57 protein-coding genes and 1 riboswitch (2 of these 58 cut by a window edge) are annotated in these 55382 nt (G+C 60.6%); of the genes, 29 read left to right on the forward strand and 28 right to left on the reverse strand.

What is annotated here, in order from left to right; genetic code table 11:
- The 3 genes in view from Cth01_RS17410 to Cth01_RS17420 are tightly spaced (at most 3 nt apart) and all read right to left on the reverse strand, a layout consistent with a single transcriptional unit that may run on beyond the window.
- Positions 1–200: the 5' portion of a hypothetical protein gene (locus tag Cth01_RS17410; protein ID WP_045839920.1), read on the reverse strand. It extends 67 nt beyond the left edge of the window; only the first 200 of its 267 coding nucleotides appear in the window; the start codon lies at positions 198–200; its stop codon lies off the left edge, out of view.
- Positions 197–475, reverse strand: a complete 279-nt coding sequence (locus Cth01_RS17415; RefSeq protein WP_055477394.1) for a hypothetical protein — start codon at positions 473–475, stop codon at positions 197–199. The genes Cth01_RS17410 and Cth01_RS17415 overlap by 4 nt, the downstream gene beginning before the upstream one ends.
- A 3-nt stretch (positions 476–478) precedes the next feature.
- On the reverse strand, positions 479–715 hold the full coding sequence (locus Cth01_RS17420) for a hypothetical protein (protein ID WP_045839922.1): 237 nt from the start codon (positions 713–715) through the stop codon (positions 479–481).
- 374 nt (positions 716–1089) lie between these two features.
- Here Cth01_RS17420 and Cth01_RS17425 point away from each other — a divergent pair, with 374 nt between their 5' ends.
- A complete protein-coding gene (locus tag Cth01_RS17425; protein WP_139032081.1) occupies positions 1090–2772 on the forward strand; it encodes a P-loop ATPase, Sll1717 family in 1683 nt (560 codons plus the stop codon).
- Between the two features lie 164 nt (positions 2773–2936).
- Here Cth01_RS17425 and Cth01_RS17430 read toward each other — a convergent pair whose 3' ends face one another.
- Both Cth01_RS17430 and Cth01_RS17435 read right to left on the reverse strand, forming a co-directional pair.
- Positions 2937–3305 carry a tyrosine-type recombinase/integrase gene (locus Cth01_RS17430; RefSeq protein ID WP_233425216.1) on the reverse strand — a complete coding sequence of 123 codons (369 nt, stop codon included), beginning with the start codon at positions 3303–3305 and terminating at the stop codon, positions 2937–2939.
- Between the two features lie 608 nt (positions 3306–3913).
- Entirely contained in the window at positions 3914–5119 is a 1206-nt protein-coding gene (locus tag Cth01_RS17435; RefSeq protein WP_052703381.1) for a tyrosine-type recombinase/integrase, read from the reverse strand.
- 657 nt (positions 5120–5776) lie between these two features.
- On the opposite strand from Cth01_RS17435, the gene Cth01_RS17440 reads away from it, so the two are divergent.
- Positions 5777–6628 carry an AlpA family phage regulatory protein gene (locus Cth01_RS17440; protein ID WP_045839924.1) on the forward strand — a complete coding sequence of 284 codons (852 nt, stop codon included), beginning with the start codon at positions 5777–5779 and terminating at the stop codon, positions 6626–6628.
- A gap of 434 nt (positions 6629–7062) precedes the next feature.
- On the opposite strand, the gene Cth01_RS17445 is transcribed toward Cth01_RS17440, so the two are convergent.
- Positions 7063–7830 (reverse strand): LuxR C-terminal-related transcriptional regulator, encoded by a 768-nt coding sequence (locus Cth01_RS17445; protein ID WP_045839985.1) that lies wholly within the window; start codon positions 7828–7830, stop codon positions 7063–7065.
- A gap of 580 nt (positions 7831–8410) precedes the next feature.
- Here Cth01_RS17445 and Cth01_RS24145 point away from each other — a divergent pair.
- The 3 genes from Cth01_RS24145 (at position 8411) to Cth01_RS17465 (ending at position 10214) form a co-directional block, all read left to right on the forward strand.
- Complete coding sequence (locus tag Cth01_RS24145; RefSeq protein ID WP_231905900.1) at positions 8411–9034, forward strand: hypothetical protein; 624 nt, start codon at positions 8411–8413, stop codon at positions 9032–9034.
- A gap of 76 nt (positions 9035–9110) precedes the next feature.
- Positions 9111–9851, forward strand: a complete 741-nt coding sequence (locus Cth01_RS24150) for a hypothetical protein (protein WP_174447108.1) — start codon at positions 9111–9113, stop codon at positions 9849–9851.
- A 30-nt stretch (positions 9852–9881) separates the two neighbouring features.
- The gene (locus Cth01_RS17465; RefSeq protein ID WP_045839927.1) at positions 9882–10214 is read left to right on the forward strand and encodes a hypothetical protein; all 333 of its coding nucleotides are present in this window, start codon (positions 9882–9884) and stop codon (positions 10212–10214) included.
- Between the two features lie 889 nt (positions 10215–11103).
- Here Cth01_RS17465 and Cth01_RS17470 read toward each other — a convergent pair.
- Positions 11104–11322, reverse strand: coding sequence for a hypothetical protein (locus tag Cth01_RS17470; protein WP_003069105.1), 219 nt, complete (start codon positions 11320–11322; stop codon positions 11104–11106).
- A 199-nt stretch (positions 11323–11521) separates the two neighbouring features.
- Between Cth01_RS17470 and Cth01_RS17475 the strand changes: the two genes are divergently transcribed.
- Positions 11522–11911, forward strand: coding sequence for a CidA/LrgA family protein (locus tag Cth01_RS17475; RefSeq protein WP_045839928.1), 390 nt, complete (start codon positions 11522–11524; stop codon positions 11909–11911).
- A complete protein-coding gene (locus Cth01_RS17480; protein ID WP_003069102.1) occupies positions 11908–12648 on the forward strand; it encodes an LrgB family protein in 741 nt (246 codons plus the stop codon). The genes Cth01_RS17475 and Cth01_RS17480 overlap by 4 nt, the downstream gene beginning before the upstream one ends.
- 39 nt (positions 12649–12687) lie before the next feature.
- On the opposite strand, the gene Cth01_RS17485 is transcribed toward Cth01_RS17480, so the two are convergent.
- Entirely contained in the window at positions 12688–13638 is a 951-nt protein-coding gene (locus Cth01_RS17485) for a DMT family transporter (RefSeq protein WP_139032080.1), read from the reverse strand.
- 87 nt (positions 13639–13725) lie between these two features.
- Here Cth01_RS17485 and Cth01_RS17490 point away from each other — a divergent pair, with 87 nt between their 5' ends.
- The gene (locus tag Cth01_RS17490; protein WP_034353489.1) at positions 13726–14670 is read left to right on the forward strand and encodes a LysR family transcriptional regulator; all 945 of its coding nucleotides are present in this window, start codon (positions 13726–13728) and stop codon (positions 14668–14670) included.
- 9 nt (positions 14671–14679) lie between these two features.
- Here the strand turns inward: Cth01_RS17490 and Cth01_RS17495 are convergent, their stop codons facing one another.
- From Cth01_RS17495 to Cth01_RS17505, 3 genes are all read right to left on the reverse strand, one after another.
- The gene (locus tag Cth01_RS17495) at positions 14680–15150 is read right to left on the reverse strand and encodes a hypothetical protein (protein ID WP_045839929.1); all 471 of its coding nucleotides are present in this window, start codon (positions 15148–15150) and stop codon (positions 14680–14682) included.
- Positions 15151–15527: 377 nt separating this feature from the next.
- A complete protein-coding gene (gene tenA, locus Cth01_RS17500; RefSeq protein ID WP_045839930.1) occupies positions 15528–16199 on the reverse strand; it encodes a thiaminase II in 672 nt (223 codons plus the stop codon).
- A 126-nt stretch (positions 16200–16325) separates the two neighbouring features.
- Positions 16326–17291, reverse strand: a complete 966-nt coding sequence (locus tag Cth01_RS17505; protein WP_034391379.1) for a LysR family transcriptional regulator — start codon at positions 17289–17291, stop codon at positions 16326–16328.
- Between the two features lie 197 nt (positions 17292–17488).
- Here Cth01_RS17505 and Cth01_RS17510 point away from each other — a divergent pair, with 197 nt between their 5' ends.
- The 3 genes from Cth01_RS17510 (at position 17489) to Cth01_RS17520 (ending at position 21268) form a co-directional block, all read left to right on the forward strand.
- A complete protein-coding gene (locus Cth01_RS17510; RefSeq protein WP_012839439.1) occupies positions 17489–18682 on the forward strand; it encodes an acyl-CoA dehydrogenase in 1194 nt (397 codons plus the stop codon).
- Between the two features lie 242 nt (positions 18683–18924).
- Positions 18925–20187, forward strand: a complete 1263-nt coding sequence (locus Cth01_RS17515) for a CaiB/BaiF CoA transferase family protein (protein ID WP_045839931.1) — start codon at positions 18925–18927, stop codon at positions 20185–20187.
- Between the two features lie 112 nt (positions 20188–20299).
- Positions 20300–21268: a tripartite tricarboxylate transporter substrate binding protein BugE gene (locus Cth01_RS17520; RefSeq protein WP_034353504.1), complete on the forward strand. Its 969-nt coding sequence runs from the start codon at positions 20300–20302 to the stop codon at positions 21266–21268.
- A gap of 121 nt (positions 21269–21389) precedes the next feature.
- Here the strand turns inward: Cth01_RS17520 and Cth01_RS17525 are convergent, their stop codons facing one another.
- From Cth01_RS17525 to Cth01_RS17535, 3 genes are all read right to left on the reverse strand, one after another.
- Positions 21390–22439, reverse strand: coding sequence for a porin (locus Cth01_RS17525; protein ID WP_045839932.1), 1050 nt, complete (start codon positions 22437–22439; stop codon positions 21390–21392).
- A 71-nt stretch (positions 22440–22510) separates the two neighbouring features.
- A complete protein-coding gene (locus tag Cth01_RS17530; RefSeq protein WP_045839933.1) occupies positions 22511–23719 on the reverse strand; it encodes a sugar transporter in 1209 nt (402 codons plus the stop codon).
- Positions 23720–23848: 129 nt separating this feature from the next.
- Positions 23849–24508: an NAD(P)-dependent oxidoreductase gene (locus tag Cth01_RS17535; RefSeq protein WP_045839934.1), complete on the reverse strand. Its 660-nt coding sequence runs from the start codon at positions 24506–24508 to the stop codon at positions 23849–23851.
- A 108-nt stretch (positions 24509–24616) separates the two neighbouring features.
- Here Cth01_RS17535 and Cth01_RS17540 point away from each other — a divergent pair, with 108 nt between their 5' ends.
- Entirely contained in the window at positions 24617–25528 is a 912-nt protein-coding gene (locus Cth01_RS17540) for a LysR family transcriptional regulator (protein WP_045839935.1), read from the forward strand.
- Between the two features lie 135 nt (positions 25529–25663).
- Here the strand turns inward: Cth01_RS17540 and Cth01_RS17545 are convergent, their stop codons facing one another.
- Together Cth01_RS17545 and Cth01_RS17550 are read right to left on the reverse strand one after the other, a co-directional pair.
- The gene (locus tag Cth01_RS17545; RefSeq protein ID WP_034353520.1) at positions 25664–26800 is read right to left on the reverse strand and encodes a branched-chain amino acid ABC transporter substrate-binding protein; all 1137 of its coding nucleotides are present in this window, start codon (positions 26798–26800) and stop codon (positions 25664–25666) included.
- A 239-nt stretch (positions 26801–27039) separates the two neighbouring features.
- On the reverse strand, positions 27040–27582 hold the full coding sequence (locus Cth01_RS17550; RefSeq protein ID WP_034380434.1) for a 6,7-dimethyl-8-ribityllumazine synthase: 543 nt from the start codon (positions 27580–27582) through the stop codon (positions 27040–27042).
- A gap of 90 nt (positions 27583–27672) precedes the next feature.
- A riboswitch (FMN riboswitch) is annotated at positions 27673–27841 on the reverse strand.
- A gap of 247 nt (positions 27842–28088) precedes the next feature.
- On the opposite strand from Cth01_RS17550, the gene Cth01_RS17555 reads away from it, so the two are divergent.
- Positions 28089–28709, forward strand: a complete 621-nt coding sequence (locus Cth01_RS17555) for a hypothetical protein (RefSeq protein ID WP_034353526.1) — start codon at positions 28089–28091, stop codon at positions 28707–28709.
- Between the two features lie 87 nt (positions 28710–28796).
- Positions 28797–29480, forward strand: coding sequence for a DUF4124 domain-containing protein (locus Cth01_RS17560; RefSeq protein WP_045839936.1), 684 nt, complete (start codon positions 28797–28799; stop codon positions 29478–29480).
- Between the two features lie 118 nt (positions 29481–29598).
- Here the strand turns inward: Cth01_RS17560 and Cth01_RS17565 are convergent, their stop codons facing one another.
- A complete protein-coding gene (locus Cth01_RS17565) occupies positions 29599–30486 on the reverse strand; it encodes an SDR family oxidoreductase (RefSeq protein ID WP_082085684.1) in 888 nt (295 codons plus the stop codon).
- Positions 30487–30655: 169 nt separating this feature from the next.
- On the opposite strand from Cth01_RS17565, the gene Cth01_RS17570 reads away from it, so the two are divergent.
- On the forward strand, positions 30656–31702 hold the full coding sequence (locus Cth01_RS17570; protein ID WP_012839448.1) for a CDP-6-deoxy-delta-3,4-glucoseen reductase: 1047 nt from the start codon (positions 30656–30658) through the stop codon (positions 31700–31702).
- Between the two features lie 120 nt (positions 31703–31822).
- Positions 31823–32791, forward strand: coding sequence for a Bug family tripartite tricarboxylate transporter substrate binding protein (locus Cth01_RS17575; RefSeq protein WP_034353539.1), 969 nt, complete (start codon positions 31823–31825; stop codon positions 32789–32791).
- Positions 32792–32904: 113 nt separating this feature from the next.
- Here the strand turns inward: Cth01_RS17575 and folK are convergent, their stop codons facing one another.
- From folK to hda, 4 genes are read right to left on the reverse strand one after another with little or no spacing between them, the layout of a single operon-like run.
- Entirely contained in the window at positions 32905–33417 is a 513-nt protein-coding gene (gene folK / locus Cth01_RS17580; RefSeq protein ID WP_045839938.1) for a 2-amino-4-hydroxy-6-hydroxymethyldihydropteridine diphosphokinase, read from the reverse strand.
- The gene (gene pcnB / locus Cth01_RS17585) at positions 33410–34975 is read right to left on the reverse strand and encodes a polynucleotide adenylyltransferase PcnB (protein WP_045839939.1); all 1566 of its coding nucleotides are present in this window, start codon (positions 34973–34975) and stop codon (positions 33410–33412) included. Before pcnB ends, folK begins: the two co-directional genes overlap by 8 nt.
- Positions 34972–35673 (reverse strand): HAD family hydrolase, encoded by a 702-nt coding sequence (locus Cth01_RS17590; RefSeq protein ID WP_045839940.1) that lies wholly within the window; start codon positions 35671–35673, stop codon positions 34972–34974. The genes pcnB and Cth01_RS17590 overlap by 4 nt, the downstream gene beginning before the upstream one ends.
- Before the next feature lie 57 nt (positions 35674–35730).
- Positions 35731–36429 (reverse strand): DnaA regulatory inactivator Hda, encoded by a 699-nt coding sequence (hda, locus tag Cth01_RS17595; protein ID WP_003070849.1) that lies wholly within the window; start codon positions 36427–36429, stop codon positions 35731–35733.
- A gap of 357 nt (positions 36430–36786) precedes the next feature.
- On the opposite strand from hda, the gene purM reads away from it, so the two are divergent.
- Together purM and Cth01_RS17605 are read left to right on the forward strand one after the other, a co-directional pair.
- Positions 36787–37839 carry a phosphoribosylformylglycinamidine cyclo-ligase gene (gene purM, locus Cth01_RS17600; protein ID WP_034380447.1) on the forward strand — a complete coding sequence of 351 codons (1053 nt, stop codon included), beginning with the start codon at positions 36787–36789 and terminating at the stop codon, positions 37837–37839.
- Positions 37840–37876: 37 nt separating this feature from the next.
- Positions 37877–38935, forward strand: a complete 1059-nt coding sequence (locus Cth01_RS17605; protein WP_034353554.1) for an AI-2E family transporter — start codon at positions 37877–37879, stop codon at positions 38933–38935.
- 24 nt (positions 38936–38959) lie between these two features.
- Here the strand turns inward: Cth01_RS17605 and Cth01_RS17610 are convergent, their stop codons facing one another.
- Together Cth01_RS17610 and murJ are read right to left on the reverse strand one after the other, a co-directional pair.
- Complete coding sequence (locus tag Cth01_RS17610; RefSeq protein ID WP_045839941.1) at positions 38960–39808, reverse strand: SirB1 family protein; 849 nt, start codon at positions 39806–39808, stop codon at positions 38960–38962.
- A gap of 104 nt (positions 39809–39912) precedes the next feature.
- The gene (gene murJ / locus Cth01_RS17615; RefSeq protein WP_034353558.1) at positions 39913–41478 is read right to left on the reverse strand and encodes a murein biosynthesis integral membrane protein MurJ; all 1566 of its coding nucleotides are present in this window, start codon (positions 41476–41478) and stop codon (positions 39913–39915) included.
- 249 nt (positions 41479–41727) lie between these two features.
- Between murJ and rpsT the strand changes: the two genes are divergently transcribed.
- From rpsT to Cth01_RS17630, 3 genes are all read left to right on the forward strand, one after another.
- Positions 41728–42021 (forward strand): 30S ribosomal protein S20, encoded by a 294-nt coding sequence (gene rpsT, locus Cth01_RS17620; protein WP_003052598.1) that lies wholly within the window; start codon positions 41728–41730, stop codon positions 42019–42021.
- A gap of 323 nt (positions 42022–42344) precedes the next feature.
- The gene (gene mqo / locus Cth01_RS17625) at positions 42345–44039 is read left to right on the forward strand and encodes a malate dehydrogenase (quinone) (protein WP_045839942.1); all 1695 of its coding nucleotides are present in this window, start codon (positions 42345–42347) and stop codon (positions 44037–44039) included.
- A 112-nt stretch (positions 44040–44151) separates the two neighbouring features.
- On the forward strand, positions 44152–45528 hold the full coding sequence (locus Cth01_RS17630) for an MATE family efflux transporter (RefSeq protein ID WP_045839943.1): 1377 nt from the start codon (positions 44152–44154) through the stop codon (positions 45526–45528).
- A 78-nt stretch (positions 45529–45606) separates the two neighbouring features.
- Here the strand turns inward: Cth01_RS17630 and Cth01_RS17635 are convergent, their stop codons facing one another.
- On the reverse strand, positions 45607–45933 hold the full coding sequence (locus Cth01_RS17635) for a DUF3579 domain-containing protein (protein ID WP_003052588.1): 327 nt from the start codon (positions 45931–45933) through the stop codon (positions 45607–45609).
- Positions 45934–46169: 236 nt separating this feature from the next.
- Between Cth01_RS17635 and Cth01_RS17640 the strand changes: the two genes are divergently transcribed.
- The 4 genes from Cth01_RS17640 (at position 46170) to Cth01_RS17655 (ending at position 49271) form a co-directional block, all read left to right on the forward strand.
- Positions 46170–47366 carry an aspartate aminotransferase family protein gene (locus tag Cth01_RS17640; RefSeq protein ID WP_034380459.1) on the forward strand — a complete coding sequence of 399 codons (1197 nt, stop codon included), beginning with the start codon at positions 46170–46172 and terminating at the stop codon, positions 47364–47366.
- 18 nt (positions 47367–47384) lie between these two features.
- Positions 47385–48305 carry an ornithine carbamoyltransferase gene (gene argF / locus Cth01_RS17645; protein ID WP_012839458.1) on the forward strand — a complete coding sequence of 307 codons (921 nt, stop codon included), beginning with the start codon at positions 47385–47387 and terminating at the stop codon, positions 48303–48305.
- A 214-nt stretch (positions 48306–48519) separates the two neighbouring features.
- On the forward strand, positions 48520–48783 hold the full coding sequence (locus Cth01_RS17650; RefSeq protein ID WP_034353567.1) for a hypothetical protein: 264 nt from the start codon (positions 48520–48522) through the stop codon (positions 48781–48783).
- A gap of 122 nt (positions 48784–48905) precedes the next feature.
- Positions 48906–49271 carry a YkgJ family cysteine cluster protein gene (locus Cth01_RS17655; RefSeq protein WP_045839944.1) on the forward strand — a complete coding sequence of 122 codons (366 nt, stop codon included), beginning with the start codon at positions 48906–48908 and terminating at the stop codon, positions 49269–49271.
- Between the two features lie 146 nt (positions 49272–49417).
- Here the strand turns inward: Cth01_RS17655 and Cth01_RS17660 are convergent, their stop codons facing one another.
- From Cth01_RS17660 to Cth01_RS17670, 3 genes are read right to left on the reverse strand one after another with little or no spacing between them, the layout of a single operon-like run.
- Positions 49418–49612, reverse strand: coding sequence for a hypothetical protein (locus tag Cth01_RS17660; RefSeq protein ID WP_003067100.1), 195 nt, complete (start codon positions 49610–49612; stop codon positions 49418–49420).
- Between the two features lie 13 nt (positions 49613–49625).
- On the reverse strand, positions 49626–51560 hold the full coding sequence (gene feoB / locus Cth01_RS17665; RefSeq protein WP_082085685.1) for a ferrous iron transporter B: 1935 nt from the start codon (positions 51558–51560) through the stop codon (positions 49626–49628).
- Positions 51557–51889 (reverse strand): FeoA family protein, encoded by a 333-nt coding sequence (locus Cth01_RS17670; RefSeq protein ID WP_045839945.1) that lies wholly within the window; start codon positions 51887–51889, stop codon positions 51557–51559. Before Cth01_RS17670 ends, feoB begins: the two co-directional genes overlap by 4 nt.
- Positions 51890–52147: 258 nt before the next feature.
- On the opposite strand from Cth01_RS17670, the gene Cth01_RS17675 reads away from it, so the two are divergent.
- Positions 52148–52468, forward strand: coding sequence for a YkgJ family cysteine cluster protein (locus Cth01_RS17675; RefSeq protein ID WP_045839946.1), 321 nt, complete (start codon positions 52148–52150; stop codon positions 52466–52468).
- A 21-nt stretch (positions 52469–52489) separates the two neighbouring features.
- On the opposite strand, the gene Cth01_RS17680 is transcribed toward Cth01_RS17675, so the two are convergent.
- The gene (locus tag Cth01_RS17680) at positions 52490–53221 is read right to left on the reverse strand and encodes a Stp1/IreP family PP2C-type Ser/Thr phosphatase (RefSeq protein ID WP_034380474.1); all 732 of its coding nucleotides are present in this window, start codon (positions 53219–53221) and stop codon (positions 52490–52492) included.
- Between the two features lie 226 nt (positions 53222–53447).
- Between Cth01_RS17680 and Cth01_RS17685 the strand changes: the two genes are divergently transcribed.
- The 3 genes from Cth01_RS17685 to Cth01_RS17695 all read left to right on the forward strand — a co-directional run.
- The gene (locus Cth01_RS17685; protein ID WP_045839947.1) at positions 53448–54074 is read left to right on the forward strand and encodes a LysE family translocator; all 627 of its coding nucleotides are present in this window, start codon (positions 53448–53450) and stop codon (positions 54072–54074) included.
- A gap of 10 nt (positions 54075–54084) precedes the next feature.
- Positions 54085–54885: an AraC family transcriptional regulator gene (locus Cth01_RS17690; RefSeq protein WP_045839948.1), complete on the forward strand. Its 801-nt coding sequence runs from the start codon at positions 54085–54087 to the stop codon at positions 54883–54885.
- A gap of 94 nt (positions 54886–54979) precedes the next feature.
- Positions 54980–55382 carry the beginning of an amino acid permease gene (locus tag Cth01_RS17695; protein WP_034391411.1) on the forward strand. It continues 977 nt past the right edge of the window, so 403 of the gene's 1380 nt are visible here — the first part of the coding sequence; its start codon is at positions 54980–54982; the stop codon falls past the right edge of the window.

Below are 55382 nucleotides of genomic sequence, written 5' to 3' on the forward strand. Positions count from 1 at the left end.
GCACGCGCCTGCTCAGGAGTGAACGTCATCAAGGATTGATAGGAAGCAAGAGCGGCAGAGTAGAACAAGCCCAGTTCCACTAGACCAGTACTGCGCGCTGCGTTGACGGTCAGATAACGCCCGCCTGACAAGGCAGCCTCAGAGCTGACCACGTAGCGCGAATGCGCGCCCATGCGCCGGGTGAAGGCGATGCTGCTCATGCTGCACCTCCTGCGTCCGCAAAGTCCTTGCCGCAGTGCCAGCGCCACGCACTGCCCAGGATCGGACAATCTGCAGCTTCATCAGCCAAGCCACCAACGCTCTGCGCAAGCGACTGTGCAGCGTTGACCAACTGCGAGCGCACCCATTCATCTTCCAGCGTTTGCGCAACCATCAGCAGGCCGTTCAATGCAGACATGTGACCTGCAATGCTTCGCAGAACCATGAGTAACTGTGCTTGGCTGTAGCCATCACGGCCATTGTTTTGCATTGCCATGGCTCAGCCCTCCATGCTCAAGGACAAGCCACGCAGCGCGGCCAGGGCCTGCACAGCCTTGCGGCGCGCGCCGGGCACATTGGCTGCTGGCTGGCGCAGGTAGAACACTGCCATGCTCAGCGCGTTATGCGCATCAGCATGCAGCTGGATTGGGTCGGGGGTAATACCCATAGCGGGCAGAGACTGGCGTGCTGCACCAGAAGGCAGAGGGCTGGCCAGGGGACGAGATACGGTGTTCATGGTTCCGTGCTCCTTGCTGAGACTTGAACCACCTGCACCGCGTTTTGAAGCACGAGACAGGTGGACGGGATGTTCAAAACACGTAGCAAGACGTGCGGGCGTCCTTACGGATAGCCCCATCCCGCCCGTAACCATGAGGATGGGAGCGAACGCCCACAGCCTAAGTATTCAGACGTGACAAAGCCTCGCTATCGGGGAGGCTGCACCGCTCACTACAGGTGTTTTGAAGCACCAGCCCCGGGACAGGGGGCTACGTAATTGTGCCATGAAATCACATTTCAAAGCGTAGTTTCTTACTACTAGTTTTTTTGTAATGATTTTTCTTTTGTGTGTTGCTATTATATATATTCTATTTAACTAAAAATTTATAATTCATGGAACCGAATCAAACAAGTAAAACCCAATTTAATTGGAAATCAATTGGTGATATTAAGACTCCATATAATGATGCCATAAATTATCGAGGTAGGAGTGAGAAGGAATTCTTTCAGAAAATTTTTTTAAGAACAGATGAACTCAATAGCTTAAAAAATCCTTCTGTTTACTACATTATCGGAGAAAAAGGCTCTGGTAAGACTGCATACGCTGTTTACTACGAAAACAATCCACCCAACGGATATAAGTCTCAGCTCACAACCATGACTGAAACTCAATATTTGAGATTTATCAATCTAAAAAAGCAGGGAAAATTAGTTATTAGCGATTATGCTAATATATGGCGATCAATGCTCTTATTTATGATGGGCAGCATGATTGTGGAAAAATCAAAAGGCCCTATGCATTATCTCACCGGGAAATTTTCCAAGGTGGAAGCCGCAGTAAAAAAATGGTCCTCAAAAGCCATGAATCCAGAGATTGAGAGCGCATTTGAAGCGATTACATCTGAAGCAATCAAAACGACCATAAAAGCACCGACTGTGGGGGAAGCTAGTGCGGACCTGGAAAATAAGCAAACGGCTAAAGATGTTATCTTGCGGCATCACCTGCTAGAGACAGAGTCGACATTCAAAGAGGCTATTTCCTCACTGAAGCTTTCTGAAAATCATATTTTGTTCATTGACGGAATAGATTTTAGACCTGAGAATGTAAATTATAATGAGTATATCAATTGCATTAAAGGTCTAGGTGAAGCTGCTTGGCAGCTAAATACCGAGTATTTTAATAATATTCGCGACTCCAAAGGTCGATTGAAAATCGTATTACTCATTCGCCCAGATGTTTTTCACGTACTGAATCTTTATAATTCAAATTCAAGATTGCAAGACAATTGCATTTTTCTGGATTGGTCCACAACAGAGAAAGAGTATCAAAATTCACCTCTTTATACTTTGAGCAATAAATTTTTCGCAGTACAGCAAGCAAAGGGAAATTCAGAAGATGCATGGCATCATTATTATGAAGAAGATACCAGCCCAGGATACAGCTTCAAAAAATTACTTAAAACATCATTTCAAAAACCAAGAGACATACTAACTTTCATTAGAATATCAAAAACACATGCAGGGAAAAAAGGTAAATTAAAAAATATTAAATTTGATCCGTATTTCGTAGACGACATCGCATTAGGTCGAGATTATTCAGATTATCTTTTGGGTGAAGTGAGAAATTATGCAGCCTTCTACATGACTCAAGATGATTTTTCCAAGTACCTAAAAATATTCCAGTATCTAAATGGTAGCTCAAAGTTTGACATGAGCGAATTTAGAATAGCTTTTGATAAATTCAAGAGATGGGCTGAAGGAGAGAAATTCAGTGCAACAATATATTTAAGGGATGCAGAGTCATTACTTCAGCTACTCTATGATGTAAATTTAATTGGTTACTCCGAAGAGTTGGATGGTGCAAATGAGACTTTCTTTCATTGGTCGTACAGAGAGCGATCAGCAAACAATATTGCACCAAAAGTTAAAATATCCGGAAGATTAATGCTAAATCCAGGAGTATCTAAAGCTATTGATATTGGAAAGAAATTTACTAAGCAAAACGAATCTTCTGACCAAACAAGAGCAAGACACTTTCAGCACCGAGTGAATAGGGGCAAGAAAAAACAAAGGTAGTCATCGATACCTCTGTTCCCACCATATTCCCATTTGTTCCCACGGTTTTTGCAGGAACGGTCCCGAAGCAAATTGCGTTGTAACAAAGTGACACTTCTTGGTTAGCAGACGCAAAAATCCGCCTTGGCGAGCGACTGCTCGTCGGTCTCTCGTGTCGGGTGCGGTTAGCCCCTGGCCTGCTGGGGCATGGCCAGCGTCTGCCCCGCTCTACGGGCATCCAGGTAGCCGGCCCACCATTGCATGAGCTGGGTGCGCTCTGCCATATAGGTGCTGCGGTGGTAGGCGGCCCGCACCTGGTTGCGCTCTTTGTGGGCCAGTTGCCGCTCGATAACGTCGGGGCGCCAGCCTGCCTCGTTGGCCACAGTCGAGAACAAGGTCCGAAAGCCGTGGGCCGTGGCCAGGTACTTGTAGCCCATGCGAGCCATGGCCGAGTTGAAGGTGTTCTCGCTCAGCGGCTTGGTGCTGTAGAACGGGCTGGGAACGACCAGCTCCAGCCGTTCGGAGATGAGCCGCATCTGCTGCAACACAACCACGGCCTACCGCGAAAGGACCATCCAGTTCGGCTCGCTTTAAGCCCCAATCAACCCGCCACAAAAATGGGGCACCAGGGAAATGCCTTTCGCGTGCATTTCCCGCACTGTCCACCCACATACATCACCGTGCCGCCCAGTGCCAGCACGGGCCAGCCAGGCCCAGGCGCGCGGCCTGGCCTCAGCCCCCACCGCCCCGGCTTTGCCACGCCCTTTTCTGGAGCCGCGCTGCACTTCCCAAAACAGCGCGGCAAAGACTTTGGGGACAGCTCTACACAGGTAAAAGAGAGAGAGAGAAAAGAACATCAATATTTCATATTAAGAAATATTTCTCTTTTGTCCCCAAAACGTCCCCACTTTGACCCCAAAACGTCCCCAAACTATTTGATAGCGCTAAATCATTTATTCATCAGTGTTTCAAGCCTATAGCCTTTTCAGAAAACGCCGTGTCCCCATGTCCCCACGGAAAATCATCTCCTACGCGAGTTAGTTTGCCTTTCGGACCGCGCCGCCGCCTGGCATGCGGGCACAATCAGCCGCCTCGGTGGGCGGCTGGTGGAGTGAGTGCAGCCGTATGGCTGACGCTGCGGCCCGGGTCTGACCTGGCCGGACTATCCGGCGCGCTGACGCTGGTGCAGCACCTTGCCGGTTTTGCAGCCCTCCAGATAGTCGGCCCACCACTGCAGCAGCTTGGTGCGCTCGGCCATGTAAGTGCTGCGATGGTAGGCGGCCCGCACTTCGTTGCGTTCCTTGTGGGCCAACTGGCGCTCAATCACATCAGGCCGCCAGCCGGTTTCATTGGCCACGGTAGAGAACAGCGCCCGAAAGCCGTGGGCCGTGGCCAGGTTCTTGTAGCCCATGCGAGCCATGGCTGAATTGAAGGTGTTCTCGCTCAGGGGCTTGCTGGGATAGTACGGGCTGGGAAAGATCAGCTCACGCCCGCCGCTCAGGGTCTGCATGGACTGCAGCAGCTCCAGGGACTGGCGGGACAGCGGCACGCGGTGCTCGCTGCGCATCTTCATGCGCTCGGCGGGGATCGTCCACATGGCTGCATCCATGTCCACTTCACTCCAGCGCGCGCCGCGCACCTCGCCGGGGCGCGTGGCGGTCAGCATCAGCAGGCGCAGGGCATGCACGGTGTGGGGGTCGCCGTCGTAGGCATCCAGTTGCGCCAGGAAGGCGGGCAGCTCTTTCGCATCAAGTGCCGCACGGTGCTGCACTTCGCGGGGCTTGAGGATTTCGGACTGCACCAGGTCAAGCATGGGGTTGCTGTCCAACCGTCTATGGATAACCGCCCAACGAAAGATGGCCTTGACCCGCTGCAGCACGCGGCCCGCTTGGTCACCCGCGCCCCGGGCCTCGATAGCCTTGATAGCGGTCATCACCTCCAGCGGCTTGACGCTGGCCAGTGGCCGCGCGCCCATGGTCTTGAGAATGTCAGCCTCCAGTGAAGCCCGGATTCGCTCACGAGTTTCAGGCGTCCATCGTGCTGCCTGGTGCTCCATCCATTCCCCAGCCACGGCCCGGAAGGTGTTCACGGCCTCATGCACGGCCTTGGCTTTGGCCGTTTTACGCAGCTCGCTTGGATCATCCCCCGACTGGATAGCCTGGCGCGCCTGGCTGGCCTGCTCTCGCGCATCCTTCAAGCCCACTGTTGGATAGACACCCAGCGCCAGCCGCTTTTCTTTTCCGGCAATGCGGTACTTCAAGCGCCAGTAGCGGCCACCGGCTGCAGTCAGTTCCAGATACAGGCCACCGCCATCAAAGTGTTTGCCGGGTTCGGACAGGGTTCGCAGCTTGGCATCAGTCAACTTCATGGGGGGTATCCTCGACAGTCTGGGGGCACATTTGGGGGCACATTTTGACTTTTTCAGACTACACCCCAGTATTCATGCGGGTTTCAAGGCAGAGTGTGAGTGCGGCCCCGGCACCATATACAAAAAGCCGTTAAGTCTCAAAGACTTAACGGCTTTTTTCTTTGCCGCAATGGTCCCCTCGCAATTTGCGATTTGGCGCATCTCAAAAAAACGATTAGCGCAAAAACCATGCGACGACATCCGAAAGCATGCCTGTGTCCTCCCGCTTGCATGGCGAGATGGCAGCTCTCGCTTTGGGCAGAGGCGCGGACCTCAAGCCCCAGCCAACAAGGCGTCAGTCGACCTGGCATCCCGCACGCCTCGTAATTTCCCGCATACAAAAAAATCACCCAAATACCGTGTATCCCGTGCATTAGCGCAGGTTCGCGATATGCCGACCAGCTCGTAATTTGCACCCACGAAGCAGGCAGGCGCGGCGGGAACGTCATGTCCCTCCGAATGGTAAAAGTAGATCAAAATACGTATGGAATACAAATCGTTCGTATTTGACAGCAATGTCAGAGCCACTCCTACATTGGACATAGCTATCAGAACTTAATACTTATTGCATTAATTAACGCTAGCTCATCCACCCAGCACACGAGCTCAAGAAACCATATGTCTACGGATAGCACGTCACGCTTCACGAAGAATGTCATCCCTGTGGATGAGGTTCTGACACGGACTGGGTTATCAAGATCGATGCTCTACAAGCTGTTGCGCAAGGACAAGTTTCCTCATCCCACACCGATGAGCAACAGAGCCATTGGCTGGTTTGAAACGGATGTCGAAAGCTGGCTGCAGGCGAGCAAAGCAATTCGCCAAGCGAACCTGGTTCTACCTGTCGTCTACATGGCGGGAAAAATGGGGGCAGCTTTAGACAATGAGAACCCGGGCAGAGAGTTTTCCTGTTGGCGAATCTTCGACGTATCCAGATCCAAGGCACTTGGTGATCTAGGGATCGAGAATTCAGATACCGATGTGCTGATCGCGCCGCCGGAAGAAATGCTATTTCACGGAACTCGTACGAGGTTCATGTATTCAGGTCCGTGGAAAGCGAGAAATGGCAGCCATGGATACATGCATGGCGCGAACTCTTACTCTCCCTCCAACCCACAAAGCGCAGCCTATCGCGGAGCTCTTCAAGGCATCTCACGGGCCGACGTTGTTGTCGCCTATCTCGAAGACCTGGAGGCTTTTGGAACGCTGGTTGAGATCGGCTATGCAAGAGCGGGCAATAAGAGAGTGATCGTGATTACTGCACCTGCCCTCAAGAAGCAGCGACGAGACCAAGACTGGGACCATGGCATCTGGTTCGCTATTCGGGCGGCTGATAGACACATCGAACTACCAGACCATCCTGGCTCCAACCAGAGCGACCTCTGGCGATCAGCACATGCGCATGCAGCATCGGTCATTTCGGAGTGGTATCCCCATTCATTGACTCCCCCTCCTAGTGCCGCCGAATAGAGTGCAGTGGTCAGCTCAGATTTACTTCATAAGGAGGCCGCCTCACGATCTCCCGTCCCGCCCACTCGTTGAATGTCTCGAACAGCTATTGCAACAGGGCAACCTCATTCTTGTCACCGGCAATGAAGAGGCTGGCAAACGAATCCGCGCCATTCCTATGTGCGACATGCGCAACTTCGCGGCCGACCCATCCATGACATCGATGAAGCGTCAAAGCTGCTGGATCGCAGCCATGGGAAAGCAGCACGCAAGCTTTGTCCAACAAGGACCACATGCTTGAAAGTGACCAGGTAAAAGCTCCTTCCACCTCATGAAAGAAATTTCTCTATCAAGAAACCTGCAAAAAATATTTCAGACTCAAATATCATTTCAATATGAGATTTCAGACAGAGTATTTTTACATTTAAGACCTAGAACACACTTAACAACAGTATTCAAATAATTCCCATCAATATTGCACATCTGACGGCTTGCGCCCTGGTTCTTACTTGCATTTTTCCGTAAATATTTTTTATATGCGTTGACACAGTCAAAGGGCTTATTTGCAAGTAGGACGCAACCTCGAGAGAGCTTTTTCCTTGGGCTATCAATTTCAATATTTCCACTTCTCTTTCAGTCAGAGACTCAAAGCTCTTGTGTTTGAAGATACTTTCCTCATGAAAATTGGCCTTGAATATTTTTGGAATGATTTTCTTCGCCACTACTGGAGATATAGCGGCTCCACCATTCGCAACTTCCAGCACAGCTTGCGAGTAGCTTCCAAACCATGAGTTCTTCACTAGGTACCCAACAGCGCCTCTTTTAAGAGCATTCATGGCCGCGTCGTCGTTTTCACTTGCAGAAATTGCAATGCTCAGCACGTCAGGCCTCTTTAGCTGGATCGATTCCAGCAACTCGGTTCCTTGGCCTTCACCAAGAGACAGGTCAATGAGGAGCACATCGAACTCTTGCAAAAAGATGTTCTTACGAGCATCTCTGTAACTGGAGGCCTGCCCTACCAGAAGAGTGCGCGGGTCACGCATGAGCTCCTGCGAGATCACATTCCTGACATGGCTGTCTTCGTCAACCAGAAAGACTCGCACAGGCTGGTTCTGCTGACCCTTCATGTCGGACGGCCACATGCGCCCAAAGACAGTAGATGTGACTTCTGCACTGCCTGCATCATCAAACCGTGAGCTCATAAATGCGTCGGATAGATACATGTGACACTCCATTTGATGAGTCGATTTCTTGGGAATCTCGCGAAAAAATAGAATTCCTCCCATTGAAAATCCACAAAAAACAAATAAAGAAAAATAAGGTTTAAATTTTTACAAATTAATACTTGAATACAAGGTATTAACTTAATCTCATCACAAAAATAGATGTAAACCCTTTATTTTTGAAACAATGGGCATATAAAATAAAAAGAAATATAGATTACATTTTTTAGCATTGTAAGAATTTTCCAACAAGCACTATTCTTTCAATAGCACATCATCCACAATCCACAACAAATCAATCATTTTTTTCATCATTTTAAATTCTTCAGAAAATATCTTTGAATGGGGTATTACTGTTTCTCCGTCGTTTTCTGAAACTGCCCTCACCGAAAGCAGTTTTGGAACGTAACAAAGCACTCCAGAACTTGTTGACGGTTAACACTGGCCTTTGCGAACCAGCATCGGTCTCTCGCTCACACACTCTCAGTTGTCTGGGAACTCGCTATTCAAAGGAATGATCATGAAAAAGTCTCTGATTGCCATGGCGGTTATTGCGTTGGCTGGTGTTGCATCTGCTGCTGTGAGCAGCTCAAGCATTGCAGCCACAAACACGACGTCGAGCGCATCGTCTGCCACGCTGTCGGGTGCGGCCAGCTCGGGCAACGGAAGTGCGCTGAGCATGAATAGTGCAACCTCCGGTGCAACGTCGAATGCAAACGCTGCTGGCGGCGCTATCGGCGCAGGCGGTTTTGGCATCGGTGGGGCAGCTGTCGGCGGTAGCGCAACTACTTTCGGTAATGTGAAGAGCCTTTCCGCAACCACCGGCAACGGTGTTGCAGGCGGCGTAGCGGCTACCAATGCCAATGCGGGCTCGACTGCTGCTGCCGGCTATAACGCAGGACCCGTCAGTGGCACGGCCTTCGGCGGCGCCTCTTCTCAGACCGCGAATGTTGCTGCAACTGGCGCCGGCCCTGGCGGCGGCTTGGCTTACATCAACAACAATGCTGGCACCACCTCTGGCTACAACGCCACATCGGGAGCCGTTTCCTCACCTTGGGGCTCGCTGACCAATACCACATCGAACGCAGGCTCTGTGGGTACCGTCCATCAGAATGCCGGCTCCTGGGGTAACGCCGGCTACTTCTCCAACGGTGGTGGCACCTCCGGTACTGCTGGTGCAGGCTCTACTGCCAATGCCAACTAAGGCAGCTGTCCCAAGATAGTTGTGTTTGTCCCGGGTCTGGCTGCCTGGCCGGGCTCGGGCAACGTAGGAGCAAAGCATGAAATTCTCAATAGCTCTGTTAAGTCTTTGCGTTCCTTTGTGCAGTTATGCGCAAAGTGCCGACAGCAGCGCGCAAAGCTCCTCTAGCTCCTCTTCCGTGGGGGCGCAACAGAATCAGTCGGTCACCATTGTCAATCCGGTCGTTGCCCCGGCGGAAAGTCGATCTGTATCCACGATGGACAGCAGATCCACTTCAACCTCCGATCAAAACATCACAACGAACGGCACGACCACCCAGAACCTGAACAGCACTGTGTCCGGGACGTCCAAGAATATTGTGGAGTACACAGGTACTTACACCATGAAGAACGTTCCCAGCGTGAACGGCCCCAATCTCACGACCAGCAATGACACCTGCATGGGCAGCAGCAGCGGCAGTGCCAACGGCCCTGGCTTTGGCGTGAGCTTCGGCACAACCTGGACGGACGAGCATTGCAAACGCCTGAAAATGAGCCGTGAGCTCTGGAACAAGGGCATGAAGGCAGCCTCGCTGGCAATGGACTGCATGGATCCCGCCGCTCGCGTGGCACTGGAGATCACGGGTTCGAAATGCCCGCAATCCATGACTGCAGATGAGCGCCGGAACAACTACGGGCCGGATGCTTCGGCACAAGGTAGCCCCACTCCCGCTTCAGCTCCCACAGAGGTTCAGTCAAGTTTGACACCTGAAGTCACTCGCCCCTCGCTTGTAACATCTGTGATGGATGACCCACGTACAGCACAGCTGTACGACAATTAGTGGGCGTGATTCCTAATCTAGGAGGCCGCTATGGGCAAGACTCTAGCTCTTTTAGCGATTGCACTGTGTTGCGCTTCGTCTTTGGCTGCACCCGACTCCAGGGCCATCAATGAACCGTTGAGCATTCAACGCCAGATCTTCGGAAGTGGCGAGCAAGGTGCAGTAGGCTCGCAGCAAGCAGAGCCGGTGGGCGACTATGGCGTCTGGCATGTGCCGCAGTACCTGCCTGGCTATCCGACTGCAGCAACGATATGGCCCCGCGCTATCCCTGTGAAATGCAAGGACAGGCAGTGCGAAGGCTATGTGATTACCCCGCAGATGGGGCCAGGTGAGTACCTGTTCTTCGTGCCTACAAGCGAATAGACTGGTCAAAGGCATAACAGGACGGCAGCACTCCTTTGGTGCTGACAGCAACTCACCTAACAAGGGCGGGCTTCAACCCGCCCTTGTTGATTTGTGCTCTGCAAATATGCAGCCACTCAACACTGATAACGACTTCAAGCGAAGTACCTGCAGACAAATCGATCCAGCCTCGACCCCATGTCGACATCATGGGCGCAACGCGTTTTTTTGCCAAAGGAACGCCACGACAAATTTTTGCGCCTGAATTTCGAATACAATCCGCATCCCTCCAGGGTGAGTGGAGGGAGTTGAAATCCCCGCAGCAGGGTGCTCCGGTCCAATCCGGCACTACATACCCAAGCCGAGAAGGCTGCTTCACTGCCATCCAGCCTTCCGTTCTCCACGCGAAAAGCCGGCGCATCAATTACGCCACAGCCCCATGCCTTTCCCTTGCCGGAATAAGGCAGGATCTCTCTTGCCCGCTCATCTTTTCGAAGTTGCACCGCCACTGTGCATAACTTTGCGCAATCTGGTGCGGATCCATGCCTTGCAATGCCATGCCAGGCACTGACAGCATCGTCCATCTGGCAAACATCCATTCGCTTCAAGCCTATGGCACATAGCAGGTCACCAGGGGCATTTCTCTCTGAAAAATGCCTTTTGAACACCGCTGCACTTGTACTGTCAACGAGATCCATTGCTGTCAATCAGAGCAACCCAGGCTTGAGTCAAGCCACAAAAAAGCGCTGTCCATGACAGCGCTTTTTTTCCACAGATCATGTGGACATGACTGTGGATATTCAGTGAAATCCTGGTGATAACAGCACACAAGCCCTTGTACTTGCGGGCTGAAAGGTAGGTTGCCTCCAAATCAGGCAATTGCAATACAAGGGTTAACCCTTTGCCCCATTCAGAGCTGGCGCCGAATCACCATACGCCCCGACTCGGTGATATGCCAGTGCTTTTCTGCATCCTGCTCCACCAGCCCCCGCTCCAGCAGGCGCTTGGAGAGATACTCCTTGGCGGCCGACCACAGAGAGACATCCTCGCCCAGCTCCAGCTTCTTGAGCGTTTCCAATTCATCGACCGTAGGTTCATACACAGGTGCGCGATAGACTGCGGTTTGCATGGTGACTTCTCCTAAGCTCGTGCGATGACTGGCCGCTTCGGCTCCGAAGCGCCTGAGAGCCAAGATAAACCTGTCATCCGCGACACGCAATAGTTACCCGCCTGCTTTACCTTTATTCACCCAAGCCATACCCCACCCTCACAGACCTGGCAGCCTGACAACAGGCTGCCAACTCATTATTCAGGAGCTGACCACCTTTATGCTGTATGCGCTTGCTGTACTTTTCGCCTTTCAGCTATTGGGGGAGTTCCTGGCCCGCGTCACGGGCCTGCCCCTGCCCGGCGCGCTGATCGGCATCCTGCTTTTGCTGCTGGGCCTTCTGTTTTACAAACGCCTACCCAAGACACTGGAAGATACTGCTCAGGTTCTGTTGCAGAACATGATGCTGCTTTTCATCCCCGTCATTGCAGGCGTGATGCTGGAATTCGACCACCTGCGCCGGGAATGGCTGCCGTTTGTGCTGGCCTGCATTGCCGGAGCTGCCATCACATTCACCGCAACCGCCCTCACCTTCCGCTTCTGCCTGCAGCGCCAACGCACTCGCAAGCTGGATGACGAGTCCGCAGCAAAGCAGGAGCCCAGCGCATGAGCACACCCCTGCTTGAACGCCTGCACACCGCCTGGCTGAGCCTGGCCCAAGGCTCGCCCCTGCCCTGGCTGGTGCTGACCATGCTGGTCTATCTAGCGGCCATGGCCATCTACAGGAAAAGCGGCAACCGCCCCATGCTGATTCCGGTGTTTACCGGCGTGGTCGTCATCGTCGCGATTCTGTTGCTCACAGGCACGCCTTATGAAACCTATCGCAGCGGCGTATCCCTGCTGGGTCTGATGATAGGCCCGGCCACCGTGGCACTGGCCATCCCGCTCTACGCCCAGCGCGAGCGCATCCGTCAGTTGTGGTTGCCCATCAGCGTGGCGCTGCTGGTGGGCTGTCTGGTCGCTCTGTTTTCGGCGCTGGGCATTGCCTGGGCCTTTGGCGGCTCGCAAGCTACGCTGATCGCCGTGGCCCCCAAGTCGGCCACCATTCCCATCGCCCTGCCCATGGCCGAGCGTTTTGGAGGGACACCTTCGCTGGCCGCCGTGGCCGTGGCCATTACCGGCATCAGCGGCACCATGATGGCACCGCTGCTGTGCCGCGTCCTGCGTCTCAAGGATCCAGCGGTTCAAGGCTTTGCCATCGGACTTACGGCCCATGCGATTGGCACGGCACGCGCCATTCAGCTCAACCCCACGGCCGCTGCGTTCTCCGCTCTGGCCATGGGTTTGAACGGCGTGGCCACGGCTGTGCTGATGCCACTGGTGCTGGCCATTACCCCCTGGATTTAAAACAATAGCTGCTGGCGCTTGATGCATAACCGCTGGCAGCTATTTTTGATTAGGCTTGCGCTCGCTACGCCGGTAAGCTGCAAGCGCCCCCAGAATCAGCGCCATCCCCAGCCACTGCGCCGGCTGCGGCTTGGCACCAAACCAGAGCAGATCCACCAGCAAAGCCATGACGGGGTAGATAAAGGACAAGCCGGCGATCGCCTGCGCCTGCAGTCTTTGAAATGCCGTGTACATCAGTGTGTACATCCAGGCCGTGTGCACCAGGCCCAGCACCAGCACCGCAGCCCAGACCTTGGGACTGAAGAGTGCCTGGGCGCGCAGCTCCCACACCCAGGGCAGCAAGCTCAGTGCACCAAGCAGCATCTGCAGCATGGCTATCTGCGCCGGCGCAAGCCGCCTGAGCCGCTGGGTGGCCAAGGTGGCCAGGGCATAAAGACTGGCTGCCAGCAGTGCCAGCACAATGCCCAAGGATTGCCCTTGCGACGCCTGCTGGTCAGTCAGCCCGACCAGGCCGCTGCTCAAGCCCACGCCTACCAGCGCCAATACCAGCCAGGACAGCCGATTGAGCGGCAGAGGCTCGCCCTGCAGCAGAGCCGCCAGCAGCAACAGCAGGAAGGGCTGTACGTGATAGACCACCGTGGCAATGGCAATGCCGCTGTATTCATAGGCACGAAACAGGCACAGCCAATTGACGATGAGCGCCGCAGCCCCCAGCAGCAGCCAGCCGCTCTCGCGCCAGGTCGGCCTGGACCACTGGCCCGACCAAAGCACCCAGGCTGCCAGCCCGAGTCCGCCGAGCAGGCAACGCAACCACACCACCCACAGCACGGGCAGGCCGCTCTCCACCACCAGCAGGCCGATGGTTCCGGAAAGCGCCATGGCCAGCACCATGCGCCAGCTACCGCCGGCTGCTGCATTGGGCGGCGAGGTGGCGGCCAAAGCCGGCTTGGAAGCCAGCACTTGCAAAGAGGAAGATGTCTGGGAAGTCATGATGGCATGGTCCCTCAATCACCTCCAAGCATCAATACAGCGCTATTCCACTTACTATTACCCACAGATCAACAATCAAGCTGAACCATGAGCACAGAGCCCGGCCTGCTTCCTGAAATGCTGGTTTTCGCCAAGGTGGTAGAGCTGCGCAGCTTTGCCGCCGCCGCGCGGCAACTGGATCTGACCACCTCGGCCGTCAGCCGTAGCGTGGGCCGGCTCGAAGCCCATTGGGGCGTGCAGCTGCTGCATCGCACGACCCGCTCGCTGTCCCTGACCGAGCTCGGAGCCGAGGTCTATGCAGCCTGCAGCCAGCTGGCACAGACGGCCAGCGATATCCACGCCATTGCCGGCCATTACAGCGGCGTGCCGCGCGGCACGGTGCGACTGACGGCTCCAACCATCTTTGGGGAAATCTGGCTCAGTGCACAGCTGCCTGCGCTGCGCCGCCAATGGCCCGAGCTTGAGGTCGCCGTCAGCCTCAGCGACCAGATGCAGGATCTGGCGCAGCAAGGTCTGGATCTGGCCATCCGCCTGACCCGGCCCGAACAGTTACCACCGCATATGGTGGCGCGCGAGCTGCGCCAGGTGCGCTACATCGCCGTGGCCTCGCCGGCCTACCTCAGGGGTCTGATCAAGCCGCCCGAGCATCCACAGGAGCTGGGACGCGAGCATGGCGTGGCATGCATCACGCTGGGCTATGGCGACTTTCAGAGTCGGCTGCAATGGGTGCACGGCCCAATTCGCAGCCCAGAGGCTGTCGTGACCGAAGTCGCCGTTCACTCTCCTTTGTCCATGGACAGCAGCACCGGCATCATTAACTTGGCATTGCAGCATCAGGGCATAGGCCTGGTGGCAGACTTTGCGGCCCAGGCCGTGCTGAGCAGCGGTGCGCTGGTGCAGGTGCTGCCCGACTGGCAGCTGACGGGCAATTACGCGCCGCGCACCGCCTATGCACTGTATATGCCCTCGCGCCACCTGCCGCTCAAGGTGCGGGCGCTGATTGATCACCTAGTCGATGCCGGAAAGCATTAAACCCATGACTCAAACTGGCCCAATCGCAGCAGCCTGAAGGCCAGCCGCATCGACAGTCGCTGCGGCGGCCTGTGGCCAGAAAAGAGCGCGCACTTCAGCGCTGGCATAGGGCAGGATCAGCGCAATCCCGCTCAACATGCCGCCCGCATCGGCGGCAGCGCTGCCCAGACCCGATTGCAAGACAGGGCCGGTAAAACAGGACAACAGCAAGCCGGCTAGCGTCGAGCTCACAGCCAGACTCGGCGCCCAGCTCCTGAAGCGCAGTTGCCCGTAAAAAGAAGCCAGCGTAGTCACAACCACCACCGCCATGGCCAGCAATACTCCGGGCGGATAGCGCTTGATGCCGCCGAATTGCACCATGCTGTCATGCACCGACTTCAGACTCGCGGGGATCAGCGGGAAAAAGGCGTCCAGGCACAGGCCCGCCAAAGGAATTGCCGAGGAGGCAAGAACAATGGCCCGGTATGTCGACTTCTTCAATTCCCTCTCCCTCGATGTTTACCGGGCATCGTATCGGGATATCCCCATTCGCCCGCTACAAGCTTGTGGACAAATCCCGCCACTCAGCGGGATAAGCGCATCAAGCCATTGTTCTGCAAAGACTTTTCAATATCTGCTTGATTTTTAAGCAAATCACACTATACGGCTCTTAAAGCCTACAAACTCCGCATTTCATAGCAGCTCACGCCTACCAAAATTGGGCTGTAGCCCAGTTTTCCCCACTAAATCACTACAAGCTTGTGGACAAGCCGGAGCAAGCACTTGAATAAGCGACTTAACCCCTTGTCACATTAGAAAAAATGGGGTGCTGATTATTTTTTAATCAGCACCCCGTTCATGCACTAAAACTCAGTCACTCAGCGCAGCGGCCCTTGCCAGTCTCCCAGGCGGTAGGCACTGTCCCAGAACATCCATTCCAGCCGGGCCGCATCCTTATAGGCCGCATGCATGGCCGCGCGCGTGGCCTCGGTGGCCTCCTCGGCCAGGCGATCCACCGTGGCGCAGACGCCGCGCACGGCCGCGTGGAATTCCTCGCTGGCATAGGTGTCCACCCAGGCCTGATACGGATTGTCCTTGGCCGAGCGCGCATGAATGTCGCGCCCCACCTCGGCATAGATCCAGAAGCAGGGCAGCAGCGCGGCCACGGCCACCGGGTAAGTGGCGCTCCATGCCGTGGCCAGCAGATAGCTGGTGTAGTGATGGCAGGCCGGTGTCAGCGGAGTGGCTGCAAACTGCTCGGGCGTCACGCCGAAGTCACGCATGAAGCCGCCATGCAGAGCGCGCTCCACCACCACGGCCTCATTGGCGGCATTGGCAAACTGCACCACGCCTTCGGCGTTATCGGATTTCGCCGCCGTCACGGCCAGCGCGCGGCCATAGGCGACGAGGTAGTGCGCATCCTGAATCATGTAGTGGCGAAAGCGCTCCCGGCTCAGCGTGCCGGCAGCCAGCTCCTGGTTGAAGGGCAGCTCCAGGGTACTTTGAAACAGTGCCTGGTTGGCGTTCCACAGACTTTGGCTGAAAGACATGATTCGACTCTCCACTGCAAGAATTCATAGCAGCCAGCGCTTTACTGGCCGGGCAAGCAATCATTCTTGCCTAGATACCTGCATCGAAGGCCCAAAGCCCGGCGGCCATGCGGTCAAAGCTGTATTTCAAGGATGGCGCTCTGGCTTGCGTCCTGCGGCCTCCTGTGCCTTGTGCTGCAACCACTGGCTGAACACGCGTAGCGCTGGCGACGGTTGTGCCTCGGCCGCCAGCTCGGGCGTGACCAGGTAATAGGCGCGGTTACCGCGCAGCGGCTGGGGACAGGCGACGATGAGATCGCCGCGCGCAATCTCCTGCTCGATCAGCATGGGCGGGATCAGGGCTACGCCTAGACCCTGGCTGGCAGCCACGGCCAGCATGGAAAACAGTTCGAGCCGCATGCCGTCGAGCGCCCGCGGCGCATCGACATGCATCGCGTCGAACCACTGGCGCCAGCCCTGGGGACGCGTGCTTTGCTGCAGCAGCGGCAGGCGCGCAATCACCTCGGGGCCGACCGGCAGCCAGGCACGGCCTGGATCACGCTGCTGGGCCGTGGCCAGCAGTTGCGGGCTGCACACGGGCACGACCTCTTCGTCCATCAGCCACTGCGCCTGCACGCCGGGCCAGCGGACCACCTGCTCGGGCGTGCCCGCGTAGAGAGCGGCATCGAACACCGTGTCGGCAAACAGGAAAGGCCGGGTCTGCACATCGATATGCACAGTGATGTCGGGGTGCTGCTGTGCCAGTTGCGGCAGGCGCGGCAGCAGCCAGCGCGTGGCAAAGGTGGGCACGGCCGCCAGATTGATGGGGCCGCCCTCGCCCTGATGGCTCATCAGATCCAGCGTGTCGCGCTCCAGCCCCTGCAGCCAGCGTCCCACCTGCTTGGCGTAATGCAGTCCCGCATCGGTGAGCAGCACGCCGTGGCGTGTGCGCTTGAACAGCGCCACGCCCACAAACTCCTCCAGCGCAATGATCTGGCGCGAGACGGCACTTTGCGTCAGCGACAGCTCCTGCGCAGCCTTGGTGTAGCTGACATGGCGGGCAGCCGATTCAAAGCAGGCCAGGGCCTGGGTGGAAGGGAGAACTCTGCGCATATCTCTTGTGCTTAGAACGCATCAATCAATCTAAAAACAACGGGGAAACCCTGAATAATTCTTTTATACATGCGTTTTACTCATCCATAGATGATTATTCATCGTTTGCCAGCCCTTGTTCTGCAAACCTAATATGTGTGCAAGCACTCAGGCGGAAATGCGCCTGCAATCCGACACCTTGCATTCAGGAGATGAACATGGCCAATGGCTACCAGTGGGACGACTGCTTCCAACTCGACCAGCAACTGACCGAAGACGAGCGCATGATCCGCGACGCAGCGCGCGAGTACTGCCAGGACAAGCTCAAGCCTCGCGTGCAAGCCATGTTCCGCAACGAGTCCGTGGACGTCAGCATCTTCCGCGAGATGGGCGAGCTGGGCCTGCTGGGCCCCACCATCCCCACGCAATACGGTGGCGCGGGTCTGAACTATGTGAGCTACGGCCTGGTGGCGCGCGAGATCGAGCGTGTTGATTCGGGCTATCGTTCCATGGCCTCCGTGCAATCGTCGCTGGTGATGGTGCCCATCAACGAGTTCGGCACCGAAGCGCAGAAGATGAAATACCTGCCCAAGCTGGCTTCGGGCGAGTTCATCGGCTGCTTCGGCCTGACTGAGCCCGACCACGGCTCCGACCCCGGCTCCATGGCCACACGCGCCTACAAGGTCGACGGCGGCTATCGCCTCAAGGGCAACAAGATGTGGATCACCAACAGCCCCGTGGCCGACGTGTTCGTGGTCTGGGCCAAGGAAGTCTCCGAGGACGGCACCGTGGGCCAGATCCGCGGCTTTGTGCTGGAAAAGGGCATGAAGGGTTTGTCCGCCCCCGCCATCCACGGCAAGGTGGGCCTGCGCGCCTCCATCACTGGTGAAATCGTGATGGACGATGTGTTCTGCCCCGAAGAAAACGCCTTCCCCGACGTGCGCGGCCTCAAGGGCCCATTCACCTGCCTGAACAGCGCCCGCTTCGGCATTGCCTGGGGTGCGCTGGGTGCGGCAGAAGACTGCTGGCACACCGCCCGCCAGTACACGCTGGACCGCAAGCAGTTCGGCCGTCCCCTGGCCGCCAACCAGCTGATCCAGAAGAAGCTGGCCGATATGCAGACCGAAATCACGCTGGGCCTGCAAGCCGCACTGCGCGTGGGCCGCATGAAGGACGAACACCAGAACGTGATCGAGATCACCTCTCTGGTCAAGCGCAACAACTGCGGCAAGTCGCTGGACATCGCCCGCATGGCGCGCGACATGCTGGGCGGCAACGGCATCAGCGACGAGTTCGGTGTGGCCCGCCACCTGGTGAACCTGGAAGTGGTGAACACCTACGAAGGCACGCACGATGTGCATGCACTGATTCTGGGTCGCGCCCAGACCGGCATTGCGGCGTTTGCGAACTGATAGCTCCCCCTGAGCGGCTACGCCGCTTCCCCCTCTCTCTTCGGGAGGGGGACGGCAGCTTCGCCGCGAGGCGGCTCTTGCTGGCTGCCCTTACCTCGGGGCAATGCCAACCACCGCTATTCATTTGTTAGCTGGTACCGCTTGATTTGTCTGTGTTTTGGATAGTTTTCATCTCAAAACCCAGACAAATAAAGCGTAAGCAGCTATTTATTTCATTGTTTCGCTTTACGAGGTCATCCGACATGAACGCATCGACAAGCACTTCCACGGGCGCACTGGCAGGCATCAAGGTGCTGGATCTGTCGCGCGTGCTGGCGGGCCCCTGGGCCACTCAGATGCTGGCCGATCTGGGGGCCGACGTGGTCAAGGTGGAGCGCCCGGTTGCCGGCGACGATACGCGCCACTGGGGTCCTCCGTTTCTCAAGGACGATGCAGGCAACGACACGCGCGAAGCCAGCTACTTCACGGCCTGCAACCGCAACAAGCGCAGCCTCACCGTGGACATGGCCCACCCCGAAGGCCGGGCACTGCTGCAGCGCATGGCGCAAGAGGCCGATGTGGTGGTGGAGAACTTCAAGACCGGAGGGCTCGCTCAATACGGTCTGGACTATGAGAGCCTCAAGGCGCTGAACCCGCGCCTGGTGTACTGCTCCATCACGGGTTTCGGCCAGGACGGCCCTTATGCCGAGCGCGCCGGCTATGACCTCATGGTGCAAGCCATGTGCGGCCTGATGAGCATCACCGGCCATGCAGATGGCGAACCCGGCGGAGGCCCTCTCAAGGTTGGCGTGGCCGTGATCGATGTGTTCACGGGGCTCTATGCCAGCAATGCCATCCTGGCCGCACTCAACGCCCGCGACAATGCGAGAAACGGCACCAACCAGGGCCAGTACATCGATATGGCGCTGCTGGACGTGGGCATGGCCGTGCTGGCCAACCAGGCTGCAGGGTTTCTGGCCACCGGCCAGGCGCCGGGACGCGCCGGCAACACCCACCCCAGCCTGGCGCCGTATCAGGACTTTCCGACATTGGACGGCAATGTGCTGCTGGCCATAGGCAATGACGGTCAGTTCGCGCGCTTTTGCGCAGCCATCGGCCAGGACGGCTGGGCCCTGGATGCACGCTTTGCCACCAATACCGCCCGTGTACAGAACCGTGCTGCACTGCTGGAGTTGATGAAGCCACAGATGCTTCAGCGCAGCACGGCGGACTGGATTGCGCTGCTCGAAGACAAAGCCGTGCCATGCGGCCCCATCAACACCATTGCCCAGGCCTTTGAAGACCCCCAGGTCAAGGCACGCGGCATTCAGAAAAGCTTGCCGAGAAACGCCAGTAACGGCATTGGCCATATCGCCACCGTCGCCAACCCCATACGTCTGTCGGCCACGCCGGTGACTTACCGCAACGCCCCACCTGCCCTCGGCCAGCACACCGATGAGGTGCTGCGCGAATTCGGACTTGATGACAACGCCATTGCTGCGTTGCATGAGCAAGGAGTGGTTTGAGGCCTTCACGGCCAAAGCAAGCTCCTGACAACAAAAGAGGGCCCAAGCCCCGAAAACCGCAGGCAATTCCACCAGAGATGCACTGCCAATCACACTTTCCAAGGAGACATTGATGTTCAAGTTCACAGCCACCGTTCTGGCTGCCATGGCTTTTTGCGGCGCTGCACAGGCACAAGGCGCCTATCCCAACAAGCCCATCCGCCTGCTGGTTCCCTTTGCTGCTGGCGGCACGACCGACCTGATCGCCCGCATCATTGCCGAGCCGCTGAGCCGCGAACTGGGCCAGTCCGTGGTGGTGGAAAACAAGGGCGGCGGCGGCGGCAGCATCGGTGCCTCCGAAACCGCCCGCGCCGCGCCCGATGGCTACAACCTCGGCATTGCCACCGTGTCCACCACGGCGACCAACCCGGCCATCAACCCCAAGATTCCCTACAACGTCGCCACCGACTTCACGCCCATCGTGAACATTGCGGCCACGCCCAACATCATTGCGGCCAATCCCAAGTTTGCCGGCAAGGACTACAAAAACTTCCTGACCGAGATCAAGAACAACCCTGCCAAGTACTCCTACGCTTCGCCCGGTCTGGGCTCCATCACCCATCTGATGATGGAAATGTTCAAGCTGGAAACCAAGACCGAGATGACCCACGTGCCCTACCGTGGCTCCGGCCCTGCGCTCAACGACACCGTGGCCGGCCAGGTGCCGCTGATTTTCGACAACCTGCCCTCCACCCTGCCCTTTGTGAAGGAAAAGCGCCTCACGGCTCTGGTCGTCGCCGCCCCCCAGCGCGTTGCCGCCCTGCCTGATGTGCCGACCTTCAAGGAAATCGGCCTGCCCCAGGTCAACCGCATGGCGTACTACGGCATCGTCGGCCCCAAGAACCTGCCCAAGGAGGTGGTGGCCAAGATCAATGCCGCCGTGCGCAAGGCCGTGCAGGACCCCAACGTGAAAAAGCGCATCGAGGAAAGCGGCTCCATCATCATGGCCGACACCCCCGAAGCCTTTGCCAAGCAGATGGCCGAAGAGCTGGCCGTCTACAAGAACGTGGTGCAAAAGCAGAATCTGAAGATGGACGAATAAGCGTCTGCTGCGCATGAAAAAAGCCCTCGCCGGCACATACCGGCGAGGGCTTTTTCTTTGCCTTGCCTCATGCACAAGCCAGGTGCCCATGCCTGAAACTGGTGCAGCACAAGACCTGTTCTCAGAAGCGGTGACGGATGCCCACCAGGGCACTGGTGCCGGACTTGTTGGGAATGTCCATGCTCACGCGGTCATACATGGCCACGGCATAGACATCGGTGCGCTTTGACAGGAAATGGTCGTAGCCCAGGCTGACGGTGGTGCGTGTGCCGCTGACATTGCCCACTTCCGACTTGGTACGCGCCGCCGCAGCCTTGAAGGTTCCAGGCGTGCCGCTGACTGGAATGTCCAGACCCAGCGAGTAGGTGGTGTTCTCACGATCCTGGGCGTTGATCTTGGCCTGGCCGTAAGTGGCATAGAGCTTGGCCACGCTGAAGTCGTAGCTGCCGCCCACCATCCAGTTGCTCTTGGTCGGCATCACCGCCAGCGATACCGGGTTGCTGATCTGCGCACGCTCGTAGAACGCGGTCAGGCTCAGCGGGCCGCCCGAGTACATCAGGTTCAGGCCCACATTCTTCTTGCCCTTGTTGCCACTGCTGCTCTGCTCGCCGAACTGGTAATGCACATTGGCCTTGAGACCGCCGAAGCTGGGCGTGGAATACAGGATCTGATTGCTCCAGCCGGTGTTGGATGCCGTGGTCAGGCTGTCCGCGCCCCAGGCCGCAGTCGTCATATTGGCATGCAGCACCAGCGGCGAGACTGTGAAGGAGTCGCCAAACGGATTGGTCAGCACAGTGGGCAGAAAGTTCGGTGCCATGCCACGACCCAGGCTCACACGACCAAAGCTGCCAGCCAGACCCACATTGGCATCACGCGAGAAAAAGGGGTCGGCATCAAAGCGACCAGGAGTACCGGTATCGGCACGAAAAAAGCTGGTGATATTGAAGTCGGCCTTGAGACCGCCACCCAGATCCTCCACGCCTTTCACACCCCACCAGGAAGTGGTCAGACCGCCGGAGCCGACCGAGGCCACGCGTTCTTGCCCTGCCAGCTTCATGGAGCCCGCATAGCTATCGATGGTGCCGGTGAGCTGCACGGAACTCTGGGCCTGAGCCGACAGGCTGGCCACAGCCAGGGCGATGGTGGTGAAGGTAGTGGCAAACGCTTTCATGGATGGTTTCCTCTCTAAAAAGTTTGAGACAAACCACCCATGCAAGAGTCAGGCCAGTTTTGTATACAAAACTAGGACTTCAAACGGAAGCTGTCGGCCAGCTTGAGCATCATGTACAACCAGAGCGCGCCGCCCATGGCAATCAGCAGGCCGCCCACGAGGCCTATATGCGTCATGCCCCATTGCTGGCTGACGATGCTGCCCAGCAGTGCGCCGCCGCCAATGCCGATATTGAAAATGCCCGAGAACATGGACATGGCCACATCGGTGGCATCGGGCGCCAGATTCAGCACCTTGGACTGCATGGACAGCGCAAAGCAGATCATGGAGATGCCCCAGACCGAGCTTTGCAGATACAGGCTCCAGACATGCGTGCTGCTCATGACCAGCAGCAACAGGCTCAGCGCCAGCACGCCGATGGACGCCAGCAGAAAGCCGCGCGGAAAGCGCAGACCGAACCAGCCGAACAGCACGCTGCCCACAATGCCCATGCCGCCATACAGCAGCAGCACGGCCGTGGTCACATCGCCGGCGTGGCCGGCAATGTCCTGCACAAAGGGCTCGATATAGCTATACGCCGTGAACTGGCCGGTAATCACCACCACCAGCAGCACATAGATGCCAACCAGGGCCGGGCGCCTGAACAGCATGGGCACACTGGACAGGGAGCCTGCGTTCTCGCTGGGCAGCAGAGGCAACAGCTTGCCCAGCACCAGCATCACCGCCGCTGCCACCGCGCCAATGGCCAGAAACGTCATGCGCCAGCCCAGCCATTCACCCACGATGCGGCCCAGCGGAATACCCAGCACCATGGCCACGGAAGTCCCCGTGGCCAGCAGGCTCAGCGCCATGGCCTTCTTGCCCGGAGGCGCCACCCGCACGGCCAGAGAGGCCGTGATGGACCAGAACACCGCATGCGACAGCGCAATGCCTATACGGCTGATGACCAGGGATGCATAGCTCCAGGCCACGCCCGATACCAGATGGCTGAGCACGAACACCGCAAACACGCCCATCAGCAGCTTGCGCCGCTCCACCTTGCGCGTGAGCAGCATGAAGGGCAGCGAAGCCAGCGCCACCACCCAGGCATAGATGGTGAGCATCAGTCCGACCTGCTCCACCTGCATGTCAAAGCTGGCGCCAATGCTGCTGAGCAGACCGACCGGCACAAACTCGCTGGTGTTGAAGACAAAAGCACCCAGCGCCAGCGCAATCACGCTGAGCCAGGCCTGGGTGGGAGATCGGGTCGATTCGATAGGGGCAGTCAAGGTTTCTGTCATGCAATCAAGGCGTGCAGGCGTCTGGCGCCGCAAAACCCGAAATTGTGCGCTTGCAGCATGACAGCAGACAGACAGCCCGACCTTGCCCCATCAATCAATGGGGTCGGACCGGGCGACGGCAGGGCTTGATCAATACGCGACGGTGAAACGAGCCTTGACGTGTTCGTTCCTGTCCAGGGCATCGACCAATGCCACGGCCAGGTCCTGAACCGAAATATCGCCGGGCTGGCCGTCGGCCTGCACCAAAGGTTCGTCCTTGCCTGTACGGTAGTGACCGCTACGGCCTCTGGACTGCGCATCGGAGCCGCCATGGAAGCCCACGGCCGGGCTCAGCATGGTCCAGTCCAGGGCGGCCTCCTTTTGCAGCTCGGCAAACATGTCGCGTGCCGCCGAGGCGCCGGGCTTGATGAAAGCCGGAAAATCGGGCGAATCCACCAGTTGCTGGCCATTCACATACAGGCTGCCGGCTCCGCCCACGACCAGATAACGCTTGATGCCCGCAGCCTTGACTCCTTGCACGATGGCACGCGAGCCCTGCATGAAATCGTCATAGATATTGGGATTGCTCCAGCCTGCGTTATAGGCGCTGACCACCGCATCGCAGCCGGTCACGGCGCGCTGCACCTCGTCGGCCTTGAGCACATCGGCCTTGACGAACTGCACATGTTCGCGTGGGGCAGTGGCCTCGGGCTTGCGGACCAGGGCCACGACCTCGTGACCGCGACGCAGCAACTCATCCAGCAACCCGGCACCGACAAAACCCGTGGCGCCAATCAATGCGACTTTCATTGGAAAACTCCTTGTATCTTCAACAGGGCTAAAGATTAATCGGCATTAATCGCGAGAAAAACCCCTTTCAGCCACCATGACCTTGAAGCAGTACTTCAAAATAGCCCCATGGAAGATTTCAGACGCATGGCCATTTTTGCCGCCGTGGTGGAGCGCGGCAGCATGAGCGCAGCCGCCCGCCAGCTCGACATGACGCCCTCGGCCGTCAGCCAGCATATCCGTCAGCTGGAGCACGATGCTGGCCTGACGCTGCTGCACCGCTCCACGCGCCAGCTGACGCTGACCGATGCCGGCCAGCGCTTCTACACCCAGTGCGCCGCCATGTGCGATGCCGCCAGCCGGGCGCGCGCCGAACTGGCTGCCGAGCATCAGCGGCCCAGCGGCGAGCTGCGTCTGGCTGCTCCGGCCGGCTTTACCCAGCATGCGGCCCCGGCACTGGGCCAGTGGCTGGCCATGCATCCTGAGCTGCGGTTGCGTCTGCTCATGGATGACGCACCCATAGACCTGATCCAGGCGCGCGTGGATCTGGCGCTGCGCTTCGGCAATCTGCAGGATTCCAGCTGGGTGGCCCGCCACCTGGGACGCAGCGCCACCGTGCTCTGCGCCTCGCCGCATTGGATCAAGGCACACGGCAGCACGCCTCGACACCCTGGCGAGCTGGCACAGCTGCCCTGGCTGGAAATGAGCCGCAGCGACGACGCCCAGGCCGATTTTCTATGGCGCCAGCAGGGCACGGCGCAGGAGTACCGGCTGCAGGTGCGGCCGCTCATGGTAAGCAACCATCGCAGCGCGGTGCAGCAGTTCTGTGAAGCAGGCCTGGGACTTGCATTGCTCTCGGCCCATGACGTGGCGGCAAGTCTGGAGACGGGCAGCCTGGTGCGCCTGCTGCCTGATTGGGATATGGGCATGCTGGATATCTGGGCCGTCACCGCCAGCCGCGACAGCCTGCCCGCCAAGGTGCGCGAGGCCATCGAGGTGCTGCGCCAGTATTTTGCGCAGCTAGAGGGCATGCAGAACTAGCGCAATCCTTTCGCATGCAACGCCCCACATCCATGCCTGCCCCCAAAGGCCGAAAGCAAAAAAGCCTGCAAATGCGAGGCATCCGCAGGCTTTGCAAAACAGGCCACACCACATGGCCTGGTGCACTCAAGGCAATCAGTTCAGGTCGATAGGCGTTTTGTTGCCGTTCACATAGCGGCTCAGCGTATAGCTGGGGTTCTTCATCTCGCCATTCTTCTCGAACTGGATCTTGGAGGTCACACCCGAATAGTCGGACTTCTGCAGGAAGGGGATATAGACCTTGGGGTCCCATGAATTGGCACGCTTCATGGCGTCGGCCAGCAGCATGGTGCCGTCATAGAAGTAGGGGCTGTAGACCTGGAACTGGCCCGGATACTTGGCGTCATAGCGCTTCTTCCACTCCGTGCCGCCAGGCATCTTGGCAATGGAGGCTCCGCCATCGGCGCAGACCACGTTCTCCAGCGGCTTAGCTCCGGCAGCCACCTTGGCCAGCTCGGTCACGCAAATGCCGTCACCGCCAAACATCTTGACGTCGTTCATGCCCAGCTGGGCCATCTGACGCAGCATGGGGCCGGCCTGACCATACATGCCGCCGTAGAAGATGGCATCGGGTTTCTTGGCCTTGATGGAGGTCAGAATGGCCATGAAGTCCGTGGCCTTGTCGTTGGTGAACTCGTTGGCCACGATCTTGATGCCATGCTTTGCGGCATCCTTCTTGAACACATTGGCCAGGCCCTGGCCATAGGCCGTGCGGTCGTCGATCACGGCCACATTCTTGAGCTTGAGATTCTTGGCCGCATAGCTAGCCAGCGCCGCGCCCAGGGCGTTGTCGTTGGCAATCACGCGGTAGGTGGTGTTCCAGCCGGGTTTGGTCAGATCGGGATTGGTCGCAGCGCCCGTGATCATGGGAATGCCGCAGTCCTGGAACACCTTGGAAGAAGGAATCGCCACGCCGGAGTTCACAAAGGCCACTGCACCGGCCACCTTGTCATCGCACAGTTTTTGCGAAGCCGCCGTGCCCTGCTTGGGATCGGCCACATCGTCCTCGGCCACCAGCACGAACTTGACCTTCTTGCCTCCGATTTCCATGCCCTTAGCGTTCAGGTCCTCGATGGCCATGCGCACGCCGTTTTCATCGTCCTTGCCGAAGTGAGCCTGAGGGCCGGAGGTCGGGCCGATATGGCCGATCTTGATGATCTGCTCCTGGGCCATCACGCCCCCTGCCATACCTGCTACGACTGTCGCGATACACAACTTGCCAAAATTCTTCATTGCGCACTCCACTCGGTTGAGACAAGACGCAACCTTATGCCCCGCGACAGGCAATTGGCAATGAGGCAATCACATAGGTGCAGCGAGTGCTACACCGGCACAACAATCAGTGTTTTCAGGGATCGGCAAGCGCCCCGGGCTGTGCTGGAAAAAACCGCCGCAAGCCCTTGCTCGCGAAATGGCAGCAGCGCCAAAGAAAAACGCCCCAGACTGGGGCGTTTTTCATCAAGGCCCGCTACTCAGGCAGCCTTGGCCTGCAGCAGAGCATCCACCTTGGCATGCTGGTCCAGCGTGCTCAGGCAAGCATGGGCTACTTCCACGCCCTTCTTCACGAAGTGCTGGCGGAAGAACTCCACATGATCACCATGCTCGTGAAAATCGCGCGGCGTCAGCACGGCGGAGAACACGGGCACTTCGGAGTCCATCTGCACGCGCATCAGGCCGTCGATCACGGCCGTGGTCACGAATTCATGGCGATAGATGCCGCCGTTGACGATCAGTGCCGTGGCGATCACTGCATCGAAACGACCGCTTTGCGCCAGCTTCTTGGCCAGCAGCGGGATTTCAAAGGCGCCGGGCACGCTGAAATGCGTGATATTGCCGGCCTGCACGCCCTGTGCCAGGAGTTCGGCCTGGGCGGCATCGCGGGCCTGATAGACCACTTCGGTGTGCCAGCTGGCGCTGATGATAGCAATGCGGCTGCGGCTGGCGACGGCCTTCCAGGGTGTACCTTCGGAAGTCGCGTGAGTGGCAAAGTTCATGGAGATGGGGGTCTGATTCATGGTGGTATTTCCAGAAAATTCCAATGAATCAGGGCGTGCGCTGATACACCCGCCCATGCGGCAGCGATAGCTGCATCACGAACCGATGCTGCGCGATCTCTTTCATCCGGACTATGACCGTCGGCTCTGGCATCTCACCAGATCTGCTGACCCTGCTGGCTCTGGCGAGACTGCAGGCGCTCGCGGGCTGCTGCAGTCAATGCAAGGCATTGCCACAGATACCGCCGGTGGGGAATTGCACCCCGCCCTGAGAACGCTGCTTTGCGGCGAACCTGGATTCACCACAAGACGAAGTCATTCTAGCGACGCTTTGGCTGCGCTTTTGATAAAAGGGTCACTATGGCGTCAATCTGAAAAATCAAGAAAAAACCACCCTTAACGCTCGTCCACAAAGCGAAACGAGCTCTCATTTGATGAGCATACAGCGTAGCGAAGTCAACCCGGAACAGATGCCGGACGTTAAGAGCACAGGGCATTGCGCCCACCCACACCTCACCAGACACGCCATGAAACCATCCCTGCAGGCATTGATGTCCACCTCCACGCGCTGGGCCAGCATGGGGGCTTTGGCCGTGCTGTGCACTGCCTGCGCGGTTCCCGGCGAGTACGACTCCGGCTATGGCGGCGGCTACGGTGGCAGCTATGGCTCCACCACCATCTACAGCCCGCAGCCCGCTTATCCGGCCTATCCCGCCTACCCTGTGTACCAGGGTCAGGACCGCAATGACTGGGCCTGGCGCGAGCGTGAGCGTCGTCAATGGGAGCGCCAGCGCGAGTTGGAACGTGATCGCGCCCAGAACATGCGCGATCGCGAACAATGGCAACGCCAGATGGAGCGCGACCGCGCTCAGCAGCAGCGTGACCGGGACCAGCAGCGCCGCGAATGGGATCGCCAGCAATCCCAGAATCGCCGCGATCAGGACCAGATGCGCCGCCAGCAGGAGCGCGAGCAGCAACAGCAATCGCAACAGCGCGAGCGTGACCGCATGCAGGCCGAACGCGATCGCCAGCAACAGGCCCGCGACCGCCAACAGCAAGACCGCGAACGTGAGCGCGATCAGCGCCAGCAGCAACGCCAGCGCGAAGGCCAGCAGCAAGGCTTTCCTCCTCGCGGTGACTGGCGCTGACCGGGCGCTGTGGCACGGCACCGCTTCTGCTTTTCCTGCCGCCACTTCATAATTTGCAGGCACTCAAACGCCTTTGAAGGAGCGGTCATGCCAGAGCCCCTATCTCCCACTGTCATCATGCGCAAGCTGCCGCTGGGCTTGCTGCTGGGCTGGGCGCTGATCGCAGGCACGGCCCAGGCTCAGGTCATGCGCTGTGTCGATGCCAAGACCGGCGAGGTGACCTATACCAATGGCCGCTGCATCTCGGGCGAAATGAGCACGCAGATTCAGGCGGCACAAAGCGCCGAGGAAATTGCGTCCGAGCGTGCCAATGCCAGCCAGGCGCGGGAACGCAGCAAGGCCCAGATGGCGCGCGACGAAGCCCAGCGCCGCCAGCGTGAAGAGCAGGAGCGCAAGGAACGCGAGGCCGCCGAGAGAGCCCAGGCCCGGGCTGTAGCCAATCTGGAAAACACGGCCGCCTGCCGTCAGGCCCGCGAGCGCTACAACGCCATACTGGCCGAAGCCAGCCCCGACCTGGCCACCTGGGGAGAGCGCAGCCAGGCGGCCCAGGCCCAGATGGAGATGAACTGCCTGGGCGCAGCCGCCTACCAGCAACTGCAGCAAAGCCGGGCGCTGCAGCCCAATGCCATCAACCGCCCGCAGTGGGGCTACGGCTATCCCAACCGCTACCCGCCGGCACATCCCACGCCATCGCAGCCGCCCGCCAAGATCGTCAACTGCAATGTCTTCCGCTGCTACGACAACCGAGGCGGCGTGCATCCGATACCGTAATCCCCCTGAGGCGCTGTACGCCTTCCCCAAGGGACGACAGTTTCGCTGCGCGGCGGTGCTTGCTTGCTGCCCAATGCCTGACCGCGCCAATTTTTGAGGGTCGTGCTCTTTGCTCTGCCTAGCTTTGCAGGCCCTCGGTCACCGAGGGATAGCGCAGCCTGAGCCGCAATTCGCGCTTGAGCCGCTGATTCGACAGCCGCCGCGACTCGCTCATGAAACTCAGCAGACTCGCCGGCAATTCTGTCTGTGCCTGCTCGCGCGAAATGCGCGGCGGGCGGGCCAGGCCGTAGAGATCGGCCGCCAGATCGAAGTAATCCCCCATCTTCAACTGTGTATCGTCGCTGGCGTGATAGATGCGCTGCGGCTTGCCACGCCACAGCGCAAGCAGGCAGGCACGCGCCAGATCGTCTGCATGAATATGATTGGTATAGACGTCGTCCGTGGACTGCAGCACGGCCGTGCCACGCTGCAGCCGGGCGCGGGGCGTACCGCCCTCACGATCAGGTGCGTAGATGCCGGGAATGCGCAAGATGCTAGCCCGCAGGCCCGAGCGACCGGCAAAGCGCACTGCGAGTTCGGCATTCACACGGCGCTGCGCTCTGGCAGTCGTCGGCGCGACGGACCGGGTTTCGGCCACCCACTGCCCCTCGCAGTCGCCATAAACGCCCGAGGTCGATGCATAGACCAGGCTGCGCGGCAGACTGCGCAGGCGCAGTGCCCGCATGAGAGCCGTGGTGCGGGAGTCCAGCCACGAGCATTCATCCCCGGCGGCCGGTGCCTGAGGCGGCGCCAGGTGCAGCACCCGCGTCGCAATGCCTGCCAGTCTGCGCAGGCTGGCCGGATCATCCAGATCCCCCCACAAGGGCCTCACAGCCTGGGCATGCAGTTGCTCGGCCCGACTTGGGCTGCGGCTCACTGCCAGTACCTGAATTCCGTGCCTGCCACGGCCTGAAGCGACCAGCAATCGGGCCACGCGCTGACCCACATCGCCGTGGCCGACGATCAATAAGCGTTCACGACGAAAGCGCGCTGGCAGCGCGCCCAATGGGCTTTGGTTTGAAGGCAAAATCGGGACCTGCTGCGTACAAGATCTAAGGAGCCACTGGCGTTGCTGCGACAGCAGCAGCGCCGACAAAAAGGCTGCCGGATACGCCTTCAAGGATAACCAAAACGTCATGACCGAGATTGCCCACGCTTCGTTTGAAATTACCGTCCAGCCCAGCGGACGTGCTTTTGCCACTCAGGGCGCTGAAACCATTCTGGCCGCGGCCATTCGCACCGGCGTCGGCCTGCCCTATGGCTGCAAGGACGGTGCTTGCGGCTCCTGCAAGTGCAAGAAGCTCAGCGGCGAAGTCAGCCACGGCACGCACTCGGACAAGGCTCTGACAGCCGAAGAGGAAGCCGGCGGCTATGTGCTGACCTGCTGCGCCACGCCCCACAGCGATGTGGTGCTGGAGTCGCGCCAGGTCACGGACGCCAGCTCCTTCCCCATCAAGAAGATGCCCGTGCGCGTGGCCGCTCTCGAGAAGAAATCGCATGACGTGATGCAGGTGCGCCTGCAGCTGCCGGCCAGCGAGAAGTTCCGCTACCACGCAGGTCAGTATGTGGAGTTCATCCTGCGCGACGGTGCCCGCCGAGCCTACTCCATGGCCACCGCGCCCCACGTGCAGGAGACGGCACCCGGCATCGAGCTGCATATCCGTCACATGGAAGGCGGCAAGTTCACCGACCATGTCTTCGGCGGCATGAAGGAAAAGGAAATCCTGCGTGTGGAGGGCCCGTTCGGCAGCTTCTTCCTGCGCGAGGACTCGGACAAGCCCATCATCCTGCTCGCCTCGGGCACGGGCTTTGCCCCTATCAAGGCACTGATCGAGCATATGCGCCACAAGGGCATCAACCGCCCCGTCACGCTGTACTGGGGTGGCCGCCGCCCCACCGACCTGTATGACGCCAGCTGGATTGCCGAACACACGGCCGCCATGCCCCAGTTCAGGTATGTGCCCGTGATCTCCGACGCCCTGGCCGAGGATGCCTGGACGGGCCGCACCGGCTTTGTCCATCAGGCCGTACTGGACGACTTTGCCGACCTGTCCGGCTACCAGGTCTATGCCTGCGGTGCTCCCATCGTCGTGGATTCGGCCCGCGCCGCTTATACCAGCGAACGCGCGCTGCCTGCCGAAGAGTTCTACGCCGACGCCTTTACCTCCGAAGCTGACAAGTAAGAGCGCTGTTTTGCGCAAACCCCGATGCATTCCATGGCGCATCAGGGTTTACACGCAATTTTTTTGCACAAGTAACCGCCAGTTCCGGAGCCGATGCAATTTTTTGCACAATAGAGCTCTATGAACCGTAGAAACAGCCTTCTCTCGGTCATGGCGGCCGTTGCTGCCTTGGCCTCTCCCCTCTCCCAGGCCCAAGAACCCATCCGTCTGATCGTGCCCTATGCGCCCGGTGGTCCGCTGGACATCACCTCCCGCGCGCTGGCAGAGCGGGTACGTGATTCTCTGGGCGTCGTCATCATCGACAACAAGGCCGGTGCCGGTGGCAACATTGGCGCCGACGCCATTGCCAAGGCCCAGCCCGACGGCCTGACCATAGGCCTGGCCGCCACGGCCACGCATGCCGTCAACCCCTGGCTCTATACCAAGATGCCTTATGACGCGGGCAAGGACTTTGCCGGCATCACCCAGATGGTGCGCGTGCCCAATGTGCTGGTGATGAATGCTGCCAAGGCCGAGCAACTCAAGATCCATAGCGTGGCCGATCTGATCACCTACGCCAAGGGCCATCCCGGCAAGCTCAACTACGGCAGCGGCGGCAATGGCTCCGCAGGCCATCTGGCCGGCGAGATGCTCAAGCAAAAGGCCGGCATCTTCGCCCTGCACGTACCCTACCGTGGCGCCAACCCCGCCCAGCTGGCCCTGCTGTCTGGCGAGGTGGACTTCAATATCGACAACCTGGCGGCGGCCGCGCCCAATATCAAGAGCGGCAAGCTGGTGGCACTGGCTGTGACTTCTCTCAATGCCTCGCCGCTGCTGCCCGGCGTGCCCGCGCTGTCCAAGAGCTACCCCGGTTTTGCCATCGACACCTGGTGGGGACTGGTTGCCCCGGCCGGCACCCCCAAGCCCGTGCTGGACAAGCTGAGCAAGGCCTTCAATGATGCTCTGCAAGCACCGGAAACCAAGACCCGCTTCAACGCACTGATGGCCGAACCCGTGGGCTCCACGCCCGCCGAATTCGACAAGTTCATGGCCTCCGAGCGCGCCAAATACCAGCCCATCGTCAAGGCCTCCGGCGCCAAGGTCGACTGACGAGTCCTGGCACTGATAAAAAAGCCCCGGCAGCCTGACGGCTCCGGGGCTTTTGTAGGTAGTTTCAGCCTCAATCGCTTGCCAGGCAAGCGCGAGAAGCCATCAAATCTAAACTACGCTGACTGCTCTATCCACCAGCCCTGGGCCAGGCTGCGCTCTATGCCCTGGTCTGCCACTGCCTGCAGTTGTTCGGCACTCACGCAGCCAGGCGCAATTTCGGCCAGCGGCAGCAGCACAAAGGCGCGCTGCCACATGCGCGGGTGGGGAAGGGTCAGCTCGGTAGCATCCGAGTGCCGGTCACCCCATAGCTCGATATCCAGATCCAGCGTGCGCGGTGCATTGCGGTAGGGGCGCTCGCGTCCGGCCTGCAGCTCGATCGCCTGCAGCGCATGCAGCAGATCCAGCGGCTCCTGCCCGGTGCGCAGCAACGCCACCGCATTCAGATAGTCCGGCCCGGACGAATCAATGGGTTTGCTGCTGTAGAGCGAGGACACGGCCAGCAGCTCGGTCCGGGCCAGCCCGGCCATCGCCGCCACGGCCCAGGACAGGGTCCGGCGTGCATCGCCGAGGTTTGCCCCGAGACCGACCGCAACCGTGTCGGCCGCCAACGCGGCCGGTTTATTCATTACCACCGACTACAGGAGCAGCGCCAGCGGATGGTTTGCGGCGACGGCGGCGGCGCTTTTTGGGAGCGGCTGCATCGCCTTCTGCGGCCACCTGATCCAGCGGGCTCTCCTGATCGCCTTCGGCTTTCTTCTTGGCCACTCGGTGCACCTTGGGCGCCGTCTGCTGCTGGGCACGCTGGCGGGCGCGCTGCTCGTCGCGAGCCTGGGCAATCAGGTCATCTCGCTGGGCATCGTCGGCCTGCTGGAACTCCTGCCACCAGCTGGCCAGACTTTCCTCGACCTCGCCGATATCGGCACGCAGGCGCATGAAGTCAAAACCGGCGCGGAAGCGCGGCTGCGCCACCATGGAGTGCGGAGTGGCTCCGGTGCGCTTGTCAAAGCGCGGCTGCATGACCCAGATCTCGCGCATATCGGCAGCCAGCTTGCCCCGACCCGAGACATCGCCGATACGCTGATCGAACACCTCGTCGATCGACTCCTGCAGCGCAGGGAAAGGGTGATAGCTCTTGGCCAGACGCTTTTCCCAGCCCTGCTTGACATCCTGCCACAGCACACAGGCCAGCAAAAAGCTGGGTGCCACGGGCTTGCCTTCGGCCACACGGCGGTCGGTATCCATCAGTGCGGCCTGCACGAAGGGATGATCGGAGCGCTCCATGACCACGTCCAGCAGCGGATAGATGCCGCGCGAGAGGCCCAGCTCCTTGAGCTGAGCCACCGAGGCCAGCGCGTGACCGGTCTGCAGCAGCTTGAGCATTTCGTCGAACAAGCGGCTTTGCGGCACTTCCTGCAGCAGCGGCTCGCACTCGACCAGGGGCTTGGCGGTCTTGGCTTCGAGCTTGAAGCCCTTGCCGCTGAGCTTGGCGGCAAAGCGCACGGCCCGAATGATGCGCACCGGGTCTTCACGGTAGCGCGTGGCCGGATCGCCGATCATGCGCAGCACCTTCTTCTTGGCGTCCGCAATACCGCCGTGATAGTCGACCACAATCTGTGTCTCGGGGTCGTAGTACATGGCGTTGATGGTGAAGTCGCGGCGCGTGGCATCCTGGTCCTGCGGGCCCCAGACGTTGTCACGTAGCACTCGGCCGCTGGCATCCACTGCATGTTTCAGCCCTGCGAGCTGATTTTTGCTGGTACGTTCATTGCCGCTGACCTGCTCGGCCGCGCTGTTGTCCAGAAAGGCCCGAAAGGTGGAAACCTCGATAACTTCGTTTTCCCGGCCGCGGCCATAGACCACATGCACGATGCGAAAACGCTTGCCGATGATGAAGGCGCGGCGAAAGAGGTTCTTGACCTGCTCGGGCGTGGCATCGGTGGCCACGTCGAAGTCCTTGGGACGCAGGCCCAGCAGCAGGTCGCGCACGGCGCCGCCGACGATATAAGCCTCGTGGCCCGAGCGCTTGAGGGTCTGCACCACATCGATGGCGCGACGGTCCACCAGATTCGGGTCTATGCCATGCACCTGAACCGGCACTTCCTCACGCTTGCCGAACTTGGGCTTGCGCGAGCGGGGGGCTGCGGGCGCCTTGCCCAGCAGCTTGTCAATAATGGTCTTGATCATGGTGCTTCGCTAAATAGGTCCACGATGCGCCAGCCGCGTTCCTCGGCCAGGGCACGCAAGCGCGCATCGGGGTTGGTGGCCACCGGGTGATCCACTTTTTCAAGCAGGGGCACATCGTTCATGGAGTCGCTGTAGAAGGTCGCTTCCACATCCTCCCAGCGCAGGCCGCGCTGGGTCAGCCATTCGGTCATGCGCACGACCTTGCCCTCGCGCATATTGGGAATACCGTCAATCTCGCCCGTGAACCAGCCGCTGCCATCACGCACCAGCTCGGTCGCCAGCAGATGCTGCACGCCGAAAGCCTGGGCGATGGGGCGCGTCACAAACTCGTTGGTGGCCGAGGTGATGACCACGGTGTCGCCCGCATCCAGGTGCTGCTGCACCAGGGCCAGGGCGGCAGGCTTGATCGCCGGGCGAATCACCTCGTCCATGAAACGCAGGTGCGCAGCCGTGGCTGCAGCCTCGCCGCGCTGGACCACGGCAGCCGTGGCAAAGCGCACATAGTCGGGAATGTTGAGACGGCCGGCCAGATAGTCGTCAAAAAAGGCGTCGTTCTGGCGCCCGAACTCCTCGCGGTCGCACCAGCCGATGGCAATGGAGAACTCGCCCCAGCCATGGTCGGAGTCCAGCGGCAGCAGCGTATGGTCCAGGTCAAACAGGGCCAGCCTGGGCTTGATAGCCAATTCAGAAGTCGACATACAAATCCAACAAAAAGTGCTGTGGCATGGCCAAAGCAGAAAGCGTGAGCACAGGCCTCACTCGGTTTCCAGCATGGTCTTGAGCAGCGGGATGGTGATGGCGCGCTTGTTGCGCAGGGCAAAACCGTCCAGCATGTCCAGCAACTGCATCAGCGAGCCCAGATCGCGCGAAAAGCGCCTGAGCATGTAATCCATCACTTCGTCGCTCAGAAACACGCCACGGGCATCGGCTTCCTGACGCAGCACGGCACGCCGTGCCGACTCGTCGAGCAGATGCAGCTGATAGACATGACCCCAGCCAAGGCGGGTGCGCAAGTCCTCGCGCATCTTGAGATCGGCGACTGGCAGCTGGCCTGCAGCCAGCACCCAGCGCGGCAGGCCGGTGGCAGGGCTGGTGGCATTCACAAACCAGTTGAAGGCACGCGCCTGCTGGAACGGGGTGTAGATGTCCACATCGTCCATGAGCACGGCGGCCCAGCGTTCGTCGAACTCGGGCGGGAACGGCGTGGATGCATCCATCCAGCCCACCATGGCTCCTTGCTCGCGCAGGGCTTCGCGCACCGCCTTGAGCAAATGACTCTTGCCGGACCCGGCCTCTCCCCAGAGATAGGTGGGTACCGGCGTTCGCGACTGCTGCAGCTGGCCATCGCCCACCCAGTGACGCAGGTGATCGATCAACGCAGCATTGGGGCCGACAAAGAAACGCGCGAGCGTCGGGCCGGGCGCCATGCTGATATCCAGAGCCAGCTGCTTCATCTGCGACATACGCGCAGCGCCCCCTTTCCTGGGCACTCAACAGCCCATGCGGCGAAATCTGGCAGGAGATTCATCAGCATCAATGGTGGAAGAAACAAAGGCCCGGACGCGCACTTAGATCAGGCCCTGCAATATGCCCTAGCGTGATCACTCGGTAACAAAAGCACCAATTTTAGTCTGCACTCGCAGCCCCCGAGCGGCTTCGGGCTGATTTTGCCTACTGCCGTTGTTGTAGTCAGGCCATGAATGCTCCAGCAAAACCCTTTGACGCATGTCCGGGCGCCCCCGCTGCACGGGCAAGCGCCGTAGAATCCCGGGGTTTCCGCCCAGCAGGGCGCCCCCGCACCGGATCCATCGATGAGCTCTTCCGCATCCTCCTCTACCCCCATTTCCTACAAAGACGCCGGTGTTGACATCGACGCAGGCGACGCCCTGGTCGAACGCATCAAGCCCCTGGCCAAGAAAACCATGCGCGAAGGCGTGATGGCCGGCATCGGCGGCTTCGGCGCCCTGTTCGAAGTGCCCAAGCGCTACAAGGAACCCGTGCTGGTGTCCGGCACCGACGGCGTGGGCACCAAGCTCAAGCTGGCCTTCGAGTGGAATATGCACGACACCGTGGGCATCGACCTGGTGGCCATGAGCGTGAACGATGTGCTGGTGCAGGGTGCCGAGCCTCTGTTCTTCCTCGACTATTTCGCCTGCGGCAAGCTGCATGTGGACACGGCAGCTGCCGTGGTGGGCGGCATTGCCAAGGGTTGCGAGCTGTCGGGCTGCGCGCTGATCGGCGGTGAAACCGCCGAGATGCCCGGCATGTACCCCGATGGCGAATACGATCTGGCCGGCTTTGCCGTCGGCGCGGTCGAAAAGTCCAAGATCCTCAGCGGTCAGAACGTCAAGCCCGGCGATGTGGTGCTGGGCCTGGCTTCCCACGGCGTGCACTCCAACGGTTTCTCGCTGGTACGCAAGTGCATCGAGCGCGCAGAAGCCCAGGGCAGCGTGCCCGAGACCCTGGACGGCAAGCCCTTCAAGGCCGCCATCATGGAGCCCACCCGTCTGTATGTAAAGAATGTGCTGGCCGCACTGGACAAGCACCCCATCAAGGCCCTGGCCCACATTACGGGCGGCGGCCTGCTGGAGAACATTCCCCGCGTGCTGCCCGAAGGCACCGCGGCCCATCTGAAGGCCGGCAGCTGGCCCCAGACCGAGCTGTTCGCCTGGCTGCAAAAGACTGCCGGCATTGACGATATCGAGATGAACCGCACGTTCAACAACGGTATCGGCATGGTGGTCGTGGTGGCCGCTGAAGACGCAGAAGCCACGGCAGCCACACTGGCCGAGCTGGGCGAGAAGGTCTACAGCATCGGCGCCATCACGGAAATCGGCTCCGGCAAGCCCGTTGAAGTTCGCTAAGCAAATCTTCATCACAGCCCCTCTACCCCGAGCCTGAATGACGCAGCATTTGCCCGCCCCCATCACTACGCAACCGGGCCCTTCGCCCAAGGTCATACTGGCCAGTTACATATTGATGGGAGCAGCATTGCTGCTCGTCATGCATCAGGGAATACTCCCCGGCCTGCTGTGTGTGTGCGTAGGCTTCATGCTTACCCGCTCGCTTTCGCGCCTGCTGTCACGCGCCAACCCTCGCGCCTTTGCCAGCAACCAGCTGCCACGCTGGGCCCAGGTGGTTGCCACCACCATCGTGATTCTGGCGCCACTGGCCCTGCTCAGCGGCGCCCTCTCCCAGACCCGGACCTATATCACCGAAGCCCCCGCCCAGTACAAGGAACTGCTGGACTATCTGGCGGCCACGGTACTGGAGCTGCGAGAGAAACTGCCCTCGGACATTGCCGATCAGCTGCCTGACGGTGCCCAGGAAATTCAAAGCAAGCTGGCCGGCTATCTGGCCGCCAAGGCCGGTGTGCTGGCCACTGCAGGCCGAGCCTGGCTCACTGGCTTGCTCTATGCCTATGTGGGCCTGATCATCGGCGCGCTGGCAGCCGTTCGCCCCATCGCCACGCGTCACCCGCCGCTGGTGCAGGCCCTGCAGCAGCGCATCGGTCACTTTGCCCTGGCCTTCAAGCAGATCGTGGCCGCCCAGTTCTGGATTGCGGCCTTCAACACGCTGCTGACGTCCATCTTCCTGTTGGCCATATTGCCGATCTGGAAGCTGCAACTGCCTTACACCCCCGCGCTGATCACGCTGACTTTTATCGCCGGGCTGATCCCCATCGTCGGCAACTTGCTGTGCAATGCCGTGCTGACGCTGGTCGGCCTGTCCGTATCGCCCATAGCTGCTGCTGCCTGCCTGGGCTTCCTGATCCTGATTCACAAGGCTGAATACGTGATCAACGCCAAAGTGGTGGGAACACGCACGCATATGGGCGTATGGGAGCTGCTGGCCGTAATGTTTGTGGCCGAGTCCGTCTTCGGCCCAGCAGGTCTGGTGGCAGCGCCGCTGTTCTATGCCTATCTCAAGAAAGAGCTGGAAGCCGCACAACTGGTGTAAGCAAGCTGCTTGCCACCAAGGCGCTCAACCCGTGCGGCGCAGCCGGGCAATGGTTTTGGCGATGTAATCGGCCTCCTGCCCTTGTGCGGCAGGCGCATAACGCTCCAGATCCGATAGCGCTCTTTCAATCACTCCCCATTGGGCATACGCCATGCCGCGGTCCCGGAACAGCTCCTCGCGGCCAGGCTGCAACAGGATCAGGCGATTGAGCACGGCCACCAGCATGGGCCAGTCTTTCTGGACCTGATGAATCTCCTGCAGATTGCGCAGCATGCGCGCCACAACATCTCGCGGATGAGCGGCCTGCAGATACAGCCCCAGCGGCGGCGCATCATCGGGTGAAATGCCGGCCTGATCGAGAAACGGCTGCAGGCGCTCTGCCAAGGCGCTTGCGGAATAGGAGTCGCCTGTCAACGGATCCTGCACCACCTGCCCCTGCGGCAGCATGACCTTGACCAGAAAATGCCCTGGAAAGCCTATGCCCTCCACCGTCAGACCGATGCCGGCAGCCAGCTCCAGCCAGACCAGTGCCACGCTGATGGGAATGCCGCGCCTTGTCTGCAGCACATGGTGGATGTAGCTGTTGGCAGGGTCGTAATAGTTGTTGAGGTTGCCGGCAAAGCCCAGCTCGCCATAGAAGAACTTGTTGAGCACACCGAGCTTGCGCAAACCGTCCTCCTCGCCGGCCAGACGCTGCACCAAACGCACTTGCAGCCTGTCCAGCTCGGCCAGCACGGCCTGCAGGTCAAGATCAGGTTCGGCATCCTGAGCAATGCTGATGGCGGCTTCCATCAAGGCAAAGTTTTCATCACTCTGCACCAAAGACGCAAAATACTGCAGGGCCGTGGGGTACTCGTCTATCGTCCAGCTCATAGGCTGATTTGTAAGCCGCCTTGGCAGGTCATGCAAGCGAAATCCCCTTGATACGCCTGTAAAACCTGCACTGACCGCTCACTTTTCCATGAGCAGCTCAAGCTTTAACGACGCAGCAATTGACGCAGATTCAGGCCCGACAGCATCAGCACGCCAAAGTAAAGCACGGCGGCACCAACCATCATGGCTGCCAGCAGACCTGCGCGCAGCAAGCCATTGCTGCGCAAGCCCACCCAGTCGAAGTGCTGACTGCCCCAGAGCAGCAGCACCGCCAGCAAGGCACTGGCCGCAATCACCTGCATGATGAACTTCAACCAGCCCGGCCTGGGCTTGTAGGTACCGCGACGCAACAAGCCCGTGAGCAGCCAGCTCGCGTTGACCAGTGCAGCCAGACCGATGGACAGGGCCAGCCCGGTGTGCTTGAGCCAGGGCACCAGCACCAGATTGAGCAACTGCGTAATCACCAGCACCACGATTGCGATCTTCACGGGTGTGCGGATGTCCTGGCTGGCGTAGTAGCCGGGGGCCAGCACCTTGATGGCCACCAGGCCCAGCAGGCCGGCGCCGTAGCCCATCAGCGCCAGGGCAATCTGCCCCACATCGCTGTCATGCAAGGCACCACGATGGAATAGCGTGGCCACCAGCGGCGTGGCAAAGGTCAGCAGGCCCACGGCGCAGGGCACGGCCAGCAGCACGACCAGGCGCAGACCCCAGTCCAGCATATTGGAATAGCGCTCGCCATCACCTGCCGCCTTGGCTGAAGCCAGCTGCGGCGTCAGCACCACTCCCAGAGCCACGCCCAGCAAGGCCGTGGGAAACTCCATCAGACGGTCGGCATAGAACAACCAGGTCACGCTTCCGGGCGCCATATAGGAAGCTATCTGGGTGTTGATCATCAATGAGACCTGGGCCACCCCTACCCCCAGCAGCGCCGGCCCCATCAGTGCCAGGATGCGACGCACACCCGCCTCGTCCCAGGCTGCGCGAATGGCTGCGTACGAGAAGCCTATGCGTGGCATCAGCCTCATGGAGCGCAACGCAGGAATCTGCACCGCCAGTTGCAGCACGCCGCCCAGCATCACGCCGCCAGCCATGGCATAGATGGGTTCTATGCCCTGCTTCTCGAACCAGGGGGCTCCCAGCAGAGCCGCCACGATCATGCTGATATTGAGCAGCACGGGCGTGGCTGCCGACACCGCGAACTTCTTCCAAGTATTGAGAATGCCTGCCGACAGAGCCACCAGCGACATAAAGCCGATATAGGGGAACATCCAGCGCGTCATCACCACGGCTGCGTGATAGCCGTCGGGTGACTGGCGCATGCCGCTGGCCAGCAGCCAGACCAGCAGCGGTGCGCCGATCACGCCCAAGACGCAGACCACCAGCAGAGCCCAGAACAGCATGGTCGCGACATGGCTGATCAGGTGGCGCGTGGCCTCCTCGCCATCCCGGGTCTTGCTCGCAGCCAGCACCGGCACAAAGGCCTGGCTGAAAGCCCCTTCGGCGAACAGGCGCCGGAACAGGTTGGGAATTCTGAAGGCGACATTGAACGCGTCTGTGAGGGCATTGGCTCCAAACATGGAGGCCATGAGCAGATCGCGAACCAGCCCCGAAACACGGGAGGCCAGCGTCATCAGGGATACGGTGGAGGCGGCTTTGAACAGTGACACGCAGCGAAGTGTATGCGTTCATGCCAAGCGCTGCAGGCTGATTTGCGGCGCTTTTCACTCTGTAGCAATCCAGCGATCTCAAACCAGACACGGCCCAACACAGAGACATCGAGCAAGGGCCTTGGCGGCCCCGCCGCCCCGCCGCGAGGATGTCGTCCCCCTTAAAGGGGGAAGCGGCAAAGCCGCACAGGGGGTGATACAATCCACGGTTTTGCTGACATCATCCTCAGACACACAAGGAAATAAATCATGGCAACTAAAGCCAAAAAGAACCCCCGCCTGGCTTCTGGCCGCAAGCGCGCCCGCCAGAACGTCAAGCTGAACGCCGCGAACACTTCGCTGCGTTCCAAGTACCGTACTGCTGTCAAGAATGTCGAGAAGGCTGTTGTGGCCGGCGACAAGACCAAGGCAGCCGAACTGTTTGCCAAGGCTCAGTCCGTGATCGACGCGATCGCGGACAAGGGCATCTTCCACAAGAACAAGGCAGCTCGCGACAAGAGCCGCCTGTCCGCCAAGGTCAAGACCCTGGCTCTGGCTGCTTAATACCAGCCTCCCTCAAGCACGGATGACTTCGGTCGTCTGCCGTTTGTAACGGGTGCGCTGTCAGCAAAAACATCAAAACCGCCTCAGGGCGGTTTTTTTGTTGCCTGTGCCCGACATGACTGCCTCATCAAGGCATGCACAGACCCGCCTCACGCCTAGCACAAAGCGCCCTAATACGAATTGATTAGCGTCAGTTTTTGACTTCCCTAGGACAATCCCCAGGTCGGGGAGTCTCATGTCTTTTATAGGACTTGCCCCGTATCTTCGCAAAAAGCCTGCCGCCTGCCCGCAGGCTTTTTTGATAGTCAAGTCTAGAAAAAGTCATGAAAAAGTCGATCAAAGCAGGACTGGGAGCCGTTGCGGCCCTGGTCCTGGCCGCGCTGTTATTTTTGTTTTGGCCAATATTCCCTCGCTCCGTGCCCAAGGCCGAGAACGAGCAGCCCGTCGATGTGGTGATGGTAGGCGCCGGCGTGATGAGCACGACGCTGGCCACCTATCTGCAGGAACTGCAGCCCGACTGGAAGATCGAGGTCTTCGAACGCCTGGACGGCGTGGCCCTGGAAAGCTCCAACGGCTGGAACAACGCCGGCACCGGCCACTCCGGCTTTGCCGAGCTCAACTACACGCCCCAGCTGCCCGACGGCAGCGTGGAAACCAAGCGTGCCGTGAGCATTGCCGAGCAGTTCGAGGTGACGCGCCAGTTCTGGGCCCACCAGGTCGGCCGCGGCCACCTACAGTCGCCCGAGACTTTCGTGAACGCCACGCCCCATATGAGCTTCGTCTGGGGTGATGACAACATCGCCTTCCTCAAGAAGCGCCAGCAGGCCCTGGTCCAGAACCCGCTGTTCTACGGCATGGAGTACTCCGAAGACCAGGCACAGATCAAGAAGTGGGCCCCGCTGATGATCGAAGGCCGTGACCCGGCCCAGAAGATCGCCGCCACCTATATGCCCCTGGGCACCGACGTGAACCATGGCGTCTGGACCGAGCAGCTGATGGCCTCGCTCCAGAAGAGCCCCAACTTCCAGCTGCACCTGCAAAGCGAAGTCACGGCCCTGCGCCAGAACACCGACAAGACCTGGAACGTGACCGTGGCCGATCTGGCCAAGGGCGGCCAGGAAAAGACCGTCAAGGCCAAGTTCGTCTTCGTCGGTGCCGGCGGTGCCGCACTCAAGCTGCTGCAGGCCTCGGGCATCCCCGAATCCAAGAATTACGCCGGCTTCCCCGTGGGCGGCCAGTTCCTGGCCATCGAGAACCCCGAGCTGGCCAAGCGCCACGACGTCAAGGCCTACGGCATTGCCTCCACCGGCTCGCCTCCCATGTCCGTACCCCATCTGGACGCCCGCCAGCTCGACGGCAAGCCCGTGGTGCTGTTCGGCCCCTTTGCACTGGCCACCACCAAGTTCCTCAAGAACGGCTCCTGGTGGGACCTGTTCTCCTCGGTCACCCATGACAATCTGATGGGCATGCTGCGCGTGGGCATCCACAACCTGGACCTGGTCCAGTACCTGATGCAGCAGGCCGAGCTGACCGACGCAGACCGTCAGGCCGTACTGGCCCAGTACTTCCCCGAAGCCAAGCGCGAGGACTGGAAGCTGGTCACCGCCGGCCAGCGTGTGCAGATCATCAAGCGCGATCCCGAAAAGGGTGCCGTGCTGCAGTTCGGCACCGAAATCGTTGGCTCGGAAGACGGCAGCATCGCCGCCCTGCTGGGTGCCTCGCCCGGCGCCTCGACCGCTCCCCACATCATGCTGAACCTGCTCAAGAAGTCCTTCCCCGAGCAAATGGCCAGCGCCGGGTGGAAGGCCCAGATCCAGCAGATCGTGCCCTCCTACGGCCGCAAGATCAACGAAGATGCCGCCTATACCAACGAGATCCGCCGCATGACCAGCTCGGCCCTGAAGCTGCCCTATGTGGATGTCCCTGTCGACCTGGGCAAGAAGGCCGAAGCGGCTCCCGCGCCTGCCGTAGCTCCTCAGAACCCCACCCAGCTGAACAAGGAAATGCAGGCGCTCTAAGCCCGGCACTCCCCGCACCGGCCCCGCCGGTGCCCGCCCCGCCGGCCTGTGCCGCGCGGGGTTTTTTCTTGCCAAGCCCCAGCGCTTGAGGTTGCGCAGCCTTCTTTTTTCCATGCACCAGCCACTGACCCATGCACCGATAGGCCGCGCCCTGCTGCGGTTTTCCCTGCCTCTGTGGGGCGGCTATGTGCTGCAGTCGCTCAATACCTCGGTCAATGCCTTCTGGATCGGACGCCATCTGGGCGAGAGTGCGCTGTCTGCAGCCGTGCATGCCAACAATCTGCTGTTTGCGCTGATTGCTCTGGTGTTCGGCATCAGCCAGGCCGCCAATCTGCTGGTGGCTCAGGCCGTGGGCGCGGGCCGCTGGGCCCTGGCCCGCCGCATCACAGGCACCAGTGCCAGCCTGTTTCTGGGCATGTCCCTGCTGATGGCCGCCCTGGGCTGGCCGCTGGCCGTCCCCATGCTGGGTGCAATGGGGGCCGAGCCTGCCACCACCGCACTGGCCGTGGACTATCTGCGCGTGCTCTTTCTCGCGCTGCCGCCCATGCTGCTGCTGATCTTCGTGGCCGCCGTGCTGCGCGGCACAGGCGACAGTCGCACGCCTTTCGTGGCCCTGCTGGGCGTGGCCCTGGGCGATGCCTTGCTCAACCCCTTGTTCATCTTCGGCGCCGGCCCCCTGCCAGGCCTTGGCATGGCGGGCTCGGCCCTGGCCACCCTGGTGGCCAACAGCCTCGGCCTTGCGGGCCTGCTGGCCTGGCTGCGCTGGCAGCGCCTGCCGCTGTGGATAGGCTGGCGCCAGCGCCGCCATTGGCGGCCTGTGCCTGAGCTGCTGCGCTGCCTGGTCATCAAGGGCCTGCCCATGGGCCTGCAGATGCTGCTGGTCTCACTCTCCCTGGTGCTGATGCTGACCCTGATCAACGCCCATGGCGCCCAGGTTTCGGCCGCCTACGGCGCGGCCCTGCAGCTGTGGGCCTATGTCCAGATGCCGGCCATTGCCGTGGCCTCGGCCTGCACCACCATCGCCGCCCAGAACGTGGGCGCCGGCCACTGGTCGCGCGTGGCGCGCACGGCGCGTGCCGGCGTGGCCTGCCACCTGTTGCTGACCGGCGCCTGCGTGGCCCTGATTCTGGCCTGCGACCGCTCCGTGCTGGCCCTGTTCCTGCCCGAGGACAGTACGGCCCTGGAGCCTGCACGCCACCTCAACCGCATCGTGCTGGGCTCGTTCATGCTGCTGGGCGTGAGCTGCGTGCTGGCCGGTGTGGTGCGCTCCACGGGTGCGGTGCTGGCGCCCCTGGCCATCCTGGCCCTGACGCTCTGGGGCCTGCGCCTGCCTCTGGCCTGGGGGCTGCAGCCGCTGTGGGGGCAGGATGCGCTGTGGTGGAGTTTTCCGCTCAGCGCGCTGGCATCCATGCTGCTGTCCATCGCCCACTACCGCTGGGGCCCATGGCGCCGGTCACGGCTGCTGGACGGCACGACAGCGCAGAGCTAGTCCCGCTGCACACAGATACAAAAAAAGCTTCCCGTGGAAGCCTTTGTCGTTTGCGCGGCGCCTCTTGGCACCTAAAAATCACTTCTTTCCGGCTGGCAGCTTGTCTGGCAGCAGGCAGGCCTCGGCCACTTGCAGATCGTTGTCCTTGGCGAAGTTCAGGCAGAAGTCCCAGGCCATGGGCTCGTAGTCGCGCAGATCCCGGTTGATGACCACGCATTTGGTGCCGTTCATCACCGTAGGCACGCACCAGGGAGAGTAGCTCAGATGGCTTCCGGCGCAGGCACCACCAGGGCGAAACTGACTCATGACCCCGGCCAAGCGCTCGGCCCAGTCGCTGGGTCGAAAGGTTTTTCCGGCATGGGTCATACCCATGATGAACAGTTCTTTGCTGGAAGGGGTAACCATCAAATATTCGCCAAAAAGATCCGGCAACCAGGCGGGATCCCCGCCAACATGCCTAAACAAGCATTCTAACTCTTGTATAAGAGCCATGCTGTCAACCCCACAATGGCGTAGGTTGATTGCATGGCAGCGATGCGCAATCCGCAATGTTGGGGTTATCCGGGCACTCTAGAATCAAAGCTCTCATTTTTCAGGCGCCACCGTGCGCCGTTGACCTTCCTTCTCAGGAGATTCTTGCAATGACCGCTTTCATCGAGGCAGCTTCGCCCCACGTTATGCCCACTTACGGCCGCGTACCCATCGCGCTGGAGCGCGGCCAGGGCTGCCGCGTTTGGGACGTGAACGGCAAGGAATACCTGGACGCGCTGGGCGGCATTGCCGTCAACACCCTGGGGCACAACCACCCCAAGCTGGTGCCTGCCCTGCAAGAGCAGGTGGCCAAGCTGATCCACACCAGCAACTACTATCATGTGCCCGGCCAGGAAACCCTGGCCAAGCTGCTGACCGAGCGCTCGGGCATGACCAATGTGTTCTTCTGCAACACCGGCCTGGAAGCCAACGAAGCCGCGATCAAGATCGCCCGCAAATACGGCGTGGACAAGGGCATTGCCAAGCCCGAAATCGTGGTCTATGACCATGCTTTCCACGGCCGCTCCATCGCCACCATGAGCGCCACGGCCAACCCCAAGGTACGCAACGGCTTTGGCGATCTGCTCGCTGGCTTCACCCGCATCGCACCCAATGATTACGAAGCCCTGATCGACGCGACCGAAGGCAATCCCAACATCGTCGCCATCATGATGGAGCCCATCCAGGGCGAAGGCGGTCTGCACCCCATGCGCGCCGACTATCTGAAGAAGGTGCGCGAGCTGTGCGATGCCAAGGGCTGGCTGCTGATCATGGACGAGGTGCAGGCCGGCATGGGCCGCACCGGCAAATGGTTTGCCCACCAGTGGGCCGGCATCACACCCGATGTGATGACCCTGGCCAAGGGACTGGGCTCTGGCGTTCCCGTGGGCGCCGTAGTGGCGCACAAGGCGGCTGCCGAAGTGCTCAAGGCAGGCAACCATGGCTCCACCTTTGGCGGCAACCCTCTGTCCATGCGCGCCGGGGTGGAAACCATCCGCATCATGGAGGAAGACGGCCTGCTGGCTCATACCACTGAAGTAGGCGAATATCTGAAAGCTAAACTGCAGGCTGAACTGGGCAGCCTCGAAGGCTTCGTCGAAGTGCGCGGCCAGGGCCTGATGATTGGCGTGGAGCTGACCAAGCCCTGTGGCGAGCTAATTGGCCAGGCCGCAGAAGCCGGCCTGCTGCTGAGCGTGACCGCCGACACCGTGATTCGCCTGGTGCCGCCGCTGATCCTGAGCAAGGCCGAAGCCGACGAAATCGTCGCCAGGCTCAAGCCCCTGGTTCAAGCTATTCTGGCTGCCTGATCCTCCAAGGAATTCCGCATGAAGCATTACCTGCAATTTAGCGACTTCACGGCAGATGAATACGACTACCTGCTGGAACGCGCCGCCCTGATCAAGAAAAAGTTCAAGGGCTATGAAAAGCACCACACGCTGATCGACCGCACCATGGCCATGATCTTCGAGAAGGCCAGCACGCGCACCCGCGTCAGCTTCGAAGCCGGTATGTACCAGCTCGGTGGCTCCGTGGTCCACCTGACCACGGGCGACAGCCAGCTGGGCCGCTCCGAGCCGATTGAAGATAGCGCACGCGTCATCAGCCGCATGACCGACCTGGTCATGATCCGCACCTTCGGTCAGGACAAGATAGAGCGCTTTGCCCAGTACTCGCGCGTGCCCGTTATCAACGGACTGACCAACGAGTTCCACCCCTGCCAGATCCTGGCCGACATCTTCACCTTCATCGAGCACCGCGGCTCGATCAAGGGCAAGGTGGTGGCCTGGGTGGGCGACGGCAACAACATGGCCAACACCTGGCTGCAGGCCGCCGATCTGCTGGGCTTCACGGTCCATGTCAGCACGCCCGGCGGCTACGAGGTGGACGAGCAGCTGGCCTTCAACGGCAAGCCCGTCAACCCCGGCTGCTACAAGGTGTTCAAGGACCCTCTCGAAGCCTGCAAGGGTGCCGATCTGGTCACCACCGATGTCTGGACCAGCATGGGCTACGAGGCCGAGAACGAAGCGCGCAAGAAGGCTTTTGCCGACTGGTGCGTGGACGCCGAGATGATGGCCTCGGCCAAGGCCGATGCCCTGTTCATGCACTGCCTGCCCGCCCACCGCGGCGAGGAAGTGGAAGCCGAAGTCATAGACGGCCCTCAATCCGTGGTCTGGGACGAGGCTGAGAATCGCATGCATGTGCAAAAGGCGCTCATGGAGTACCTTTTGCTGGGTCGCGTGGACTGATGGCGAAGACATCGGTGCACGCGACGGCTCGCCAGAGCCAGCATGCGATTCGGGCGCAGGCTCATACCCGCTTCGCGGGTGTGAAGCGGCAGCATGCCGCGTGCCAAAGCCAAAATCGCATGCATGTGCAAAAGGCGCTCATGGAGTACCTGCTGCTGGGCCGCCAGCCAGGCTGATTCGGCACGTCCGGGCTCATCTGCATACCACCACACCCATGCACCTGAGCCACATCACATCCCCACACCGCCAGCGGGCCCTGCGCCAGCTGGCGGTGTTTCTGTTTCCGCTGCGCCCCATCCACGGGGATGTCCGCTACGGCCAGCGCGGCGGCCTGCTGGCGCTGCGCCAGCCCCATATGGCACGCCACACGCGCGTGCCCTCCTTCTTCGGCCCGCGCAAATCCTTTGCCGCGCGCGTGCGTGCACTTTATGTACGCATCCACACCTTCTATCTGAAGTTTCTTCAAGGCCATACCTAGTGGCCCAGGCACCGGAAGCCGCAGGCAGCCCTGCGTGCCGGCTTCTCCTCCAGACCTCAAAAAGCCGTCCTTGCCCAAGGAGGACGGCGCGACCCCGATGCCTGAATCCTTGAAGAAACACGATGTCCGAATCCGTCCACCCCTGCCTGAACTGTGGCGCCTGCTGCCAGAACTACCGCGTTGAATTTTCCATTTACGAGCTGCAATCCATGGGCGGCACCGTTCCCGATGAGCTGGCCCATGAAGTGCCCGGCAAGGGCAATCGCGCGCGCATGAACGGCACGGAACGTCACCCGGTGCGCTGCGCGGCGCTGCGCGAGCTGCCCGAGGTGGGCGCGGGCTGCATAGGCTGCGGCATCTACGAGCAGCGCTCGCGCCCCTGCCGCGACTTTCCGTTTGCCTCCTACGGCTGCCACGACACGCGCGAGAAGTTCGGCCTGTCGGCACTGAGCGATGAGGAAGTCCAGCCCTGGCTGGAAGCCGCCTGAGCTTTCGGCAAGCCCGCAAGCACTATCGCTACCAAATAAAAAGCTGCCTGCGCTTGCCAATCAATCATTTCAGATACAAAAGTATCTGAAATGTATAGATAGCAAGCGCAGGCAGCTATGTTTTTACAAGGAGGACTGTGTCCGCTTCAGGCCTTGCGCGTATCCGAGCAACTGTCGCCGCCACAGGCGCTGCAACCGCCGCAGCTGCCGCTCTTGCCCGCAGGCGCCAGCGAAGGATGAACCCGCGTCAGCTTGCTGCGCAGACCGGCGGGCATGAAACGCCAGGCCAGCGACACGGCGGCCACCAGCACGATGGCGCCCACTATCAGTTCCTGCCACATAGACAATCCTTTCTCAGCCCCAGCCCAGGGCCACGGCGACGCGATAGGTCACAAAGCTGGCCAGATAGGCCAGAGCAAACAGATAACCGGCCATCAGCAGCGGATAGCGCCAGCCATTGGTCTCGCGCTTGACCATGGCCAGCGTGGAGATGCACTGGGGCGCAAACACAAACCAGACCAGCAGCGACAGCGCGGTCGCCATTGACCAGCTGCTGGCGATCAGCGGGCTCAGCTGCTGGGCCATGGCGTCATCGCCCACGGCCGACAGCGCATACACCGTACCGAGCGCACCCACGGCCACCTCGCGTGCGGCCATGCCGGGCACCAGCGCAATGGCGATCTGCCAGTTGAAGCCGATGGGCGCCAGCACCACTTCCAGCGCACGGCCGATCTGGCCCGCGAAGCTGTAGCGAATCGCGCCTTCGGTCACGCCCTCGGGAGCACCTGGGTAGCTGGAGAGGAACCACAGCACGATGCTGACGGTCAGGATGATGCCGCCGACGCGGCGCAGGAAGATCATGGCCCGCTCGTACAGGCCCAGCACCAGGCTGCGCAGGCTGGGGATGCGGTAGGAAGGCAGCTCCATCAGCAGCGGCGTGCGGGTCTTGACCTTGGTGGCCAGCTTGCCCACCCAGGCCACGGCCATGGCACTGACGATGCCGCCCACATAGAGGGCAAACAGCACCAGGCCCTGCAGATTGAAGAAGCCGGCCACGGTCTGCTCTGGGATGAAGGCTCCGATCAGCAACGTGTAGACGGGCAGGCGTGCCGAGCAGGTCATCAGCGGCGCGATCATGATGGTCAGCAGACGGTCGCGCCAGCTGGAGATCGAACGCGTGGCCATGATGCCGGGCACGGCACAGGCAAAGCTGGACAGCAGCGGGATGAAGGAGCGTCCGGACAGGCCCACGCTGCCCATGATGCGGTCCAGCAAAAAGGCGGCGCGCGGCAGATAGCCCGAGTCTTCCAGCACCAGGATGAAGAAGAACAGAATCAGGATCTGCGGCAAAAAGACCACCACCGAGCCGCTGCCGGCAATCACGCCGTCCACCAGCAGGCTGCGCAGCACGCCATCGGGCATCACGCCATGCACCCACTGGCCGAAGTCGCTGACCAGGCCTTCGATGCCGTCCATCAGGGGCTCGGCCCAGCTGAACACTGCCTGGAACATCAGGAACAGCGTCACCACCAGCAGCAGCGTGCCCCACAGCGGGTGCAGCACCACGGAGTCGATGCGATCATCACGCTGCGTGGGAGCCGCGGGCTCCTGCACGGTCTGGCGCATGATCTCGGCCACCTGCTGGTGCAGGGCCAGCAGCTGGGCACGCGAATTGCTGCCCGTCACGGGCTTGAACTGGCCTTCGAGCGTCGGCGCCTTGAGCTGCCTGGCCTGCTCGCTGTCCAGCCAGGCCAGCAAATCCTTGGCGCCGGACAGATGCACGCCCACGCTCTCCACCACGGGCACGCCCAGCAGCTCGCTGAGCTTGGCCTTGTCGATGACCAGTCCCTGACGGCGTGCCATATCGCTCATATTGAGCACCACCACCATGGGCAGGCCCAGGGCGCGTGCCTCCAGCACCAGACGCAGGTTCAGACGCAGATGGGTGGCATCGGTCACGCAGACCAGCAACTCGGGCGGCGCTTCGCGCGGGTGCTGGCCCTTGACGATGTCGCGCGTGATGCGCTCGTCCTCGCTGTGCGCATCGAGGCTGTAGGTGCCGGGCAGGTCCAGCACGCGCACGCGGCGCTTGCCGGGCGTGCTCAGCCAGCCTTCCTTGCGCTCCACGGTCACGCCCGCGTAGTTGGCCACCTTCTGGCGGGCGCCGGTCAGCAGATTGAACAGCGCCGTCTTGCCGCAATTCGGGTTGCCCAGCAGCGCAGCGCGCAAGGGCGCCTGCTCCACGGCTTGAGGACTCATCATGGTGATCTGGGATTCGCGCACGTTCATGCTGCGGCCTCCAGCTGCACCAGCACCTGGGACGCCTCGTGGCGGCGCAGCGCAAACGTCGCCTGGCCTATGCGCACGGCCAGCGGGTCGGGGCCGGGAAAGCCGGTGGCGACGACGCGCACGGACTCGCCGGGCAGAAAGCCGATTTCCATGAGTCTGAGCAGCAGGTTTTCATCCTCGCCTTCGGAGGAAGCCAGATCCACCACCCGGGCTGGCTGATTCACCACCAGCTGATCCAGGCCCATGATGGGCCCGGTTGCGGCGGCCATGGCTGCAGCGCTGGAAGATGACACGCCGGATTCAGACGCTTGAACAGGAAAAGCATTCATGGACGAAGTAACTGACACTGCCTCAGACCTCGCCGAGGGGGACTGCAAAGAACTCATAGCGCATTATTAATTGATTTTGATTCTCATTTTCCATTTACTGTAGGCGATTGGTGCACAACGGTGGCGAATTGGCACCAGCAGCATGGACTTTTGGGCGGGTATTGAGCGGCGCGGTTGACAAATCTGCGGCCCGGCACAACCAAAGGGTTTGCACAGCTGCGAAAATCGCCGCCCCACCGGAAAAATTCCGCCTCTCCAATGACCCATCCCTGCCTTAGCTGCGGCGCCTGTTGCGCGTCCTTTCGTGTCGATTTTTCCGTGCACGAGTCCCAGGAGCATGGGGGCAGTGTCCCCGCAGGACTGGTTGAGGAAGTTACCGACTACACCTGCCGCATGCGCGGCACGGACTGGGCCAGGCCACGCTGTGCAGCTCTGGTGGGCAAGGTGGGAGAGAAGGCGTACTGCGGCATTTATGAATGGCGCCCCTCCCCTTGCCGGGAGTTCGCCGCGGGTTCGGACGCCTGCAACCGCGTGCGCCAGCGCCACAATCTGCCTCAGCTGGAAAGCGGTCTGATCTAAGAGTCCCGCAAGATACCGGGATCAGGCGTCCTGCTCGATCAGCACCACGCCTATATTGTCCTTGCCGCCTGCGGCATTGGCCGCCTCGATCAATGCCTCCTGCAACCGCGCCAGCGGCAGGTTTTCATCGAACAGGGAGGCAAGGCTGGCGTCACTCAGCATATCGGTCAGGCCGTCCGAGCACAGCAGGATGCGGTCACCCTGCTGCAGCGGCCAGTGGTTCAGCTCCGGCTCCACCTGGGGCATCACACCCAGCGCTCTGGTCACCAGATGGCCGTAGCGCGAGGTCCTGGCATCGGCCTCGCTGATCAGGCCGGCATCGATATCCTGCTGCACCAGCGAATGGTCGCGCGTCAGGCGCTGCAGCCGGCCGGCACGCCAGGCATAGGCCCTGGAGTCGCCCAGATGGGCAATCAGCACTTCGCTCGCCAGCACCAGGGCGGCCACCACCGTGGTGCCCATGCCGCTGCAGCCGGGCGTGGACTGCGCGGCGGCATAGATGGCCGTATTGGCCATGTGCAGGGCGTCCGTCAGCTCGCACTGTGCTGCCAGCATGGATTCATCGGCTGCCGGACCGTGCTGCACGCTGGTCGTGATCAGCTCCACGGCCATGACGCTGGCCACCTCGCCCGCGTTATAGCCGCCCATGCCGTCGGCCAGCACGGCAACCGGCCAGGGCCTGGCCTGCGGCTCCAGCCCCACCGAGTCTTCGTTATTGCTGCGCTGTCGACCCATGTCTGCACGCCCCACCATGCGTACGGCCGGCCAGACTCGGGATGGGCTAGAAGCTGCTGCGGATGGCATGGAAGATGGGATGGGGGTCAGGTTCGCGAAAGCATTCAAGCGTAACGCAAGTCACCTTCTTGTGTCGGTCGAAAAGAGCCGTTTTGCACTTGTTAACCAAGCAAAGGCGCAATTTTGTTCAATACCTGGAAAAGCCAAGGACTCAGACTGGCGACCTCTTGTTTCAGGTTTGTCCATGCTTTCTTCTGTTCTGGCCATGGCCGGATTTGCACTGGCCGGCGCCATCACGCCAGGGCCGGTGAACGTGCTGGCCCTGCGCCATGGCAACGGCCGCGCTGGCGCCGCCTTCTGCTATGTACTGGGAGCCAGCCTCAGCTACGCCGTCATCGTCTGGCTGATGGGCCAGAGCGGGCAATGGCTGCTCAAGCAGCCAGAGCTGCTGCGCTGGGCGCCGCGCGTCTGTGCTCTCTATCTGCTCTGGCTGGCCTGGCAGCTGGCCAATGCCCCCGGGACCCATGGCCGGGCGGCCAGGGAGAGCGCCCCCGCATCACTGCCGGCCGGTCCAGGCGGAGCGTTCGTGCAAGGCATTGCCATTCAGAGCCTCAACCCCAAGGCCTGGCTGGTGGCGCTTTCGGGCATCGGCATGTTTGTCGCCCCGCTGGCCGCGCAGCAGGTCTCGCTGCCAACCGCCTTGCTGCTGTTTTGCAGCGTCTCCTTGCTGGCCTGCCTGCTCGGCGTTGGCTGCTGGGCCGCGCTGGGCCATGCACTGACCCGGTGGCTGAGCACGCCCCTGCGCCAACGGCGGCTGAACCAGGCCCTGGCCATGGTGCTGGTGGCAAGCGTGGTCAGCATGCTGGCATGATGAGGCCGTCATGCCAGCCCCCAGTCACCATTTCCACCGCCACCCGGCCCTGCCCTGGGCCGAGCTGCGCATCAGCCGCCAGTCCTGCTACAGCTACCGGCTGCATGCGCACGCGCAGTACTCCATAGGCATCGTGGATGAGGGCGAGACCCTGTTTCTGCATGACGATGGCCCCGAAGCATTGAGCGCTGGCAGCGTGGTGCTGATCGAGCCCGGCCACTGGCATGCCTGCAACCCCGAGACATTGCAGCCCTGGTCTTACCGCATGCTGTTCGTGCAGGCCGACTGGGTTCATGAGCGGCTCGGCGTCGGCGGCCTGCGCTTTGCACGGCGCGCGCTGCACAAGCCAGAAATCTCGCGCTGGGCAGACCGTCTCTGCCAGCCGCTTGCCGGCAGCGCCACGGATGCGCAGCTGCGGCAGCACGAGCAATCGCTGACGGATTTCCTGCAGCTGCTGGGCCGTGCCGCCGACTCCCCTGCCCCAGAGCCCCAGCCGCCCGATGCCGTCCTGCCTGCGCTGCAACACATGCACCGCAGCCCCGAAGACGACACCAGCGTCCAGGCCCTGGCCCTGCGCTGCGGCATGAGCCCCAGCCGTTTCATCCGCCGCTTCAGGGCCGTCACCGGCGTCACGCCCGGGGCCTACCGCCTCAACCTGCGCCTCAATGGCGTGCGCCACCTGCTGGCCCAGGGCGAGCCCCTGGCCTCGGTCGCTCAACAGATGGGCTTTGCCGATCAGGCCCACATGCAACGCGCCTTCAAGGCCCATCATGCGCTGACGCCCGGCAACTACGCCGGCATGCAGCGCTAAGCCGGCCGGGTCAGGGACATTCGCCGCCACGCCGCCGCAGCCGGTCATTCGCGGGATACTTGCCGCTTCGATTTTTCGCACGCGCAAGTCAGCAATGGCCAACTTTGACAGTATTCAGCAACGCGAGACAGGCCTGCAGCAGCACCTGAACTCGGCCCAGATGACCATGATCGCCATCGGTGGCGCCATCGGTACCGGTCTCTTCATGGGCAGCGCCTTTGCCATCGGCTTTGCCGGCCCCAGCGTGCTCATCAGCTACGCCATCGGCGCCTTCATCGGCCTGCTGCTCATGGGATGCCTGGCCGAGATGACCGTGGCCCACCCCACCTCGGGCTCCTTCGGCGCCTACGCCGAGCACTACATCAGCCCTCTGGCCGGCTTTGTGGTGCGCTATGCCTACTGGGGTGCCGTGGTGCTGGCCGTGGGCATGGAGGTCACGGCCGTGGGCAAGTACATGGCCTACTGGTTCCCCAACGTGGAGCAATGGGTATGGGTGG

It is taken from the genome of Comamonas thiooxydans, assembly GCF_000964545.1.
In the GTDB taxonomy this organism is placed as follows: domain Bacteria; phylum Pseudomonadota; class Gammaproteobacteria; order Burkholderiales; family Burkholderiaceae_C; genus Comamonas; species Comamonas thiooxydans.

Excerpts from the sequence above, each read along its gene's own strand:
- Cth01_RS17630 (WP_045839943.1), top strand. The coding sequence starts at position 44,152 with ATGCACCAGCCACTGACCCATGCACCGATAGGCCGCGCCCTGCTGCGG.
- pcnB (WP_045839939.1), bottom strand. The coding sequence starts at position 34,975 with ATGATCAAGACCATTATTGACAAGCTGCTGGGCAAGGCGCCCGCAGCC.
- Cth01_RS17540 (WP_045839935.1), top strand. The coding sequence starts at position 24,617 with ATGGAAGATTTCAGACGCATGGCCATTTTTGCCGCCGTGGTGGAGCGC.
- Cth01_RS17670 (WP_045839945.1), bottom strand. The coding sequence starts at position 51,889 with ATGAATGCTTTTCCTGTTCAAGCGTCTGAATCCGGCGTGTCATCTTCC.
- Cth01_RS17530 (WP_045839933.1), bottom strand. The coding sequence starts at position 23,719 with ATGACAGAAACCTTGACTGCCCCTATCGAATCGACCCGATCTCCCACC.
- Cth01_RS17660 (WP_003067100.1), bottom strand. The coding sequence starts at position 49,612 with ATGTGGCAGGAACTGATAGTGGGCGCCATCGTGCTGGTGGCCGCCGTG.
- Cth01_RS17485 (WP_139032080.1), bottom strand. The coding sequence starts at position 13,638 with ATGACTTCCCAGACATCTTCCTCTTTGCAAGTGCTGGCTTCCAAGCCG.
- folK (WP_045839938.1), bottom strand. The coding sequence starts at position 33,417 with ATGAATAAACCGGCCGCGTTGGCGGCCGACACGGTTGCGGTCGGTCTC.
- Cth01_RS17575 (WP_034353539.1), top strand. The coding sequence starts at position 31,823 with ATGAACCGTAGAAACAGCCTTCTCTCGGTCATGGCGGCCGTTGCTGCC.
- feoB (WP_082085685.1), bottom strand. The coding sequence starts at position 51,560 with ATGAACGTGCGCGAATCCCAGATCACCATGATGAGTCCTCAAGCCGTG.
- Cth01_RS17570 (WP_012839448.1), top strand. The coding sequence starts at position 30,656 with ATGACCGAGATTGCCCACGCTTCGTTTGAAATTACCGTCCAGCCCAGC.
- Cth01_RS17445 (WP_045839985.1), bottom strand. The coding sequence starts at position 7,830 with ATGTATCTATCCGACGCATTTATGAGCTCACGGTTTGATGATGCAGGC.
- Cth01_RS17675 (WP_045839946.1), top strand. The coding sequence starts at position 52,148 with ATGACCCATCCCTGCCTTAGCTGCGGCGCCTGTTGCGCGTCCTTTCGT.
- Cth01_RS17525 (WP_045839932.1), bottom strand. The coding sequence starts at position 22,439 with ATGAAAGCGTTTGCCACTACCTTCACCACCATCGCCCTGGCTGTGGCC.
- Cth01_RS17635 (WP_003052588.1), bottom strand. The coding sequence starts at position 45,933 with ATGGTTACCCCTTCCAGCAAAGAACTGTTCATCATGGGTATGACCCAT.
- Cth01_RS17505 (WP_034391379.1), bottom strand. The coding sequence starts at position 17,291 with ATGCGCAGAGTTCTCCCTTCCACCCAGGCCCTGGCCTGCTTTGAATCG.
- tenA (WP_045839930.1), bottom strand. The coding sequence starts at position 16,199 with ATGTCTTTCAGCCAAAGTCTGTGGAACGCCAACCAGGCACTGTTTCAA.
- Cth01_RS17650 (WP_034353567.1), top strand. The coding sequence starts at position 48,520 with ATGCACCTGAGCCACATCACATCCCCACACCGCCAGCGGGCCCTGCGC.
- argF (WP_012839458.1), top strand. The coding sequence starts at position 47,385 with ATGAAGCATTACCTGCAATTTAGCGACTTCACGGCAGATGAATACGAC.
- purM (WP_034380447.1), top strand. The coding sequence starts at position 36,787 with ATGAGCTCTTCCGCATCCTCCTCTACCCCCATTTCCTACAAAGACGCC.
- Cth01_RS17420 (WP_045839922.1), bottom strand. The coding sequence starts at position 715 with ATGAACACCGTATCTCGTCCCCTGGCCAGCCCTCTGCCTTCTGGTGCA.
- Cth01_RS17465 (WP_045839927.1), top strand. The coding sequence starts at position 9,882 with ATGGGCAAGACTCTAGCTCTTTTAGCGATTGCACTGTGTTGCGCTTCG.
- Cth01_RS17415 (WP_055477394.1), bottom strand. The coding sequence starts at position 475 with ATGGCAATGCAAAACAATGGCCGTGATGGCTACAGCCAAGCACAGTTA.
- mqo (WP_045839942.1), top strand. The coding sequence starts at position 42,345 with ATGAAAAAGTCGATCAAAGCAGGACTGGGAGCCGTTGCGGCCCTGGTC.
- Cth01_RS17480 (WP_003069102.1), top strand. The coding sequence starts at position 11,908 with ATGAGCACACCCCTGCTTGAACGCCTGCACACCGCCTGGCTGAGCCTG.
- Cth01_RS17435 (WP_052703381.1), bottom strand. The coding sequence starts at position 5,119 with ATGAAGTTGACTGATGCCAAGCTGCGAACCCTGTCCGAACCCGGCAAA.
- Cth01_RS17610 (WP_045839941.1), bottom strand. The coding sequence starts at position 39,808 with ATGAGCTGGACGATAGACGAGTACCCCACGGCCCTGCAGTATTTTGCG.
- hda (WP_003070849.1), bottom strand. The coding sequence starts at position 36,429 with ATGAAGCAGCTGGCTCTGGATATCAGCATGGCGCCCGGCCCGACGCTC.
- Cth01_RS17515 (WP_045839931.1), top strand. The coding sequence starts at position 18,925 with ATGAACGCATCGACAAGCACTTCCACGGGCGCACTGGCAGGCATCAAG.
- Cth01_RS17490 (WP_034353489.1), top strand. The coding sequence starts at position 13,726 with ATGAGCACAGAGCCCGGCCTGCTTCCTGAAATGCTGGTTTTCGCCAAG.
- Cth01_RS17535 (WP_045839934.1), bottom strand. The coding sequence starts at position 24,508 with ATGAAAGTCGCATTGATTGGCGCCACGGGTTTTGTCGGTGCCGGGTTG.
- Cth01_RS17655 (WP_045839944.1), top strand. The coding sequence starts at position 48,906 with ATGTCCGAATCCGTCCACCCCTGCCTGAACTGTGGCGCCTGCTGCCAG.
- rpsT (WP_003052598.1), top strand. The coding sequence starts at position 41,728 with ATGGCAACTAAAGCCAAAAAGAACCCCCGCCTGGCTTCTGGCCGCAAG.
- Cth01_RS17470 (WP_003069105.1), bottom strand. The coding sequence starts at position 11,322 with ATGCAAACCGCAGTCTATCGCGCACCTGTGTATGAACCTACGGTCGAT.
- Cth01_RS17550 (WP_034380434.1), bottom strand. The coding sequence starts at position 27,582 with ATGAATCAGACCCCCATCTCCATGAACTTTGCCACTCACGCGACTTCC.
- Cth01_RS17640 (WP_034380459.1), top strand. The coding sequence starts at position 46,170 with ATGACCGCTTTCATCGAGGCAGCTTCGCCCCACGTTATGCCCACTTAC.
- Cth01_RS17590 (WP_045839940.1), bottom strand. The coding sequence starts at position 35,673 with ATGTCGACTTCTGAATTGGCTATCAAGCCCAGGCTGGCCCTGTTTGAC.
- Cth01_RS17520 (WP_034353504.1), top strand. The coding sequence starts at position 20,300 with ATGTTCAAGTTCACAGCCACCGTTCTGGCTGCCATGGCTTTTTGCGGC.
- Cth01_RS17425 (WP_139032081.1), top strand. The coding sequence starts at position 1,090 with ATGGAACCGAATCAAACAAGTAAAACCCAATTTAATTGGAAATCAATT.
- Cth01_RS17605 (WP_034353554.1), top strand. The coding sequence starts at position 37,877 with ATGACGCAGCATTTGCCCGCCCCCATCACTACGCAACCGGGCCCTTCG.
- Cth01_RS17560 (WP_045839936.1), top strand. The coding sequence starts at position 28,797 with ATGCCAGAGCCCCTATCTCCCACTGTCATCATGCGCAAGCTGCCGCTG.
- Cth01_RS17545 (WP_034353520.1), bottom strand. The coding sequence starts at position 26,800 with ATGAAGAATTTTGGCAAGTTGTGTATCGCGACAGTCGTAGCAGGTATG.
- Cth01_RS17440 (WP_045839924.1), top strand. The coding sequence starts at position 5,777 with ATGTCTACGGATAGCACGTCACGCTTCACGAAGAATGTCATCCCTGTG.
- Cth01_RS17685 (WP_045839947.1), top strand. The coding sequence starts at position 53,448 with ATGCTTTCTTCTGTTCTGGCCATGGCCGGATTTGCACTGGCCGGCGCC.
- Cth01_RS17555 (WP_034353526.1), top strand. The coding sequence starts at position 28,089 with ATGAAACCATCCCTGCAGGCATTGATGTCCACCTCCACGCGCTGGGCC.
- Cth01_RS17680 (WP_034380474.1), bottom strand. The coding sequence starts at position 53,221 with ATGGTGGGGCGTGCAGACATGGGTCGACAGCGCAGCAATAACGAAGAC.
- Cth01_RS17510 (WP_012839439.1), top strand. The coding sequence starts at position 17,489 with ATGGCCAATGGCTACCAGTGGGACGACTGCTTCCAACTCGACCAGCAA.
- Cth01_RS24150 (WP_174447108.1), top strand. The coding sequence starts at position 9,111 with ATGAAATTCTCAATAGCTCTGTTAAGTCTTTGCGTTCCTTTGTGCAGT.
- Cth01_RS17690 (WP_045839948.1), top strand. The coding sequence starts at position 54,085 with ATGCCAGCCCCCAGTCACCATTTCCACCGCCACCCGGCCCTGCCCTGG.
- Cth01_RS17475 (WP_045839928.1), top strand. The coding sequence starts at position 11,522 with ATGCTGTATGCGCTTGCTGTACTTTTCGCCTTTCAGCTATTGGGGGAG.